Below are 57,671 nucleotides of genomic sequence, written 5' to 3' on the forward strand. Positions count from 1 at the left end.
TAAGCTCACTCAGATACTGGCGTTCTTTAAGCACCGCTGGCTGGTAGTCGTCATCTGGAGGATGGCGATCGAAGAGTTCGAAGAACTCCAAGGACTCAGGTGTAAGCTCATCCACCACCTGGTTAGCTATCAGCCTTTGGGACTTGACCAATTTGAGCGCTGGATCGGCTGTCCAATCCAAACAGAACATGAGTGATCCACTACCACTGCGCCGCATCACTCTACCAGCTGGTTTGACCAATTTGGATGAAGGACGCGTAGATTGTTCAGTATCCAACGCCGGAAAAATCCCTGTCGCACTCCACATTCCGGCATCACATTGGACAAATCGGGAGCTGTTGGCCATGACGATGCCGATAATTGAAGAAGCGCGCTGGCCATAGTAGTCCGAAGCTGCATTTAAGACAGTATTAACAGCCCCGACATGCTGGCAGGCTAACACCAGATTTGGTCGTTTACCCGCGTCCTCAGTACGACTGGCCATGAGTCTGCGTAATTGAGAGCGTGAATCTGTTACGGGGTTCGTGAAATCATTTCCGAGAGTTGGCCATATGACGACATCCTTGAACGCGAGTCGTAGCGAGGCACTACCATGATCCAACTCAGGGCTTCCAGTTTCATTCTCGACCAGAATGTAGCATTGATAATTGCCCTCGCGCGGATCTGACACCCAACACCAGCCAGCGTTAAACCGATTTTCAGCAGCCGGCTCCCACTCGGGGTCAATCCACACGAAATCATCAGACCCACGCCATTCTAATAACTGAGCACCCGTGACTTCCCCACACCCGACTGCAAAGACCAACGGATGCGGATATTCTCTAACAAGGGAGTCAATTTCTGCCCATTCAGCTACGGATGCAGCTCGCGAGCCAGCCGTAAGGATGACAGGTCTTGAGCCAAATTTAGACTTTACCGATCCAGTCACTGGACAAAGCATGCCTTTTAAAAAAGGAGTTAGCTCCGCTCCTTGTATTAAAGCAATATTGAAGCTCTTATGATCACCAAACTCATCATCATAATACTCAGTCCTGATCGCGACTGCATACTGCTCGTCTTGCCTCCCAAATTGCATACCATAGGTCAAGAATAGCTTTCCGACCTCATCCTTGACCGCAGCGAAGTTCGAATCAAGCTTAAAGTAAGTTTCTTTTAGGTTTGGAAGCTTTCTTAAAAAACTCGACAGATCATCTTTTTTATGAAGATTCGTCTGAAGACCAACAATACGACCCCATATCAGATCACATAAGTCTTTTTTCTTCAGCTTACTCAGAGCAGGGTGCTTACTGAGCTTTTGCGATGAGTTCCTTGCAGTAATCACCTTACTTTCAAAAATCTCACGCAATTTGTCAAAGCGCTCGCGCCCTCGATTAACCATTAACTCGGTAAGATCGATGGCCGCTCCATCAGCCGCTGCTACTATGTACCTGAACGGCGAACCGTCTGGTGAGACAATTTGGGGGCGTGTGTGTGCATAGAGAAAAAACTTGCATATCTCCAGTATAACTGTGTCTCGCTTTAGTACGGACTTTAGACGTTTGCACTGGATGACACCAACAGGAACCGAGTCTTTGAAGAGGATGACGTCACGGCCTTGGTCAGCCCCATCATTGAGGCGCCGTGCATCGTCATACCAATCGAACCCCACCTCCCCCATCTTATCGCGGTAAAGATCCGCGAGCAGCAGCTCAAAATGGTGATCACCCATTGCTTCGAAAGGAAGTTGCCCGCAATCAAATGCGAAAACATCCGGCTTATTTGGATTGTTCTCTCGTAGCTCGTCTTCGTGCTCTTCGTCGAAGCAAATATCATCAGAGTTCGTCAAAATTCGCTCCAGGCATCGAGTAGACCATGCCGTTGGTACCTCGGCTCGTGTTGATCAGGCCTTAGGCCTGACAACAAGTTTTTCAAGGAGGAGATCAGACGCCTGAACGCCGGCACCGGGCTCCCTCCCGTTCACCAATGGCGTTGGTCGCGTATGCCGACAGCTCTGCTGACGCTTACGCGAGTATGCCAATTTGGCATCATAGTAAACGGGTGTATGTTGAGATACCAGGCGGGTATGTTGGTCAACCATTTCTCGCCTAGCAGCTCGAACCGGGTGGCCAAGGATTGGCAAGCACTCATGGCACTGTTATCAATTATGGGAATCAAACGGGCCCGGCTATGTGGCGCCTCCTTCTGAACTCATAAGTCTCTTCTCCTTGCGCACGAAGCTAGCTTGAAAAAGCTGGACATGAAGTAAATCCTTTTCTTCGTCGTCGCTGCTGTCTAACGCAGCGAAACTCTGCTGGCTGCGGATTAGGGTCGCCATGGTGGTCAACGGGGCTATCGGGGTTTGAGATTCGTCGAGGGCCACGCACCTTCTACAGCGCTCGTTCTTTCTTGGGCGCGCATTGGAAAATATCGATTAGCGATCACTCAAGTAAAGCCGCCTCGTCTTCGGCGCGCATGGCCATGGGCTCGGTGGCCAGCCAGATGGCATCGATGTGGGTCGCTTTTGGCAGTTTCCCTTCGTACGCGAATAGCAGCTTTCGGTTACTCTAGTCGACCAGGAGCAGGGGAACATTATGCAATAGGACACCTGCATTCGATTGCCGTCAAGGAAGCCAGCGCAGCATGCACATCACTTTTGGCCTTTTCCTGGACGCCCGTCAGGGTCCGTCCCCAACGAACTTCTTCAATAACCCGATAGTAGGCCGTCTCGGTTTCCTGTCCCTGCTGGAGACCTACCTTGGTCTAAGCGCGCCAAAAGCCTCAACGGCCAGACGCGTGGCCATTTACTCCGGCCTTCTGCGGGCTCATGACAACGACTCGCGCTTCTACAGCGACTCCCTGAAAGTCGACAGCATTGGCACTGCCGCGCGCCTCCTGGCTTGGCGTGACGAGTGGCGGCTTGGCGGCTGGGACGGCAGCGCGAATCCGGAGCACCCACCGCGAATCCAAGAACTTGCGGCCGTCGAAAAGACCGCTCTCGAAGCGCTGCCCCCCGGAGAGGCCGAGCGCTTGCATCTGGTGATACAAGCTCTGAGTGCCTCCGGCCCCTGTCCCATCAGGTCAGTCCACCTGGTTGACCCGCCTGAGGACTTCCCGCGCCTCTGGCAGCAGGTGTTGGAGCGCCTGCCCGAGGTCGAAGTTCGCCTTCCTGAACCACAGGGAGCAAGCCAGCTCCGCGCGGTGCAGGAGCACGCCCTGACCGTGCTGAACGGAGGCTCTGCGGGAAATTCGGTTGTGCCGACCGACGGGAGCATCTTGCTGGTACACACCCTCGCAATCACTACCGCCGAACATTGGCTAGGCACGCAGCACGTGCACACGCCCGGAGACCGACTGATCCTGGCCGAGGATGCAGGAGACTCACTGGACGTATCACTGTCTGTTTCTGGTAGCGTCAACTGCGGGTTCGAACGTCCTAGTCAGCTGCGCCCGGCCCTTCAGGCACTAGCCCTTGCCTTGGAGCTGTGTTGGGACCCAGTGGACATGAACCGCCTTTTGGACTTCCTGACTCATCCGGTCGGCCCATTCAGTCGCGCTGCGAGAAGCAGACTCGCACGCGCTGTCGCCAACCAACCCGGGATAGGTGGCGAAGCCTGGACGACAGCCAAGAACAAGATCGCCGCAGATGACGATGCCCCGGAAGTGGCAGATGAAATCACCTTTTGGCTGGAGTCAGAGCGCTGGGCACGAACAGATGGAGTGCCGGTAGATGCACTGATCGCTCGCGTCGATCGGATGCAGGAGGCTATGCGGCGTCGCCTCTTGGGTGAGCCTGCTGACGCGGCAAGCTTTATGGTGGCGCATAGCCAATGTGCGGCTGTTCATGACGCATTGACCGAGCTGGCTCGGCAAGGTGTGGCCAAGCTACTGCCTCGACAAGTCGAACAGTTGGTCGCCCACGCCACACCCGCCGGAGCAACCAATCCCGCTGCGGTTTCCCATATTGGTTGCATGCGCTCGAGCAGCACGGCAGCCGCTTGCATCGAAGCAGCTGATGAAGTGATATGGTGGATGCCGTCGACGCCTGCCCTGCCCTCGCCTCTGCCTTGGTCTCCTGCCGAGGTGAATGCTCTAACTCAATTAGGTGTGCAGTTGCGAGACCCGGCGCGTGAGCTTGTATCGTTAGCACTGAGGTGGCTGCGGCCACTACTTGCCGCGAGAAAAAGATTCATCATCGTCTGCCCTCCTCCTGGTTCAGAAGTGCATCCGATTCGTCAGCTTCTTAAGAAGCTCGTACCGGATATCGAGTCCGCGTCGCTTGACTTGGACACCGCACTCAATTCCACGCTACTAGGGGTAACCGCCGAGGTGCTTGCACCTCAGGCGCTGCCCGCTACTCCACGACACATCCAACTGCCTCATTCCGTGCAACTCGGCGACGCCCTACAGTCGTTCACTACGCTGAACGAGCTTTTCAATGATGCAGCCCTATTCGTTTTGAAACGAGTGGCGAAGCTGGATCCCACCTCAGTCCTAGAGGTTGATGAGGGCAACCGCCTGCTGGGCATCCTCGCTCATCGGGTGCTCGAGAAACTCTTCGCGCACGACAAAGCCTTGAGTTGGTCAAACGCCGAAGCCGTTGACTGGTTCCGCGCCGTAGCCGACTCACTCTTACTGACTGAAGGCGCTGTACTGCTCATGCAGGGTGCGGGGGTAACACAGCAGCACTTCCGGCAGGTATGCGAACGAGCCATCGGAAGTCTCCTCGATCACCTCAGGCTCGCAGGTGCCATTCAGGTTCAGACTGAGGTGGAGTTCAGAGGAACCTTGGGAGGAGTCCCGCTGATCGGCAAAATTGACCTCTTGGTCACACTTGGTGACAAGCGAACTGTCGCCGTGGACATAAAGTGGAGGGGCGATACCTACTACGCCAGGCTGCTTCGCTCTGGCGAGCACCTACAGTTGGCGCTCTACTCCAGCCTCATTGAGCAAACAAGCGGTATCGCACCCGCCGCGCTTGGCTATTTCATCCTGGAAAGTGGCGGGCTGTACATCACCGCTGCCGACATCTTCCCAAAAGCGCAAGTCAGAAGACCGCCGGACGGAGTAACCGTCTCCAATCTATTGGACCGCGCCCGCGCTACCTGGAAGTGGCGCAAGCAGCAACTGGATGCCGGGACCATCGAAGTCGTTCCGGAAGATCCGAACGACGAGTACCAGGGCCCTGAGGGAACCTTTCCGGTCAACGGTCCAAGCAAATGGGACCGAGACCATCTTATCTTGCTGGGAGGCTGGAAGTGATGAACAACATCGAATTCATCAGCGCAGGCGCCGGCAGTGGCAAGACCTACAAGCTGACCGAAACTCTCGCACAAGCCCTCGAATCTGGCACGGCACGGCCTCACGCCATCTTGGCCACGACCTTCACGGTGAAGGCCGCTACCGAGCTGCGCGAACGCGCCCGCTCCTGGCTTCTTGAAAAGGGCCGTATCGACCTCGCCACCGCCATAGGCCAAGCACGCTTGGGCACCGTCAACAGTGTCTGTGGTCAGATGCTCAAACGTTTCTGCTTCGAGTTGGGGCTGTCTCCCGACCAGACTGTCCTGGGTGAAGGTCAATCCAAGAGACTGCTCAAAGCCACGCTGGCCGAGTGGATGGATGCCGACGCACAAGCGGAACTAGTTTGGCTCACAGAGCGGTTCGGCATCGAACAGGCGGACTGGTCCAAGACTGTTGAGGCTGTCGTCAAGGCCGCGCTCGATAACGACATTGAGCCAGGGGCGCTTCGCATGATGGGTACTCAGAACGCGGACGCTATGCTCGCGAACTGGCCTGTCCCAACTGCGGGGCTGGACCCGACCATGGCGTTAGCGACCGCGCTGGCCAAGGCGCACCAGGAAGTAACCGCCTACGTAGAACAGCAGCAAGCTGTCGGCGCCAAAGTTGCAGACAACCTCTTAAAAGGCCTCGACGGGCTGCAAAAACTGGATCGTCTCTTCCGTGAAGGACGCTGGTGCTGGCCCGACTGGATCGGCGCAGCGGGGTTTGACGCCGGCGCTAAGGTCAGGGATATCGTGGCACCAGTCAAATCCGCTGCTCAGGCCAACGAGTCTCACCCGGCCTTTCATGCCGAGGTCCGTCGGTACCTTGACATGGTGTTCAAGCTGGCCGCCGACGTTCTCGACGCCTACGAACAGGCCAAGAAGGCGCTGGGTGCAGTCGACTTCAGCGACCAAGAGGTGTTGCTGCTACGTGCATTGAGGACAAAGCCTGCCGTCCGTGAAGTGTTGGCGGCAGAACTGGATCTCATCATGGTTGATGAGTTCCAGGACACCAGCCCGCTCCAACTGGCGCTTTTCGTCGAGCTGGCCAAACTGGCTAAGAAGTCGGTGTGGGTCGGTGACCCCAAGCAGGCTATCTACGGCTTCCGCGGAACTGACTCGAGCCTCATTTCCGGCGTTCTCAGCGCCATCAAGGGCTGGGGCGGAGTCATAGGGAAGGCTCTGGACACCTCCAGGCGCTCCACCGAAAGCCAGGTCTTACTCACTAATAGTGTATTCAGCTCTGCGTTCGAGCCCGACCTGACGCCTGAGCAGGTTCGGTTGCAGCCTCTGCGGAAGGACATCCCGGACCAGCCCGCGCTGTTGAACTGGAACTTCGAGAGCAGCCGAAACGACTCAGACTACCTAGGCCTTGGCCAGGCCATCCGCGAGCTGCTCGAGTCCGGGGTTAAGGTCGAAGACAAGGACACCAAGGAGCTCCGTCCGATTCAGGCCGGCGATGTCGGAGTGCTGTGTCGCTACAACGACCAAGTCGAATTTGCCGTCACGTCGCTCACGCGCTGGGGCATCCCGTCAGCCAGCCCACGCTCCGGCTTGTTGGGGACTGCCGAAGCCATCTATGTCATGGCCTGTCTGAGGCGCATGAACGACCCAACCGACACCGTCGCCACGGCGCTGGTTCTAACGCTGGCCGATGGCACTCCGATCGAGACCTGGCTTGCAGACAGGCTGCAATACCTAGCCACCGAAGGGGTGAGGTCACACGAGTGGCTGACGAAGGGTGATAGCGCCCATCCGCTACTGGCCCGATTGGAAGAGCTGCGTCCAACGCTAATGGCTTTGACGCCACAGGAAGTACTGCGACTTGCTGCTGCCGAGTCCCAAGTAGTGCGGCTGGTCGGACAATGGTCCACCTCCCCTCACGAGAGCCGCAATAGACTGTCCAATGTCGAGGCACTGGTCGAGCTCGGAAAGACTTTCGAGGACGAGTGTGTCGCTGCGAAGCGACCGGCGACCATCAGCGGCATGCTTCGTTGGCTGGACGAACTCGCCAGCGCAGAGGACGATAACCGGGCCATTTCAGAAGACAACTCGGTCTCGGTCATCACCTATCACGGGGCCAAGGGGCTGGAGTGGCCAATCGTCGTGCTGACAAGCCTCGATGCGACAGCACGCAGTTCGCTTTGGGGTGTACGCGCGAGAACAGTTGGGGGCTTCGATCCGCAGCAGCCGCTCGCCAACCGCTTCGTCCACTGCTGGCTGAAGACCTGGGGCAAGCGTTCCCAACCCCAAGCCGCCCTCAATGCTGAAGCCAGCTCCACTGGTCAAGCCATGCAGGCCGAGGCACTGGCCGAGAACAAACGCCTTCTCTATGTGGGCCTGACCCGCGCGCGTGATATGAACATCGCAGTGTCGTTTGTTCGCAAGTCAGGGGCGGGGCGCGCCTGGGTCGGCGAAATTCAAGGCGCACCCGACCTGTTGTTCGGCGATTCAGGAACTATAGCGATTCCCGACGGCCAGCAGCTCTCAAGACTATCGAGATCGTGGAGCAAGGAGGACTGCTCAACGGAGCCACCTGCCAAAGCCTCCGAGCCCTGCAGTTGGTTCACAGCTCGTCCGCGCGTGCAGGCCGAGCCGTTGTGGCATCGACCGAGTTCTGCCTCGGGAGGCACGTTCAAGGTAGTCGAGACTGACGCGGTAGGAGTCCGGCTGAGCTTGGCGGGCAAGCCCGACATGGCATCGCTGGGCACAGCGCTCCACCTCTGTATCGCTCGCGCCGGCGTGCTTGGCGGGATTTCAGTCCCTGAAGTCGAACGAATCCTGATGACCTGGGCCGTGGCTCATTCTGTGGATAAGGAAGCCGTTTGTGCCCAGGCCAGAGCGTTCCAAGCTTGGGTAGCCAAGCGCTGGCCTGGCTGCCCCGTTTACGTCGAAGTTCCCATCGAAGCGAGTGGCCCTAACGGCACTCGTATCCGGGGCCGCATCGACTTGCTGGTCGAACTGCCAGATGGTTGGATTCTCATGGACCACAAGTCGAACCCCGGTGGCTCAGCCAGAGATGAGGACCTGGTGGCTGAGCACGGGCCCCAGCTCGAGTCCTATGGTCATGCCCTTCTCAACGCGACCGGCAAGCCCGTGAGCGAGCGATGGCTCTACATGCCGGTCGCTGCACGAGCAGTCCGCCTCTCCTGACGCTCCCAGAAGCGTACCGGACTTAGTTAAATAGAAACACGAGGAAAAGCAGAGATGGATGTGAAGTTCCTGTCGGCTTCCCAGACGCAGTCGACACTCATAGCACTGGTTGAGAACTGCGAGTCGATGCAATGGGCAGTAGCCTGGGCGACCGAGAACGCGGTCTTCGAGGCAGCGATGAAAGACAGCTCGAAGTTCGAGCACTTCGTTGTCGGCACTCATATGTTCCAGACGCAGCCCGAGGTGCTTGAGCGGGCGGCAGCGCTAGCAGCCGCAGCCGTCGTTCCTCCTACGGGCGACCTGTTCCACCCGAAGGTCTACCTGTTTCGTAACGGGCAACGCATACGCTGCGTGGTCGGGAGCCCGAATCTCACGAAGGCGGCGATGAGCCGAAACGTCGAGGCGAGCGTGCTGCTTGATGGCTCGCTCGACGATGCAGCGCTGGTAGAGCTCAGTCGCTTCGTCGCAGAAGCGTGGAAGGGGGCGGAGGACATCTCTCACGAATTCCTCTATCGGTACCGTCACCAGTACGCAGCTAAGACGGCTGCGCGACAGGAACTGATCAAGTTCGCTGACGTTCGGCTACCTTCTAAGCCGAATACCAAGCGCGCGCCACATGACATGAGCTGGGCGGACTACCTCGTGCAGGTCCGAAGCGCATCACACCCGTCTGCGCACCTGTTTAAGGAGCGCTTGGGCGTTCTGACAAAGGCTCGCGCCCTTTTCGCGACTGGCATACCCTACGCGCAGTGGAACGAGGGCGACCGCAAGCTGGTCGCTGGTACTCTCGGGCGCAAGAAGTCTCAGCAGCCAGGCGTGGACTACGGGCTTTTCGGGAGCATGGGCGCAAGTGGGACGTTCGCGAACCTGGTCATCGAAGCGCCCACAGGTCTCTCCCACGCCCTCGACTTCATCCCGTTGATGGGCGCGGTCACGCAGGACGACTACGACCGCTACTGCAAAGCGTTCAGAGCAGCCTTCGATCAGGACGGGCGAGTCGGCGGACTACCGACCGCGACTAGGCTCTTGGCGATGAAGCGGCCTGACGCATTCGTGTGTATCGATTCGGCCAACCGAAAGGACTTGTGCGAAAACTTCGGTGTCAGCCCGAGCACAACGAACCTGGAGAACTACTGGCGGCGCATCATTGAGCCGATGCACGGTGATCCGTGGTGGAGACATCCGCAACCCAGCAATGCGGCTGACGCCGAAATCTGGTTGGGACGCGCAGCGCTTCTGGACGCCATCTACTACACGCCCCGTTGAGCCTGCAGCTCGTCGACTTCCTGCGGACGCAGGACACGTCCATCCCCTCCTGAAACGCCGATGTTCACCGATGGTGAAGAAGTCGCTGACTTGGTCATCTTCAAAAATATACATCTTGGCAGTGCAGGCCAAGACCCTACGCCACCGCCTCACCATAAGTGAGGACGCGTGGTTTCTTGCGAGTATTAGTGTTCAGCTTGCAGCCTTTGCCGACGCCTGGCTATGGAATCCGACCGATAGCAAACAGCCTTTCCGGTCACTACCGACGAGTCCCCTAACTCCCGCTTTGGGTCGAAATCGGTCTGTCGCGAATGGCAGCAAACGACTGTGGATTTCAACCGGCCAGTAGCCCTCACTGACTACCCCATCCGGACGAGAAGGTATGCTCCCAGTCTATGTGCACGACAAAGGTCACATCACCTGACTCAATTCCGCTAACCAAGGCCCATATGCTTGGTGAAGTATGGGTATTAGATCCGGTCGCATCAGTACGTCACACCCCTCTATGCAGTACGAGTCCTGAATCGAAATCTGATCGCTATGCACTCGCCAAGTACGTTGAACCACCGCGAGGTTTCCAGCAGCATCTACCCACTTCATGGAGCCTGCGTATGCACAATGGTGCAGATCAGCAAGCATTTGAAGGCTTGCCGGAGGGACGAGTAATGAAGCCCTTCCCAGCCAGTCCTCAATTGGGCTCAGGCTCACTAACCAAGGACCACGCTCGTCCATTATCTCATCCGGACTACCCGTAATGATCATCCAATCTTCGATATGACCTTCGTTGAAAGGAAACGCATTGGGAGGGACACTCTCATCAGGATGCACTGCAACAATCCCCCCCATGCGGGTGGTCGTTCGCTGCCGCCCCGATTTAGTCCGCGAGCTTTGAGGATGTTCCACCTCATAGAAACCAAGTCGAATCCAACCACTGTACTCAGGATCATCGTCAGCGACCGTGACGATCGGGTTGAGACCATTGCGCGCACTGGGTTCCCATTTAGGGCGCGGTGTCCTGCTGGCGACAGCCATCAAGTGCGCAGGGATATTTGGTAGGATATAGCGCAGGATCTCCTCGTCCAACTCTGACTCGAAGCCTTCGGGTAGCCCTTCAGGACGCGGAAGGCTAACGAGGATAGAATCAAGAATGGATAGATAGATTTCCATTTGCCAAAGCAAAACTTGGGCTGAAAGACGTGCACTACCATTACGGCCGGCGCTGAGCTGCCATCGCTCGCGACCCGGAGTAGAATCACGCCACGCAATGTTATTCAGACGCTCCTCGAGGATATACGGCAGGTCAGGCCAGGACTGCGACAGAAATTCCATCACTTCATACTGCTCAAGTGCTGCGATCATCCGCAAAGGTTGATGGACGACCGGGCTGGAAGACATCGTGGATTCGGTTCTGTCTGCAACAGTCACATCTATTCTGGCTAGAAGTGCTCGAGCCATCCTCGCCACTGCCCATGAGTCGGACTCGGCGCATAGCATAAGCTCGGGACTGACATCAGTAATGAGGTTCGATAGGTCCACCGGGGACTCAATCAACACGCGAAGCATTAGATGCAGCGAGGACACTGATGTATCGGCCAGTAGCCAGTGGCTCAACGGACGAGCGAATAGATGAGTTCGATCGCGTAGCAGACGTGCTATAGCACTCAAAACCAGCCCTTTGCGTGGTAAGACCGGATTGCCTAGGCGATTCAGGAGCAGGCTGATCAAGGCCTCTTCCACTGACCAGTCGCAATCGTCTGCCTCAAGACTTTCAAACCCAAGGTAGCGTCCCGGCAAAGGCAAACGGCGCTCCATCACGTTGAAGGCCTCGGCCCATGCTTGTGACGCGATGTCGGGAACCTCCCATTCGGCAAGTTGCTCAACCAGACGTTGCGTCACACCATGAACATTGCCAGACCGCAGCTTACGGGCCGTCTCGTCTGCTAGCACCTCCCTGGCTTGCGCAGGATCAAGCTCAAGCGCTCTGTCTACCGAAGCTGCGTGCTTACGATCGCCTACGTTATGCCAGCCACCGCCGCCTTTTGCACAGCTATACGCAAGCACGTAGGTGATGGCGGCCAGTTGTACATGACCGGCGTTATCAAGCGCTTCAGCCAGGCCGTTAATGGCCTGATAACGATCCCGGAACCAGTAATCCGTATCGTGCACATAAAAGTGGATCAGTCGTCGGGCTGCTAATTCATCGCCTGCTTCGACCATTTCGCTGATGATATAAGCCAGAGGTAGTGTTACCACCCCGTCGATCTCGGAATCCGAGATTTTCGTCGCACCTAATCTGCGAAGCGTAGACAGCACATCCACATAGCTTCGCGTTTGAGGAAAGGCGGGACGAAGCTCCTCACCTGCCGTGTCGTTCTTAAGAGATCTGCTTTCACTGCGCACTATCGGCGTGGGATGACGGTAATCACACAGGGCTGCTGGAACGGTAAGCGCATGCTCTGATGCAAATTTTAGAAGCCGCTCCACGGCATCGACCCGATACCGCATAGCATCATCTAACACTTCTGCACATAGTTGTGTGAATCGCTCCTGGACGTAGGACAGGCTGTTCGGGATAAGCCGTTCAAGAGGAACTAGCCGTTCCATGACAAGCTTACTGGCGCCACCGTCGTAATCAACCTCGAACAAGATTGAGCTCCATACTCCATCGAGCAAGAGCGGATCCGCCGTTTCAGCAAGACTCTTCAATACACTCGTCAGTGCGGCGACCGTGATCCAGGACTCCCCCCCACGTTCACGTGCCAATGTCGATGCTAAAAGCCGAACACCGCGTACTGGGTCAACAGCCATGAGTGCACTGAACCAGGCATTCGGTGCATGGCGTGTTTCTCTGCCATCGGTATGATTCATCACTGCTCGCACGAGCGGCTGCAACTTGGTCAAGCCATCAAGCGCTGCGGTGGAAGACCCTCTCTTCAAAGCGCTCACACTCTGGATCAGGTCAAACAGAGAGGTGTCTTTGTGAAACCCGTACCCCAGTAGAAACCCGCAAGAGTTCCCCCAATAACTGGCTGCCGCCTCAGGTTGCCCTGCAACTGCTAACGCCTGTGCCACCCGCATGGAAAACTCGGCATGGTTGCTGTAGTAAGTACCGCCGTCTCTCTCCTCTGCCACGAGCTCACGATCTAAAGCGTCGACCACCAACTGCGACGCTGATTCATGTTTAGCGTAGGGAATCAGTATCGAAAAAAAAGTATTGGCCGAAATGGCCCCGCCGTCTTCCCTGTCCATCTGGGTCGCAATACCCAGACGAACCTCGGATATGGAGGAAATGGCGTAGTCCCACTCCTCCAGCGTTCTGGGGAGACGCAGTGCTCGGGCCAGGCTCTCAGCTATAACTGAATGGATGAGATACAGATCGCATGCCCGAGGAGATCCCACGAACGGACGAACATCCCCGAGAAGCTCTGCAAAAACGGCACTAGAGTCAGATGGACTGTTTTGGAGGGCCGCCGCTTCAGCTTCTGCGCTTGCTATCACGAAACGCAGCCAGCAACGGTACCAGCCGTCCCCTTCGACACGATGCCGCTCCGCGTCCAGGATTTGTGAATTGCCCGTTAAGGCATGTAGGCGTATGGATGCAACCCAGTCGCGAACTGGCTGGGTGCTGTGTAGGTGGCCATTGTCGTGCAGAGCAATGTCTAGAGTGTATGGTTCAACCAAAAATGGCTGGCCATTTTCAATGGAACCCCCTCGCTCCAGACACCATACAGCCTGCTCTGCTCCTTCGGCGTGACGCAGCGCGTTGTTGGCGTAATCTGCCGCCGCCACAAAGTTGCTCGCCTCTCATGCGACGTCCGACAGCCCCAACCAAGTCGCACAAGCACGCTCATCACTTAAGCCGAATCGCTGGTCAGATTGAATGCGCACTCGCCCAGCGAGACGTTCAACGGAAGACATAGGTAGCTCGTGAGCGAGCATGCTCGAAAGGCTACGTACGAAGATGAATTTGAGTTCTTCCTCGAAATACAACTGATCACAAACCTCTCGGGCGACACCAAACGTATGCCCTAAGCGCAGTTGTCCTCGCAGCGACGCCAGGTAAACCTTTTCCTCCTCGTACAGACAAGCCTCAGGATCGAAATGATCAGAGTGACTGCTGCGCTGGTCGTCAAACCATAACTCAAGGTATTCCGCCCAGGGTGCCACTGCGCCTTGGGCCTCGACCGCCTCACACGCGAGCAGTCCTTGAGTTGCATCCAGAGTTGGTTCTCCATCGAAGAGCATGCGTTGCGCGAGAGCATGCGGCCCATGTAGCGCCTGGTAGGTGACCCAATACGGATGCCAGCGATTTGTACCTTCATCAAAGCACATGTCGAGTGAACGGAAGATCTCAGCACACCTGAGCAGCACTGGCCAGTTTCCGCTGCTTGCCGCAATGTCCGCTGCAAGCGAGACGCCATTTTCAATAGCCGCTCTAGAGTGTCCATGAATGAGACTGTCACGCGCAAAGGTGGCAGAGACCCGCTCCAAAATCTCATCGTCCCGCCCCATTCGGCGCAAAGAAGGAAGCAAAAAGCGGTATGAGCGAGCGTCTTGAAAAAAGTCTTTGGATTCTAGCCAGACGATGACCGGATTCAGGATATTGCGAACGCTTTTGCCTGCGGCTTGTAACTCGTCAAGAATGAAGCGTCTGAAGCTCTCATGAAATATCCGTACACCGCCTTGACCTGTGGCGTGGGAAAGGATGGGGGACAACATGGCCAGCGCTTCGGGAACATAGTCTTGCATCAAGCTCCCGACAATTTCTTTCAGCTCTGCCTCTGTCACCGAGAAATCAAGCACACCTAGGATATTAGCCACGGGGACGTTGTTGCGGCTGGCGGTCAGGTTCAGGTGTTGGTAGTAACGGGTAATGTCACCGTCAAAGGCTGGCGCTGACAATAGCCATTCATGAGGCGCTTGAATGCGCCCGCTCTTTAACCCCTCAGCGAGGCCAACCGACAAATAGCGGGTATAGAGAGGGTTTCCTTGGGCCTTCGACGCCAGTAAGGTGAGTAACTCGTCTCGTTCACCTTGGTCGCTAATGGCGACGTCTTCAAATGCTTGTAAAACGCCGTGCTTATCACACAGAGAAAATATCTCCTCGCGTTGCCACGCTTGAAGGGTGTGTTGGTGCAGTGAGTCCTTGAAACGATCTCGGAGAGGATCAAGGTGCTCGCCAGGTTGAGAGCCAATGACAAGCGATACACCTTCAGGTAACGCGAGTGTCGATAAGCGCTCTACGATATCCGTTTCATTATCATTTAGGCTTTGCGAGGTGCTGCGTACTCGCGCAATGTGATCCAGACCGTCGACAATAATGACGACTCGGGAGCCGCTTTCAGCGACTTGCTGCAGGCTTTCTTCAAGGACATCAGCTCCTGCCGCAAAGGTCTGCCGAGCAGAGACGCTCTCTTGCTCACTCAACCAGTCCTGGATGTCCCCCAGAAGATTTGCAAACAGGATGTTGGTGCTAACCCGCTTCTCTGCCAAGCCGTCTCCAGGGGCAAGGAAGCAGTAATGCTGCGCTACAACAACACCGCGATTTCGCAGAAAATCGGCAAGCTGCGTCAACTCCCAAGATTTACCTGATCCGGGGCCAGCAAGGATCAAATGAACGCCTCCCTGCAGCACCGTTTCAGCCAGATCGTCGCGAACGTGCGGTCGCAGCTGTAGCACAGAATTATCAATCGGGAACTGTTGAAGTACTCGCCCGAAATCTGTGCGCAGCATCAAACGACTGGCTACGTTCCCAGGGGTCAGCCTCTCGCCTTGAATACGCGCGTTGGTGGCGATGTGAATAGCTAACGCTGCAACATCCTCAGGCCGTCTTTCGGCGTTGGGGTATCGCCCTATTCCAACATCCTTCTTCAACAAGTCGAGCAGTAAATCCTCTAACGGGCCGGGGCTATCAAGATCAAGCGTTGCTGAGGGCAAAGCAAGTTCAATGATAAAGCGCTCGCAAAAAGCGACAACCTGATCTCGGGTAAGCGGTGCTGGGCCCTCCTTGGAGGGGCAGAGTACCGAGAGTCTTGGGCCTTCGGCATCTGGCCATATTCGAGCTGAATCGATGCGATATCGCTTTGTAGTAAACCCTGCGAACGTGCCAGCGGCTTCTGACACTTCAAATAAAGCGGACAACGCGTCGGCTATAACAGGGGGCTGCCAGGTCGCGCAGAGCCTGTACTCGTCAGCTGCGTCCATGCCTGCTTGGGTGAACGTCTGAACCAAACGGTCAAATCGAAGAGAGGAGGCATGGCCTGTGAAATCTTGAAGCTTCAGTGCGACGTCGGGGTTCAGGCTGGACTTTAGCTGGCGCCGGATTCTGGTTCCATTGGCCGTCACCTCAAGATCGTCGAAGCGGTCGTCTTCGACAGTTTTACGATCCACGATGACCGCTTCATGCTGGTGAACAAGTGCTCGAACCAATAAGTATGCGGTAACCAAATCTTGGTAGGCATAGCCCCTATGAGCGGCACTCAAGGAGCCCATGTGTGTCGTAATCAAATTTCCCGCTCCTTTTTAAAGCCCGGCACTAGGGCCCTCCTTCACTGGCTACACATATTAAGCTACTGATGGCTTTCTGGTTGCTCTTTGCAAAATGCTTTAGGTTCTGTATGTATGAAAACCTTTGAAACCTCACCGGAGCCTCTGCTCCAGTGCCAGGTTGTAGTCGTACTTGATCAAGCTATAGATCTTGATGTGCGGGTCGTCCACCGCCAACTCGAACATGCACAGTACGCCATCAGCACTCGTGAACATGCGCTGGGAGTTAAAGCTCAAAGCCAGCTTCTGTGCACCGTATTCAAAGGTGACGGCACGGTTGGCAACTGCCTCGATTTGATTACTGGTGGTCGATACGCTCTTGAAGCGGAAAACCAGCGACGCCGCCATGTCCAGGATCTTACCGATAAAGAAGCTTTCCTCCTCTAGCTCCCGCTCCGGCACGGCGTGGAACTCCTTGCTGCCAACGACGTGCAGAATCATGCGTTTGATCGACAGGGATCGCCGTTCTTCTTCGGAAAAAATTCACGCTCCGTTCAGTGCTTGAGGTCGGCCAGGTTGGATACCCCTCCTGACCCGAAGTCAAAGTCGCATCGACCTTCACGAGCGCTACCGATCCGGATCGGGTCGAAGGCACATGCTGGACGGCGTCAGCAGCCAAATACTGGACGGAGAATATGTCGAGCATGGAAATACTGGCAAGCAGCCATCCTCGTGAAGCGGACTTGAAAACAATCTTTCCGTCAAGTGCGAGCTAATATGTGAGCGTACCGACATCACATTTGCTGTCTTTCTCCTGCCCGCAAGGTATCGAGCCTCGTGTCCCGGGAATCAGTGAAACTCATCCTGCTAAATTTCTGAGCCTTAACCCTACTTGTGCCCGATCAGCAGAACTCAAGATTGACTACGTAAGGACTATTCCTTACCACTCAACCTGTACATCCGGAGAACGCTCATGCCTGCTATCCACGAAATCGCCACGTTGACCTCGAAGGGGCAGGTCACACTGCCAAAATCCGTTCGCCAGCTACTGGGCATTGACACAGGTGGCAAGATTGCATTCGACGTACGCGGGGGTGAAATCGTGGTCAGCCGCGTAGAAACCACCCACGAAGACCCTGCCATCGGTGCGTTCCTGGGTTTGCTAGAGGCTGATATCCGAGGCGGCCGCAACCTCACCACTCTGCCGGAAGACTTGGCGCAAACCATGCTCGCCAACGCAAACCACTGCGTAAACCTGGACGAAGATATCGATGGTGAGGTCGCGATCTGATGCTGCAACATGGCTGGACACTGTTGTTCCATGAAGGTGTGACGTTACAGCTACGCAAATTGCAAGAAGCCGCCGCCCGGGCCGAGCAGAACGACCCGCAAGGTTTTGAGAGCAACGCCAACGTCAAGCTGTTTCGGGCATTGAGCCATCTGATCATGGAGGCTGTGCCTGCCGATCCGGGCCGTGATGAGTTCCGACAAGGCAATACGCTGGGCACCGCCTACCGACATTGGCGCCGTGCAAAAATCGGCAGGCGCTTTCGGCTGTTCTTTCGCTACGACTCAAGGTCCAAGGTCATCGTCTATGCATGGGTCAACGACGAAAACACCCTACGCTCCGCAGGCAGCAAATCCGATCCCTACGCGGTCTTCGAGAAGATGCTGGGCCGCGGCAACCCTCCTGATGACTGGGATGCGCTGACTGCTGCGACGCGTAGCGACTGGGACGAGCCCAAAGCATGCATAGCGCGAGTGGGTGAGGGATCGCACTTTTGAAACCGATCCCTCCTCGCTGCGTCCACTGGCATCCACTCGTAGCTGCTGTTGAAAGGGGTACATCTGGGGGTACAAATCCAATTTTCCGCTCATAACCTTTTGATTTATATGAATATCCAAATGTTTTTTGGCGACCCTGACAGCCTCTAGGGCTTTGTCCTAGACCGCCTGAAGTCGGCCGATGGCTGCCTGTGTCCATCGGCAGAAATCGGACAAATGCAGCCGTTTGAGAATGGCCCGAGGCAATTCTAAGTCCTCGGTCAGTGGGTACTTGCTCGCCGTTTCAGCTCTTCCAACCTCCCCGACAACGCATCCCTATACTTCCCTGCCTGGCACGACTCAAGCGCTGCCTCCGTTTGCGCGATCGCAGCGTCTGTCGCGCCCAATGCTTCGTGACATTTACTGGATCGTGTCCCAGGAGGTGGTGTAACTCATCCGGATGTGCTTCCGAGCTTTCACCCTGCTTATGCTTGGTCAGCAGAAAACCAAGATTGACCAAGTAAGGATTATTCCTTACCCTGCAATCAATACATCCGGGAGAACGCACATGCCTGCCATCCACGAAATCGCAACGCTAACCTCGAAGGGGCAGATCACACTGCCCAAATCCGTTCGCCAGCTTTTGGGCATAGACACTGGAGGCAAGATCGCATTCGACGTACGCGGGGGCGAAATCGTGGTCAGCCGCGTAGAGACCACCCACGAAGACCCTGCCATCGGTGCATTCCTGGGTTTGCTAGAGGCTGATATCCGAAGCGGACGCAACCTCACCACCCTGCCGGAAGACTTGGCGCACACCATGCTCGCCAACGCAAACCACTCCGTAAACCTGGACGAAGATATCGATGGTGAGGTCGCGCTCTGATGCTGCGACATGGCTGGACACTGTTGTTCCATGAAGGTGTGATTTTACAGCTACGCAAATTGCAAGAAGCCGCCGCCCGGGCCGAGCAGAACGACCCGCAAGGTTTTGAAAGCAACGCCAACGTGAAGCTGTTTCGGGCATTGAGCCATCTGATCCTGGAGGCTGTGCCTGCCGATCCGGGCCGTGATGAGTTCCGCCAAGGCAATACGCTGGGCACCGCCTACCGACATTGGCGCCGTGCAAAAATCGGCAGGCGCTTTCGGCTATTCTTTCGCTATGACTCAAGGTCCAAAGTCATCGTCTATGCAGGGGTCAAAGACGAAAACACGCTACGCTCCGCAGGCAGTAAATCCGATCCCTAAGCCGTATTCGAGAAGATGCTGGGCCGCGACAACCCTGCTGATGACTGGGATGCGCTGATTACTGCAACGCGAAGCGATTGGGAAGAGGCCAACCCATAGATTGCCGCAAAAAGTCTGGCCTGACTGTCGAGTGTGAGGTCCTGCACGGGTTCATCGAAGAAGTGTTCAAACCAAGCGCGCAGCCTTGCCGGGTGTGGCACCGCTACGAACGCGTTGATCCGCTGCGCCGTTTCCAGCTCGCGCAACAAGCCGGACACCACGGTCATCTGGCAGGGGTCGACCTGCGAGCTCAGCAGGTGCGCAGGGAGACATCGCCTCCCATACGGATCTCCAGGCTTACCCCGCTGGAACCCACAGCGCGTGGCCGTAGGAGATCACCCACCTGCCGCCGTCGCTGCTCACTCGCATCACCTGGCGGCGTAGATCAGCTGATCATCGGCGTGGCAGTGGTTGGCCACCACCTCACCGTGCCCATAGTCCATTCCTAACGCTTCCATGCCGCGAGTGCCCTTGCGGGGCAAGCAAGCGCCCACAATCTTGGATGACCTTACTTTTCGTACCAAACCTGGTACTTCATCGCCAGCAACGATAAATCGGGCTGTCCGCCGGGCGAGCTCGCGGGCTTCCTTCAAGCAAAGCCTGGCTCGAGGTATCGCATCAGACGCGCTCGAAGGCCAGTGCCAGGCCCTGGCCGACCCCTACGCACATCGTTGCCAGGCCGCGCCGGCCGCCCTGCTTTTCCAGGGCGTGTATGGCGGTCATCACCAGCCGTGCACCGCTCATGCCCAGTGGGTGACCGAGAGCGATAGCGCCGCCATGCGGGTTCAGCTGCATGGCATCGTCGGCAATGTTCAATGCCCTGGCCACCGCGAGGCTTTGGCTGGCGAACGCCTCGTTGAGCTCTACGACATCGAAGTCGCCAATTTCGAGTTCAAGTCGGGCAAGCAGTTTCTGCACGGCAGGCACAGGCCCGATACCCATGATCCGTGGCGCAACCCCCGCGCTGGCCATGCCCAGCACGCGTGCTCGCGGGGTGAGGCCGTGGCGCTCGACCGCAGCTGCGCTGGCAATGAACATGGCGGCAGCGCCATCGTTCACACCCGATGCATTGCCTGCGGTCACGGTGTTGCCTGGCCCGTTGACCGGCTTCAACGCCGAGAGCGTCTGCACGGTGGTTTCCGGGCGTGGGTGCTCGTCCTGTGCGACGATCCGCTCGCCCTTGCGGTGGCGAACGACCACAGGGACGATTTCTTCTGCGAAGAAACCACTGAGCTGGGCCTGCGCCGCGCGTGCCTGGCTACGGCTGGAAAAGGCATCCTGGTCTTCACGGGAAATACCGTAGTGCGCGGCAACGTTGTCCGCGGTCTGGGGCATGCTGTCGACGCCATACTGCTCTGCCATGACCGGGTTGACGAAGCGCCAGCCGATGGTGGTGTCCTCGATGCTAAGCGCACGAGAAAAAGCGGCCTCAGCCTTCCCCATCACAAACGGTGCTCTGGACATGGACTCGACCCCACCCGCGATTGCCAGCTCCATCTCGCCGCAAGCAATCGCCCGGTAGGCAGTGCCAACAGCGTCGAGCCCTGAGGCACACAGGCGATTCAACGTCACCCCGGCCACAGATTCCGGCAACCCGGCCAGCAGCGCGGCCATACGCGCAACATTACGATTGTCCTCGCCCGCCTGGTTAGCACAGCCCAGGAACACTTCTTCGATGGCCTTCGGGTCTACCCCAGGGTTGCGTTCGATCAACGCTTTAAGAGGAACAGCGGCCAAGTCATCCGTGCGCACGCCCGCCAAGGCACCAGCAAAACGCCCGATTGGCGTACGGACCGCATCGCAAATGAAAACATCACGCATGTGTGTCGTTCCTGTGCAGATCTCGAATCGAATCAGTTGGCTTTGACGACTGGCTTGCCGGCTTCAGCCGGGGTACCCAGCAGGATCGTTGCGGCGCCGGTCAGCATCAGCACGCCATAGGCGGCCTGGGATGCGGCCATGCTGCCGGTAACATCGATCAAAGCGCCCACCAGCGCCGGCATGAACACGTTACCGACACCGGCCAGCGTGGTGACCAAAGCGATGCTGCCTGCTGCTGCCTTACCGGTGAGCAGGCTGCCGGGCAATGTCCAGAACGGACCGGTCGCACCCAGAACCGATGCGGTGGCGATAATAAGCAGAATGACCGAGACGGTTGTGCTGGGTTGCAGGATGGCCAGGGTCAACCAGCCTAGCGCCGAGATACTCAAGCAGACCGCAACATGCCAGCGGCGCTCCATGACCTTGTCCGAATGCTTGCCTACAAGATACTGAGCGATCACGCCGACCATGAAAGGAAGCGCCGACAGCAGACCAACATGGAAAAGGTCGGTAATGCCAGTTTTACGAATGATGGTCGGCACCCAGAAAGCAGCTGCAACCGCGCCACTGAAAACGGCCAGCGCGGTGAAGGCCAAAACATACACACGCTTGTCCCGGAGCGCGCCCCAGAGGGAATGGTGTTCATTGGCGTTGCTGGTGTCATCTGCCGCCAACTCGTCGAGGATGACCTTGCGCTCTTGCTCGGAAAGCCACTTGGCTTCTTTGGGCGAGTTGTCCAGCAGCAGGTAGGTGGCGACGCCCATCACGCAGGCCGGCAGACCGGCGACCAGAAACAGAATCTGCCATCCCTTCAGGCCAAACAAACCGTCCATGTGCTGCATGATGCCGCCCGCCAGCGGGCCACCGATCATGCCTGAAATAGGGATCGCAGCCATGAACATCGCCGTTACGCTCGCTCGACGGTTACGCGGAACCCAAAGCGTCAGGAACAGCAACACACCCGGGAAGAATCCCGCTTCGGCAACACCCAGCGCGAAGCGCAGGATGTAGAACATGGTCTCACTTTGCATCATCGAGAATGCCGCACAGGCGATACCCCACATGATCATGATGCGCAGCACCGTCTTGCGGAAACCGATGCGCTGCAGCATCAGGTTGCTGGGGATCTCGAAAAGGATGTAGCCGACAAAGAAAATGCCGGCACCAATGCCGTACACCATCTCGCCGAAACCAAGGTCAGTCATGAAGCCGAGCTTGGCAAAGCCGATGACGTTCCGGTCAATCAGTGCCAAGACGTAGCAGATCATGAGCAGTGGCAGGATCTTCCATTTCACACGAGCGAACGTCCGCTGGGCGAACTGTTCGTCGGTGAAAGCCTGGACGGCATCTGCACTTTCGCGCGCTGTGATCATTGTGGGTTGCCCTGTTGTTGTTATCGGTTTTGCCATCACATGAGCGTGCCGCTCAGTGTACGGCTATCAGCCAAGCCCTGGGCGCTTGCTGTGGTCACATGAGACCGCTGGACGACCTAAAAGTCAATAGGTCATTTTTATAGCCTATTGACTTTTAGGCCGTCCTCGCCGGTAATTGTGGCGGGCTGACTCAATGTCAGCTGACAGAAATGCCCCCACATAGGACAGGTAACAATGACAACAAACCTGAACCGGCAGCTGCTGACGCTGACCACGCTCACCTTCGCCGTTTCATCAGGCGTACAAGCCGCTTTTCTCGATGACAGCAAGACCTCGGTCGATTCCAGAACCTTCTACTTCCAGAACGATTACCGCGACGGCAGCGGCCAGAACCGCGTTGAGGAAAGTGCCCAAGGCCTGACCTTTCGCTTCCAGTCCGGCTACACGCAGGGCGACATCGGGCTGGGCCTGGATGCTGCACTGATGTACGGCTTCAAGCTCGACTCAAGTCCAGAGCGAAGCGGCTCAGGTCTTCTACCGCGCGACGCCGAGAGCCGCCCGGGTCGCCCCAGCTATGCCCGCGAGTCCCAGGACGAATACAGCAAACTCGCGCTGACAGCGAAGCTCAGGCTCTATCAGGACACAGAAGTGCTGGTCGGTACCATCAGCCCGAGCCTGGGCGTGTTGCAACCCAGCACCACGCGGCTCTTCCCTCAAGATTTCCGCGGCACCCAGGTGACCAACACCTCGATAACCGGGCTGACGCTGCGGGCCGGCAAGCTCGACCGGGCCCGTCATCGGGACTCGACCGATTACCAGGGCATCGGTATCGCCTACGCAAACGGGCAGTACCCTCGCACCGATAACCGGGATTTCAACTATGCCGCAGCAGACTACGCAGTCAGCAAGGATGTAGTGCTCAGCTATAACATCGGTGAGCTGGAAGACGTCTATCGCCAACACTTCATCGGCATCAAAGGCAAATTCCCGGCGGGGCCGGGGCGCTTCGTCAGCGACGTCAGGCTGTTTGCTTCAGAGGAAGCTGGCGCCGGCGACGCCGGCACTATCGACAACTGGGTCTACAGCGGGCTGTTCGGCTATGAGTGGAACGGCCACACGCTGCAGGCCGGCTATCAGAAAGTCGATGGCAAAGGCGCATACCCTCAGCTGGAGAGTACTGCCACCTACCTGCACACAGAGATGATGATCACCAACTTCGCCAAGCAGAACCAGGCCTCATGGCTGGCGCGCTATGACTACAACTTCGCTGCTGCAGGCCTTCCCGGGCTGATCCTTACCGTGCGCTATGTGAAGAGCGACGACGCCCAGGTCGTGGGGTTCCAGCAGGAAGGCCGCGAGCGTGAAATCGATACCGATATCGGCTACGTGGTGCAAAGCGGCACGTTCAAAGACCTCGGTGTGCGTTGGCGCCATGGCGTGATGCGCAGCAATTACCAGCGCAACAGCGAACAGGATCGCCTGATCGTCGACTACAGCTTCAAATTCTAAAAAAGCGCATTCCACCCTCTCCCCACTCCGGCCCACCCTCTGTCGGGTGGGCTGCAGAGGCGTCCTCCACAACCGGAAGCTGTTCAATGAAACTGTCGAAATTAGTCGCGCCCTTGGGCGTCTTGTGCGCAGTAGCGCTCGCTCCTGCCGCCTGGTCGCAGGACAACATCGCACACCGTACAGTCCAGAATGCCGAGGCAACCATCGCGTACTCGGTACAGGGCCAGGGGCCGCTGGTGATGATCCTCGCATCCACTGGCCGAGGTAGTGCCGAATTCGCCCCATTGGCCGAGCAGCTGGTGCGCCGCGGCTATCGCGTGGTCTTACCCGAGCCCAGGGGTGTGGCAGGCAGTAAAGGGCCAATGAAAAACGTGACTTTCCATGACTTCGGGGATGACTTCGCCAAAGTGATTGCCGCCGAAGGCGGCCCGGCAATCGTTGCCGGGCATGCGTACGGGCAGTGGATCGCCAAAACCATCGCCAGCGATCACCCACAGGCTGTCCGCGGGATCGTGCTGCTCGCCGGTGGTGCGCGTCAGTGGCCAAGCGAGCTATCAGATGCCATCACCCGGATCAACTCCGAGCAAACGTCCCAAGATGAAAAGCTAGCCGCGTTGCGCCTGGCGTTCTTCGCGGAAGGCAATGATCCCCGCCCCTGGCTTACGGGGTGGCACCCGCAAGTCACCTTGAGCCAGCGTGAGGCACGTGCCAATACTCCCAAAGAAAGCTATTGGGCAGGCGGGACCGCTCCGATTCTGGACTTGCAGGCTGACGCAGACCCGTTTCGGCCCGAGCGCTCCCGCATGGAAACCAAAGAGGAATTCGCAGACCGTGTGACAATCAAGGTCATCCCCCATGCAAGCCATGCGCTGCCGGCGGAGAAGCCTTTGGAAACCGCCGATGCCATTGCCGATTGGGCTGATGGGTTGCCTGAGTAACGTCAACGAAAAAGGGAGATCATCGATGACCTCCCTTTTGTTTACCCCGTCTGATCAGCGACCGACAAACACCGGCGCCCGCTTCTCCACGACGGCCCGGGTCGCTTCACGGGCATCCTCTGTGGCCATCAGGCGCGTACTGTAGCCCTGCTCTACCTGATAGCCCTCTTCAACCTGCATGAACTCGATCTCATTGAGCGATGCCTTGCCCATGCGCAAGCCCAGTGGGCTTTTGCTTGCGATCAGTCGAGCCAGCTCCAAGGCTCGTGACATCAAGTCCTCGTGCGCCAGAACCTCTTCTACCAAGCCAATGCGCAGCGCCTCTGCTGCATCGATCGGCAACCCGGTAAAGAACATCTTGCGCAGGTTGCCCTGCCCGATCAAACGCCCAAGGTGCGCGCCGCCACCACAGCGCCCAACGTTGATCTCCGGCATGCTGAACTTTGCCCGCTGCGAAGCGAGGCGGATATCACAAACCGCCGCAAGGACCGTTCCGGCGCCCAACGCAGGGCCATTCACCGCAGCGATCACCGGCACTGCACACTGGCGTACCGCCGCGAAGCATTGCCGCACTACAGCCGCACGCGCAGGGTCTTCATCGACGGTCGCGGCGAGGAACTCGTGCAGATCAAGGCCGGCACAGAAGGCCCGATCACCGGCGGCGGTAAAAATCACGCAATTGACCGACGGGTCATCACCCAGCCGGGTGAACAATTCGCCGATAGCCTGGTAGTGGGCCAGGGTGATTGCGTTCACCGGCGCACGGTCCAGCGTGACTACCGCCACGCCATCGTTGATCTCAAGCTTCAAGTCTTGCATCACACGCTTCCTTCACTATCGAAACCGAAAAGATGGGCAGGGTTGTCCACCAGAATCTGACGAATGAGTGCATCGTCCCCTACCCAGTTCATGAACACGTCCAGCAACTGCCCAACATCCGGCGATTGCTCAGCCATGCGCACAAAGGGCCAGTCAGATCCCCACAGCAATCTGTCTGGCCGCTTGTTCACCAAGGCCTGATGAAATGGCTGCAGCTCGTCGTACGCAGGCGACTGCCGGGACACGCGGCACAGCGACAGCTTCGTCCAGACCTGGCCACTTTCGAACAGGCTCAAAAAGCGCTGGAAGGCCACCCCTTCGACACCTGCCGCCACATCGAACTGCCCCATGTGATCGAACACGATCGGCATGTCGAGGTCCCTGATCGATTCAAAGACACCCGGGCAGTCCTGGGCCTTAGCCCAGATATGAGCGTGCCAGCCCCGCTCACGCATGCGTGGGGCCAATTGGCGCAGCGTATCAACGCCAATGCTGCCTGCGTAGCGTTTGCCACTGCTGGGGTCGAGCATCTCAATGAAGCGCAACCCGCGTACACCCGCTCGATGCAGAGCATCAAGGGAGGCATCGCTGATGCCCGCATCGGCTACGGCAATACCTCGCGCCCGGCCAGCCAGCTCACCAAGGGCATTGACCAGGGCGCGAGTATCGGTGCCGTAAGGTGCCGGTTGAACGAGCACGCCCCTGTCCAGTCCGACGCTGTCCAGCATCTTTTGATAAACCCCAGGCGCCGCCAACGGGATGGCATACGTGGCCGGGCCAGGGGGAAAGGTGTCGAGCGGGCCGAATACGTGGCTGTGCACGTCACATGCGCCCGCTGGCACGCCTCGAGCAGTGTGCACAGGCATGCGCGGTTCGATCGTGTCCATCAGCGCTCTCCCATCGCAGGGTGTGCGCCAGCCTGAAGAACAGCCGGCGCAGGCTCTGTCAGACGCGGTAAACCGCACTGGGTATCGGTTACCACGTGCAGTGGCGAATTGACCTCATCGGGCAGCGGAATACGGTGCACGTTCAGTGTCATGGCAACCAGCGTGTAGTAGCCGATCACCGATGACAATTCGACCACGCCCACCGTCCCCCAGCGCTGATGAATCCGCTCGTACACATCTTCCTGGACGTCGCCATGAAGCTGCATCTGTCGGGTGAAGGTATAAATGTCCCAGGACTCCGGGTCTTCGAAAACCGGCGCCTCACCCGCTGCGATCGCCTCGATGACCGTACTCTGCAACCCGGCTTTGGCCGCGTCATCGGCGTGAATATGCCATTCCAACTGCCCATTCCAGCGGCGAGCAGTCACCAGGATCGCCAGCTCACTCAGGCGTTTGGGCAACACCGTGTCGTAACGCAGTACTTCCCCCAGGCGCTGCCAGCGGTCAGCCAGCACCGGGTTATGCATGGCAGCCCGCAAAGGCCCCACAAGACGCCCGCGAGGGCCGCGGACAACCGCTTCATAAACCTCAGCCTGCGCCTCGGACATGGTGCGGGCATCGAACAACGGAATTCTGGCCATGACTCACTCCTGCGAGACGGCGGATGGGACATCTAGCTTGATGCCAAGCTCACGCAACACCTCAGCCGTGTGCTCGCCCAACAGGGGCGGTGCACGGTTGAAATCCAGGCTGGAATTGCGCATGCGGATCGGACTGACCACTTGCGGAACCACGCCTGCCAGGGGGTGGGGAAGCTCGCGCAGCATTTCTCGTGCCTGGACCTGCTCGTCGGCGAATACCATGGGCACCGTATTGATCGGGCCGCACGGCACTTTTGCGGCTTCCAGCGCGCGCAGCCATTCCTGCAGCGGGCGTTCAGCAAACCGCTCGCAGATGAGGTGCAGCAAGGAAGGCAGGTTGTCGACCCGCGCCTGATTGGTGGCATAGAGTGGATCGTCGGCCAGTGCTGGCTCTGCAATGACTTCGCAGAAGCGCCGGAATTGCCCATCGTTGCCCACTGCCAGAACGATATGGCCATCAGCGCACTTGAATACGTCTTGTGGCTGGATGTTCGGATGGCGATTGCCAGCGCGCTGCGGGGTCTTACCGGATACCAGGTGGTTCATGGCCTGGTTCGCCAGTACCGCCGTCTGTACATCCAGCATGGCCAGGTCGATGTAATCGCCCTCACCGGTACGGTCGCGGTGGGCCAATGCAGCCAGAACCGCTACGGTGGCATACATGCCAGTCATGATGTCGACAATCGGGATGCCGACTTTCTGCGGGCCACCACCAGGGAGGTCATCTCGCTCCCCTGTCACGCTCATCAAGCCACCCATGGCCTGAATCATGAAGTCGTATGCGGCGTTGTCACGCTTGGGGCCGGTTTGACCGAACCCGGTGATGGAGCAGTAGATGATATCGGGCTTTACCGCTTTAAGATCATCGTAACCAAGCCCGTAGCGGCTCAAGGTACCGACCTTGAAGTTCTCCAGGACGATATCCGACGCGGCAGCGAGTTCCCTGACCACCTGCTGCCCTGCCGGGTCCGCGAGGTCGACGGTGACCGAACGTTTGCCACGGTTCACGCAGAGGTAGTAGCCGGCTTCTTTCGTCGCGTTGCCTGCTTTGTCTTTTAGGAAGGGAGGCCCCCACGTACGGGTGTCATCACCGACGTCGGGGCGCTCGACTTTGATTACATCAGCGCCAAGGTCAGCCAGAACCTGCCCCGACCAAGGGCCTGCCATGATCCGGCTCAGATCGAGAACACGGATATGTGAAAGTGGACCTGCCATGTTATGGACTCCAGAATTAGATGGCGCTGGGCGCATTGTCATCACGAATCGCGGTCGCAACTACGGAGGGTCGCGACTGAAACTGCTGATACCAGTGCGCCAGAGCCGGGTGCCCAGGGCGCCAATCGATGAATGCCCAGCGAAAATCCAGCTGGCCGAGCGCACAACCGATAGCGATATGACCTAGCCCGAAAGGTGCAGCTTCAAGCTCTGCAGCCTGGGCTTCCAGGGCCGCGAGCACGGCTTTGCATTTCAAGTTGAATGCATGAAGAAAGGGATCTTCTGGCCAGTCGTAGGGCAAGCCACGGTCGATATACCAATTGCGCCACAGCAACAGCACATCGATGAAACCGTCGCCCAGCGCTTGCCAGGTCATGGCTTGCAGATACTGATTACGATCCACTGGGACCAGCCTGGCGCCACTGTGAAGGCCGTCGAGAAAATCACAGATGACGCGCGAGTCGTAGAGTTTGCGGCCATCTGCCAACAGCAGCGTCGGAATCTTGTTCAAAGGGTTATCGTGCATGACCTGCTCATTGAGCTGATTCATACCCACGACATTTCGCACGCAGGTGACGCGGTCGAGAAGACCCGTTTCGTGCAGTACGATCATCACCTTGCGTACGAACGGCGAGCGAGGCGACCAGTGCAGCGTCATTGCTTCGCTTGCACTGCGGGAAGAAGAGGCAAAGGTCACTTTTGATCCTATGTGCTAACTTTATGACCTTTTCAGTATAGACCTATCTGAAACGGGCTTGCCATCCCCTATCCGATGATTTTTTCCTCAGGCTTGAGGAGGTGCGCTCAACCGGCTGGATTCGCGAGCCTCGAAGCCTTGCTGCCACCGGGCAAGCTGGCGATAGTTGTCCCGCCACGGCAAGTCATCGAAACGAACAGCCAAGTAGCCCAGGGCGCAGCCGATCGCGATATGGCCAATACCGTACTCAACCGCGTCCAGTTGCGCGACTTCGTGCTCCAGCAACTGCAGGGTCGACGCGAGCTTGAGCGCGGAGGCCTTCAGAAAGTCCTGTTGCTGTTGAGCCTCGGGCCGCTCACGCTCATGCCGCCAAAGAATCAGCGTGTCACACAAACCATCCCCCAAGGCTTGCCAGCGCAGGGCCTGCCAGCGCCTGTCGGGCTGCTGCGGGTAAAGGCTCGCGCCGTTCCCCAGCGTATCGAGGTACTCACAGATCACTACAGAGTCGAACAAGACCGCGCCGTTACTCAGCTCCAGGGTAGGAATGCGCAACAACGGGTTGATAGCCAGCAGCGCGGGATTGGGCACGTGCCGTGAGACCTTGGTGCGCACGCAGCGCACCTCGTCTGCTAGCCGGTGTTCATGGATCACGCACATGACTTTGCGCACGAAGGGCGAAAGTGGCGACCAATGAAGCGTCATCATGGCAGTCATACGCTGACCTTGACGTCGAGCCTGACCACGTCTCCTCGGTACACGCCATCCCCGACAAAGACCAACCGCCCTTGGTCATCTATCGCAGACCGATAACAATAGGCGACCGGTGCATTGAGCGGGATCTCCAGCGCTTCTGCCGTCGCAAGGTCCGCTGTACCAATGGTAATCGTCTGGTGCACCTCCTTGAGCGTCAGGCCGGGCAGGTCCTTGAGGATTCGCAAGGTGGTGTGGGTTTCGAGCAGTTTCGCCGGAATCTTGCGCACCAGCCGCGAGTCGATGAATGCGTTACCAATGTAATACGGTTTGCCTTCGCGCAGATGGCGACGCCGCCAGCACCGGTATTCCGGCGCCATTTCACCGATTTTGTGCTGCACGTTTACAGGCTGGGCCTTGACGTCGAAAGACAACACCTCTGTCGTGACCCCTTCCGGTGAGAGCAGAAGGCCCGACCAGTCAGTGGGCACTTCACACCACATCTGCTCTTGTGGCTGCTGAATGACGAAGGTGCCCTTGGCACGGAAACGACGTATCAGCTTGTCCTCTTCGAGGATGTCCAGTGCCTGCCGAACAGTTGCGCGAGCCACACTGCACTCCGCTGCCAGGTCATCCACCGTGGGAATCTGCCCCCCCACCGGCCACAACCCCTGCTCGATCCTGCGGCGGAATAAAGTGGCTAGCTGAATGTAACGGGCCACACCACTACGGCTGAAATCAATGCCTGACTTGCTGGCCAATGCATCTAGGTCTTTCATCAATTCGTCTCATCTGTGAGCCCCGCAGGGCATGCCTTGATCGCGCGCCGTCAGTATCGCATAAACCATAGATTTGCATTATTAGCCTTTTGGGCGCAATTAATTCTATAGGTCATCCTATTGACCTTTTAAATCCGGTGTACGTACAGTAGCGCCATCATTCGCACTGTTACACGGATATCACGTATGAGTACCGCACTGAGCACAGCAGCTAGCATCGGCATCATAGGAGCAGGCACGATGGGTGCGGGCATCGTCGCGGTGGCATTACGAGCCGGGCATGCCGTGTACCTGCACGACACCCGCCAACAAGCGCTGACCCAGGGCGCCGAAAGCGTCACCTCATCGCTGGATCGATGGGTCAAGCGCGGGCACCTGACTGGCGATCAAAGGAACGAATGTCTGGCACGACTGACCCTCGCATCCGAGCTGAGCGAACTGTCTTCGTGTTCACTCGTGGTTGAAGCGATCATTGAAAGCCTGGAAATCAAGCAAGAGTTGTTCAGAGCGCTCGAAGCAGTCGTTGGCGAACACGCGATCCTGGCCAGCAACACCTCATCCATCTCGATCACGGCAATCGCGGCAACCTTGCAGAAGCCTCAGCGCATGGTCGGTATGCATTTCTTCAACCCGGCAACGGTGTTGCCGCTGGTTGAGGTGGTCAAAGGCGAAGCCACCTGCCCAACCGTCATAGCGCAGGTCAGTGAACTTGCGATCAAGTGGGGTAAAAGCCCTGTCGAGTGCAAGTCGACGCCAGGCTTCATTGTCAACCGCGTCGCCCGGCCGTTCTACGCCGAAGCACTGCTTGCGCTGGAGGACAGGGTTGCGCCTGCTGCGGTCATCGATGCCGCTTTGCGTGATGCAGGCGGGTTTCGTATGGGGCCGCTGGAGCTGATGGACCTGATCGGCCACGACATCAATTTTGCAGTGACGCGAAGCATCTACGACGCCTTCTTCCAAGACCCCCGCTACCGTCCTTCGCTGATCCAGCAAGCACTGGTAGACGCAGGGTGGCTGGGGCGGAAAACCGGCCGGGGCTTTTACCGATACGACCAGCCGTCGAACCCGAATGAAATGACCTTCGAACCCGCCTGCCCGGCGCCAACCCTGGTGCAGCAATTTGGCGACTTCCCTGGCGCGCAAACATTGCGGCGCTTGGCCGAGCAGCACGGATGCCGCATCGAAAGGCACAACGGCGACGGTTATCTGATGGTCGACGGTGTGCAGGTACGCCCGTCCCTCGGAGTGACCGCTATTGAGATAGCGACCGCTCAGGCACTCGACCAGGTTGTCCTGTTCGACGCCTCCACCAATCTTGAAGCGGCTTCCCTGGTTGTGCTCAGCAGCGCAGACACCTGCAGACGCTCCTCTGTGAACAGCGCGGTCGGCTTTTTCCAGGCGCTAGGCAAGCAGGTGGTGATGATCGACGACGTGGCGGGCATGCTCGTGACACGAACGCTTTGCATGCTTGCCAACGAAGCGGCGCAAGCCGTCAGTCAAGGCATCGCCACTGCTCAGGCTGTCGACCTTGCCATGCTCAAAGGCGTCAACTATCCCGTCGGCCCGCTGACCTGGGCCGACGGTTTCGGCAGCCACAACGTGGTCACAACCCTTGACAACCTGGCCCGGGCTTACCCCGATGGCCGCTACCGCGCCAGTGCGCTGCTGCGCCGCAAGGCACTGACCAACACGCCCTGGAACCCACGCTGAATAGAGCCCGCAAATGCCTTCAACAAACCCAGTTCACCAGCAAATTCATCCAGATGGCTACGCCATCATTACCCTCGACCGGCCTGAGCGTCGCAACGCCCTGAACCTGGAAATCAAACACCTGCTCGCCGAGGCCGTAGCGACGCTGGCAGGCGACCCACGCGTTCATGCATTGGTGATCACCGGTGCCGGTGGCTACTTCGTCGCTGGGACAGATATCGCCGAGATGCGTGACATGACCCCCACTCAACACACGGCCCTGCAAACGGGGCGCTTGTTCGAAGTCGTCGACCGCTGCAAAAAGCCTGTGATCGCCGCAGTTGAAGGGTACGCCTTGGGGGGCGGCTGCGAGCTTGCCTTGGCGTGCGACATCATCATTGCCTCGCGAACGGCGCGTCTGGGTCAGCCGGAAATCAACGTTGGCATCATGCCAGGCGCGGGCGGTACTCAGCGCTTACTGCGTACTATCGGCAAGTATCGGACAGCGTTGCTGACTCTCACAGGTGAACCTCTCACCGCTGAACAGGCTTTCAATGCCGGCATGCTTTCAGAAGTGTGCGACGAGGGGGCTGCATTGCAGCGCGCGTGTGCAATCGCAGCGCGTATCGCCGGTCAGCCGCCCCTGGCCGTGTTGGCAATCAAGGAACTGTTGTCGACCGGTGAGGATGCGCCTTTGCATGGCATGTTGAAGCTTGAGAGAAGCGCGTTCGTGCAACTGTTCGACAGCGAGGACCAGAAAGAAGGCATGACCGCCTTCCTGGAAAAACGCAAGCCAACTTATCGCGGGCGCTAATGCCGGCTGCACTGGTGGCAGGATCGCATTCGGCCTAAGCGCGGGGGAGTCGTTGCCAGCCGCGTAGACGCCGCCCATGAAGCCCCTGGCATCGGTGCATTCCGCCACCCACCCGCAACGAGCTGCACAGCCGCAAACAATAGTTAATATTTATAGCTACTTAACTTCAAACGCATCGTAGACCACTGCATTACCCAAGCGCATTGCGCTACCCACGCCGACCGTGCGGTTAAGCCAGGCGTACTGGGGCGCCGAAGTCTCGAAACGCAGTGTGATGCGGAACTGGTAGAGGCTGGGATCGACATCTTCGCCAGCGGCAACCCTCTTCATGACCTCAGCCGGCCCGTAACGATAGCCTTCGGTGCGCAGGTAGATCAGTGCACCGTCGTCGGTCTGCAGCAGGTAGCGGGTGTCGATGATTGCCACACCCTCGGGGCTGACGATTTGCCAGTCGGCGCCGTTATTGAGGATTGTGCCCTTGAGCCTGGCCCCCTCGAAATGGCCGCCTGTGATCGGGATGATACGCCGCTTGCCCTGCGCGCTGGTTTCGCCCAACTCCCACACCGGCGCTACCAGGTCCACCGTGAAGCGCGCCAGGGGTTCGAGCTTGAGCGGGGGCGGAGCGTAACTGCCAGCCTGGGCAAGACCTGTACAAACACCAAGCAGCAGCACAAGCAATCCTCTGCCAAGGCTCATCATGCTGCCTCCTGCAGTGAATGGATATTGGAGTTTTTAGGGTTCAGGCCCCGAGATGCGCCACACCACAGAGGCGGGAATCCTTGACAGCACCGAGCGGCGACCGCTGAGGGACGTGCAATAAACGCTTGCATGAGCACAGAATATCCTTTGTTATTGGCATGTGGATAACATTGTTAACGATTATTTTTGTTAACCAATAAATTGTCAAGGTCATAGGGTCTTGCCGCAGAACCTTCAGTACCTTTGAGCTCAGCGCCATGCGGCTGGCACTCGATCTCAAGGACACTGCGGTAGCCAGAGGGACGCCGGCCTGTGCTACATGCAGTTACAGACGACGGGTGAAGAATTCAGTTTTATTCCCTTTCCTGTAGTCCATTTCCCAAAGATACTCACGGCGCCTGTTTTTCGTTGCGGCCTTTATTTGTCAGTTTTAGGCTCGGTGGGTCGTTGCACATCAACGACCGACTTTGACAGGTCGCGACGAGATACTTGCAGAGCTTTGCCTTTCATGGCGGCTGTGTATGGGGCACGTTCGCGTGCACCGGTTCTGGTATCCGCCGGTCTGTCAACCTATGCACAGCTGCCACCTAACTGTTTGACAGCAGGTAGCTGGTGGCCCTGAAGATGGATACCAAAGCATGCTGAAGATAGTCCCCGACCCACCCCACACTCTCCACTCCCTTGAAGACACGCTGATGATGGCTGCCGACTACGCGCTTTGCGCCGAGGTCGTTGTCCAGCAGGCGATGTTGATGCAGCCGAAAGCACCTGCGTCCGTGATGATCATGACCTCGATCCACGAACTTGATGCCCTACGCAAATTGCTAGAGTCAGCCTTGGCACAAATACAAAAGCCAGCCGATCCGCAAACGCTGCATTAGTCCTCATCATGATTTGCCTGGGCTGCTCGACTTCGGGCTAGCTGCCTCGCACAGCGCCGCCCCTGAGGTTGCACACGCCACTCAGCCCCCCCGCTGTGGGAGCCCGGCTTGCCGGCGATCGGGCCAGCCCAGTCACCCGGACTTTCAAGGCGCCAACACACCCTTAAAGACGTCACTACCCTACTACCTTGGCGCTCCGCCCAAGCCCCTGCTCCCAGCGCCCCAATTTGGCACCTTGGCGCCCCAAAACCACACATACTGCTGTTAGACCACTCACCAAGCGTGCGCCCTTCCCGCCCTGCAGCCCCTCTAACACAAGCCCTTGAACAATAATCTGACCAATTGGCCATGTTTTTGCTGTGCAACTGCTCATCACCCTGACCCCGAGCAGTCCCATGTCCACATCCCCCTCGCAATTGCGCCTCGAGCTGCGTGCCATTACCAAGCGATACCCGGGCACCTTGGCCAACGACCGCATCGACCTGCGCATCGCGCCCGGTGAAATCCATGCCCTGCTCGGCGAGAACGGCGCGGGCAAGAGCACCCTGATGAAGATCATCTACGGCGTCACGGCGCCGGATGCCGGCCAGCTGCTATGGGAGGGGCAGCCCGTGCACATGCGTGACCCTGCCCGCGCCCGCGCGTTGGGCATCGGCATGGTGTTCCAGCACTTTTCCCTGTTCGAAACCCTGAGCGTCGCGCAAAACATTGCCTTGGCGCTTGGCCGCGATGCCGGTACGCCAAAGCAATTGGCGCCGCGCATCCGCGAAGTGTCCCAACGCTACGGCATGGGCCTGGAACCTGAGCGCCTGGTGCACAGCCTGTCGATCGGTGAACGCCAGCGCGTGGAAATCGTGCGTTGCCTGATGCAGCCGATCAAGCTGCTGATCCTCGACGAACCCACTTCGGTGCTTACCCCGCAAGAGGTCGACGAACTGTTCGTCACCCTGCGCACACTCGCCGCAGAGGGCTGCAGCATCCTGTTCATCAGCCACAAGCTCAACGAAGTGCGTGCCCTGTGCCATGGCGCCACCGTGTTGCGCGGTGGGCGGGTCTCCGGCGCTTGCGACCCGGCGCAATGCAGCGATCTGCAACTGGCGCGAATGATGGTGGGCGATGCCGAAGGGCTGGAGGCAAGTTACCCGAAAAGCGCCGGGGGCTTGCCACGCCTGCGGGTGGACGACCTGACCTGGCGCAACAAAGACCCATTCGGCACGTCCTTCGAACACCTGCGCCTGGAAGTACGCAGCGGCGAGATCGTAGGCATCGCGGGGGTCGCCGGCAACGGCCAGGACGAACTGCTGGCCCTGCTCAGTGGTGAAACACGCCTGCCCGCCAGCGACCGCGAACGCATCACCCTCGACAACCGGCCGATGGCCCACCTCTACCCCGACGCCCGCCGCGCCCTGGGGATGGCCTTCGTACCGGCCGAGCGCCTTGGGCATGGCGCGGTGCCGGACATGAGCCTGGCCGACAACGCCCTGCTCACCGCTTTCCAGCAGGGCCTGGTCAACCGCGGCCTGATCCGTTCAGGCAAGGTGTTCGCGCTGGCCGAGCAGATCATCCAGCGCTTCGCGGTCAAAGCGCCGGATGCCCGGGCCACGGCACGTAGCCTGTCCGGGGGCAACCTGCAGAAGTTCATCCTCGGCCGCGAAATCCTGCAGGCCCCCAAGCTGCTGATCGCTGCCCACCCGACCTGGGGTGTGGATGTCGGAGCTGCCGCAGCGATTCACCGTGCGCTGATTGCCTTGCGCGACGCCGGCGCAGCAATCCTGGTGATTTCCGAAGACCTGGAGGAGTTGTTCCAGATCAGCGACCGCATCGGCGCGCTGTGCAGTGGGCGCCTGTCGCCGCTCAAGGCCACCGCGCAGGCCCATACCGTGGAGGTCGGCGGTTGGATGGCCGGCCAGTTCGATGCCCCGCAAGACGCCGCCTGACGAGACCCCCTCATGTTGCTATCCCTCGAACCCCGTACCCAGCAGTCCCGTGCCATGCTCGTTGTGTCACCCCTGCTTGCCGCCCTGTTGACCCTGCTCAGCGGGGCGATCCTGTTCAGCGCCCAGGGGCATGCCCCCTTGCAGACCTTTCACACGTTGCTGATCGAACCCATCAGCGACCTTTACGGCCTCTCGGAACTGCTGCTCAAAGCCTTGCCGATCCTGCTCTGCGCCCTCGGCCTGGCCGTGGCCTACCAAGCCCGCATCTGGAACATTGGCGCCGAAGGCCAGCTGCTGATCGGCGCCCTGGCCGGCAGTGCCGTGGCGATCCACCTCATCGAGTGGGAAAGCCGCTGGGCGCTGGTCTGGGTGTTGCTCGCCGGCACGCTGGCCGGTGCGCTATGGGGGGCACTCGCAGCCTGGCTGCGCACGCACTTCAATGCCAACGAAATCCTCACCACCATCATGCTCAACTACATCGCCTTGAACCTGCTCTTGTACTTCGTTCACGGGCCACTGAAGGATCCCGAAGGGTTCAGTTTCCCGCAGTCGGCTATGTTCGGCGATGCCAGCCGCCTGCCGGCGCTGTTCGAGGATGGCCGGCTGCATATCGGGCTGTACTTCGTGCTGATGGCACTGGTGGCGGTGTGGGTGCTGCTGCACAAGAGCTTCCTGGGTTTCCAGATCAAGGTGCTCGGGCAGGACCTGCGCGCCGCTGGGTTTGTCGGCTTTCGCCACAAGCGCCTGGTCTGGCTGGCGCTGCTGATCAGCGGCGGCCTGGCAGGCCTGGCCGGGGTCAGCGAAGTCAGCGGGCCGATCGGCCAACTGGTGCCGCAGGTATCTCCCGGCTACGGCTACGCGGCGATTACCGTCGCGTTTCTCGGGCGCCTCAACCCCTTTGGCATTCTGGTGGCCGGGTTGTTGATGGCCCTGCTGTACCTGGGCGGCGAGAACGCGCAGATGAGCCTGAACCTGCCGCAATCGCTGACCGGGCTGTTCCAGGGAATGATGCTGTTCTACCTGCTGGCCTGCGACGTGCTGATCCTCTACCGGCTACGCCTGAAGCTGAACTGGCGCCGGCGCGCGCCGCTGGCAAAACCTGCCAGCGCCTGAATTCCCATGACCTTTTCGTTTACCTGCCGCCCACCGCGTGCAGGCTGAGGCTTCGACTATGGATCTCGATCTGCTTGGCAACATTCTCTACGCCATGGTGCGCTGCGGTACCCCACTGCTACTGGTCGCCCTGGGCGAACTGGTGTGCGAAAAGAGCGGCGTGCTCAACCTCGGCCAGGAAGGCATGATGCTGTTCGGCGCGGTGGTAGGGTTCATCGCCGCCTACGCCACCGGCAGCCTCTGGCTTGGCGTGCTGATGGCGTGCCTGGCCGGCATGTTGCTGGCTTCGCTGTTCGCACTCGTAGCACTCGGCTGCCAGGCCAACCAGGTGGCGACGGGGCTGGCGCTGACCATCTTCGGTGTCGGCCTGTCTTCTTTCGTCGGCACCGCCTGGGTCGGCAAGCCCCTGAGCGGCTTCGAGCCGGTGGCCATACCGCTGCTGGCGGACATCCCGGTCATCGGCCATATGCTGTTCAACCAGGATGTACTGGTTTACCTGTCCTTCGGCCTGTTCGTGCTGATCGCCTGGACGCTGCTCAAAAGCCGCACCGGGCTGATCCTTCAGGCGGTTGGTGAAAACCCCGACGCCGCCAGCGCCATGGGCCTGCCCGTGCTGCGCGTGCGCACCTTGGCGGTGCTGTTCGGCGGTGCCATGGCCGGGCTGGCCGGGGGTTACCTGTCGCTGGCCTACACCCCGATGTGGGCGGAGAACATGACCGCAGGGCGCGGCTGGATCGCCCTGGCGCTGGTGGTATTCGCCAGTTGGCGGGTGTTGCGGGTGCTGCTCGGTGCCTACCTGTTTGGCCTGGCGAGCATCCTGCACCTGGTGGCCCAAGGTATCGGCGTGAGCTTCCCTGCCAACCTGCTGGCCATGTTGCCCTATGTGGCCACGATTCTGGTGCTGGTGGTGCTGTCGCGCGATGCCATCAAAACCCGCCTGTACGCCCCGGTTTCACTGGGTCAGCCGTGGAAGACCGGGCGCTGAGGCCTCGCGCCTGGGCTGCACCGTGCACCGCTATCGATGCCCCTCTGCTCTGTTTTCTTGCATTACCAACGCGCCTTACACAGCCAATATGAAGACCTACAGGAGCCACACCTTGAAACCTCACAATAAAAGCAAACACCTGCTGCGCGCCCTGGCAGCCGCCATTGGCCTGAGCACCGCCCTGACCGCCGTCGCCGCCGATCCACTGAAGGTTGGCTTCGTCTATATCGGCCCGATCGGCGACCATGGCTGGACCTATCAGCATGAGCAGGGCCGCCAGGCCCTGATCAAGCAATTCGGCGACAAGGTCGACAGCAGCTTCGTCGAAAACGTGCCCGAAGGCGCCGATGCCGAGCGGGTCATCCGCAACATGGCCAAGGGCGGCTATGACCTGGTGTTCGCCACCTCGTTCGGCTACATGAACCCCACCGCCAAAGTCGCCAAGCAGTTCCCGAAGGTCACTTTCGAACATGCCACCGGCTACAAGCAGGACAAGAACCTTGGTACTTACCTGGCCACTTCCTACGAAGGCCGTTACGTTGGCGGCTACCTGGCCGCGAAGATGACCAAGAGCAAGAAGATTGGCTATGTGGCCTCCTTCCCTATTCCCGAAGTGCTGCGCGATATCAACGCCATCCAGTTGGCGCTGGACAAATACAACCCTGGTACCGAAATCAAGGTGGTGTGGGTCAACTCATGGTTCGACCCGGGCAAAGAGGCCGATGCCGCCAACGCCCTGATCGACCAGGGCGTTGACGTGCTGTTCCAGCACACCGACAGCCCGGCACCGATCCAGGCCGCCGAACGGCGTGGCATCTACGCCGTCGGCTACGCCTCGGACATGGCCCACTTCGGGCCCAAGGCAGTGCTGACCTCCATCGTCAACAATTGGGGGCCGCACTACATAAAAAGCACTCAGGCGGTCATGGACGGCACCTGGAAACCCCAGGATTACTGGGGCGGGCTTGCCGATGGCACCGTCCAGCTGCCCATCAGTGACCTGGTACCCGCCGACGTCAAAAGCGGCGCCGAACAGATCATCGCCAGCATCAAGGACGGCACGTTCCACCCCTTCACCGGCCCGATCCTGGACCAGGCGGGTGCGGTCAAGATCCCCGCAGGCGCCGTGGCCAGCAACGCCGAACTGGCAGGCATGAACTACTACGTCAAAGGCATCACGGCGCAACTGCCCAAGTAAACACGGGTGGGAGCGCCAGCCGCTCCCGCTTGCACCGCCCTTTCACGGAGCCATTCATGAACACCCTGCCGATCATCGATATCAGCCCGCTGTACCAGCAAGATCCCACCGCCCGCCTGGCCGTAGCCCGGCAGATCGACGCCGCCTGCAGGCAGTGGGGCTTCTACTACATCAAGGGGCACCCCATCCCGGCCAGCCGCATTGGCGCACTGAAAGCGGCCGCCGAACAGTTCTTCGCCTGCCCTGCCGAGGAAAAGCTGCGCATCGACATCACCCAGAGCGAGCACCATCGCGGCTACGGCGCCATCGCCACCGAACAGCTGGACCCGAGCCGGCCAAGCGACCTGAAAGAAACCTTCGACATGGGCTTTCACATGGCCCCGGATCATCCCGACGTGCTCGCGAAAAAGCCACTGCGTGGGCCCAATCGGCACCCCGCCATCCCCGGGTGGGAGGCGCTGCTGCAAGCGCATTACCAAGACATGCACGCCCTGTCACTCACCCTGCTGCGAGCGATGGCGCAGGCGTTGTGCATCGAGCAGGATTTCTTCGACCAGCGCTTCGCCAACCCCATCAGCGTTTTTCGCATGATCCACTACCCGCCGCGCCAGGCTGCCAGCAGCATCGACCAACAAGGCGCCGGCGCGCACACCGACTACGGGTGCGTCACCTTGCTGTATCAGGACAGCACCGGCGGCCTGCAGGTGCAGAGCGTGGATGGCCAGTGGATCGATGCGCCGCCGATCGAGGGCACCTATGTGGTCAATATCGGCGACATGATGGCGCGCTGGAGCAACGACAGGTACACCTCAACGCCCCACCGGGTCGTCAGCCCGCAGGGCGCGCACCGCTACTCGATGCCGTTCTTTGCCGAACCGCATCCGGACACGATGATCAGTTGCCTGCCCAACTGCTCCAGCCCCGACAACCCACCCAAGTACCCGCCGGTTTCGTGCAGCGCCTACATGCTGTCGCGCTTCGCCGAAACCTATGCCTATCGCCGTGAGCAGGCCACGTAGCCTGCGCCACATCAGCTCAGGTAGTCTTCAACCCACTTCACCCAGCAATCGGAGCCGATCTTCACCAGTGCGTCGTTGAAGTCATAGTGCGGGTTATGGACCGAGCAACCGTGGAACTCCCCTGTGCCGTTGCCCAGCATGAAGTAGCACCCCGGCCGCGCCTGGAGCATGTAGGCGAAATCTTCGGTTCCCATCACCTTCTTGGGCATCCGCGCCAGCATCTGCCCCTCGGCAAATAGCGGGCGCAGGCTTTCACGCAGCTGTGCGCTTTGCGCCTCGCTATTGCTCAGCGCAGGCGCCAGCTGGGTAAAGTCCAGCGCGATCTCCACCCCAAAGCTCTCGGCATGCCCCTTGACCAGCGCCTCGATGCGCTGGTTGATCTTCGACTGGGTTTGGGGCGTATCGGTGCGCACGCTGAGCAACATGCTCGCTTCATCGGGAATGATGTTGTAGACCGTGCCCGCCTGGATCATGCCGATACTGATCACCGCATACTCTTCAACGCTCAGGTTGCGCGACTTGATGGTCTGGATGCCACTGATCAGGCTATTCAACGCCGAGATCGGGTCCACCGCAAGCTCCGGCATGGCGCCATGCCCGCCTTTGCCGCTGATGCGAATGCTGACCCGCTGGGAAGACGCCATGGTCGGCCCGCTCTGCACCACGCAAGTGCCCACCGGCATGCCCGGCATGTTGTGCAGCGCGTACACAGAATCACACGGGAAACGCTCGAACAGCCCATCATCGATCATGGCCTTGGCGCCGGCCAGGCCTTCTTCGTCGGGCTGGAAGATCAGGTTCAAGGTACCGTTGAAGTTGCGCGTGGCAGCCAATCGCGAAGCCGCCGCCAACAGGATCGCGGTATGCCCGTCATGGCCACAGGCATGCATGCGCCCAGGGATCTTGCTGGCATGCGCGAAGGGGTTCTTCTCACTCATGGGCAGCGCGTCCATGTCTGCCCGTAGCCCGATGCTGCGGGGGCTGTCGCCCACTTTAAGCACCCCTACCAGGCCGTGCCCGCCCACATTACGGTGTACCTCATAGCCCCAGGCTTGCAGCTTCTCCGCCACCAGGGCAGCAGTGTCAGGCGTGTCGCCGCCGAGCTCTGGCGCGGCATGGATCTGGCGGCGGATCTTGATGAACGCGTCCAGGTCTTCGGCCAGCTGCGGCGCTTGATTTCGTTCGAAGGTACCCATGTCATTCGCATCCTTTGTTTTCAGGGAAGTAGTTGAGGCAGACCAGGCTTACCGCACCACCCACCAACAGGTAGTAGGCCGGTGCCAATGGCGTGCCCATTGCGGCAATCAGCCAGGTAGCGATCAGTGGCGAAAACCCACCGAAAAGCGTGACCCCCAGGCTGTAGCTGACCGAGGTGCCAAAGGCACGCTGTGCCTTGGGGAAGCCCTCCATGATCAACGCGAAGTACGCGCCGGCGCCTATGCAGGTCGGCAGAATCAACGCCGCGACACACATCATCGCCAGGCCCATGTGCTGCACGTGCCCAAGCACGTAGAACACCGGCAGCGTCAGCACCACGGGCGCAAGAATGGTCCAGACCAGCAGGCGTTTCCTGAGCTGGTACTTGTCGGCGAACTTGCCGGCCAGCGGGCATATGATCGCCATGCAGCCGCTGCTGATGCCGGCGATCGCCATGGCACTGCTTTGCGGGTAGTGCATGGCGGTCGTCAGGTAGGTGGGCATGTAGAACACGAACAGGTACATGCCGATGGTGGAACTGGCCATCAGGCCGATGCCCAGGCCGATGCGTTTGAGCAGCTCCGGGTCCAGCGGCTGCCTGCCCTCCTGTGCCGCCGCGGCCTCATGGGTTTCGGGTAGGCGGTTGCGGATATACAAGCCTACCGGGCCGATCAGCAGGCCGAAAATGAATGGAATGCGCCAGCCCCAGCTCTCGAGGCTGGCCGGGTCCAGCAACTGGCTCAGGGTGAACCCGAACCCCGCCCCGACCAGCGCGGCATACCCCTGGCTGGCCGCCTGCCAGCTCACGCTCTGGCAGCGCTTGGCGGCAGTACTGGACTCCATCAGGTAAACGGATGCGGTACCGACCTCGCCACCTGCCGACACCCCTTGAATGAGCCGCCCGGCGACCAGCATGAACGTTGCAAAGATGCCCACTTGCGAATAGGTCGGCGCGAAGGCGATCAAGGCAGTGCCCAATGTCATCAAACCGATCGTCAGGCTCAAGGCGGCTTTGCGGCCATGCTTGTCGGCGTACCGGCCGATGATGATGCCCCCGACAGGGCGCATCAAAAAGCCCACACCAAAGGTTGCCAGCGACATCAGCAGCGAGGCCAGTGCCGACTCCGACGGGAAGAAGTGCCGGCCGATCAGCACTGCGAAGAAGCTGTAGATCGTGAAGTCGTACATCTCCAGCGCGTTGCCCAGTGAGCACGCTATCAGGGTTCTGCGTGAGGATGATGCCTGCGCATGACGCTTTGGCCCGGCCTCCAGGATCGTAGGTGCAGGTAGCGGTCTGTTCATTGTTATCTCCGATGGCGAATCACGGCATGCAGTGACTATCAGCCAATCGCGCTGCCAACACACTTGCGGTTTTGGCAATGAGCTAACCAATGGTTAATTGACCTGGCGCTGATGTGGCCGCTTTGCCTTGGCATGGCGCACAGATGCCCTGGCATCGTCCATGTGCCCCGATAAGGGTCACCGGAATCGGCCACGCACTGGGCTGGGAACAGGGATCGCGCACTGCCAGGCAGCCGCTTGGTGGCCATCGTTTCCCGGCCCTGCCAAGTCCAACCCACCTTATTAACCAACAGGCATACGTTGGCCAAACAAGCAATCACGCTGCAACCTGATGTTCATCGAATCTAGCGCGACCGTATCCTGTGCCTGGAGTCGTGAATGAATACTTGCATCACTCGCACCGTGTCGTTGCTGTTGATGAGCCAAGGGATTTGTCTTGCCACGCAGGCTGAGGCCGAGGGCTTCCCTACCCTCAACCGGTTGGCTTCCGGGTTCGGTTACTACGGGGTAGATCAGGGTTTCGATGACAAGCTGAAGGTCTACGGTACCGTGGATGCATTCGCCAGCTACCACGACTCCGAGCACCACTCAGGTTTCCAACTTGCAGGCGGCGGCGCCTGGACCAACAAGCTCGGGTTGTATGCCCGCAAAGCAGTTGCCCCCGATATGGTGCTGGAACTGGACGTCGAAGAAGGCTTCAATCTGAACGGCAAGGCCATGGAGGGGACGTGGGACACTATCGGCACGCTGCGCCTGGCAACGGTCGCCCTGCGTTCGCGCAGCCTGGGCAGGCTTGAGTTCGGCAAAACCTACGGGGTGAGCACCCCGACCTACGCCGACCCGTTTCTGGCGGCATACGGCTCACCGTATACGTTTCTGTCCATACCTGCTGCCGGCAGAGGCGCCTACTATCTCGACCTGCGGCCCAAGCACACCCTGGCCTACACCAGCCCGAGCATGAACGGCTTCAGCGTCGCAACGGCCGTGAGCTTCGGCTTCGATGATGTCGCCAGCCAGGGGCGTACGGTGCGTGGTGGGGGTGCGAAGTTGCAGTACCGGAACAGCCGTGTGATCCTGCTGGGGTCTTACAACCTGTATTACAGCGACCCGTGGGACGATGGTGGCAACTCGCGACAGACTGCCAACCACTTCACAAGCCTGTCGGCGTTCTATGATTTCGGCCCGCTGTCCACCAGCCTGACCTGGCAACGCCAAGAGGTAGACCAAGCCGGCACACCCAGTACCACCGTTTACACCTTCGGCCTGATGGCCCCGGTGGGCAAGCTTGACGTGCTCAGGCTGGCGGTGGTCCAGCGGTCGGTGTCGGCCCGCGACAAAGACGCGCTGGGCGTGATGCTGGGCTACGACCATTTCTTCAACCCGCGCTGGGCCGCCTATGCGCGCGTGGGCATGATCGCCAACCAGAGCGCGTCATCGGTGACCTACGCAGGCACCCCTGTCGATCAGGTGGGCGATGACCCAAGCAATGTTTCACTAGGCATGTACTACCACTTCTGAAACGTCACGTGGCAGCGTCTTGAGGACTCTTGCGCGCAAGCTGTGGAAGAGTTCTTGAGCCGGAGCCGTGAGGCTATCGCGGTCGATGCAGACCAGGTTGATCGGATAGTCGGGGACCAACTCCTGCACCGCCACTTGAATGAACTCTGGGCGGATGGCAAAGGTGGTGGCGTCGTTCACGGCCAGTTCACTGATGGTCATCAGCGACTCGGTGTTTTTCAAAAGCTTTAGGGCCATCATTATCGACGTGCATTCCACTGCGTTCGGCGGCACCCGAAGGCCGTTGACCTCGAACAATTGGTGGAACTGCGATGCCTGATCGCTCAACTCGTCCAGGCTGATCCAGTTGGCGTACTGCAGCGAACGCAGCGACTGGGAAAACTTCTGTTGGTTGGACGCATGGCAGATCACCTTGCCCTTGATGCTGCCCACCGCCTCCCAATCCAGATTCAGACGGCTCAAGGGTTGCTGGGAGGTGATGGCGAAGTCCAGGCTACCGTCGCGCAGGCGTTGCAGGATCTGGCTGGGGCGCAGGTCGGTGATGGTAATTTTCACCCGCGGGTACTTGCGCCGAAAAGCCAGGATGCTCTCATCCACGCCGTCAAGCATCGCCGTCAGCGAGGTGACGCCGATCGACACCGCCCCCAATGCAGCATCCTGAATGCTGGCCGCCTCGATCTGCAAACGGCGGATACTCTCCACCACTAGGTTGGCATGGCGGATGATGCGCTTGCCCTCATCGGTCAACGCCATGCCCTTGTACGACCGCTGCAGGAGGGTGAACCCAAGCTCCCGCTCCAGTTCCTTGATCGAACGGCTCAGGGCAGGTTGGGTGATGTGCAGGATCTTGGAGGCCTCGAGAATGCTCCCCCCCTGGTGAATGGCGACAAGCGCCTTGAGCTGATGAAGTTTCAAGCGTGAACACCTTATCGAGAGCGGCGGGTTTCAGGTTGCAGCTCACCTTGAACTGCAAAAAGAAGGCCCGGAATCGGTTCATGATCAGCCCCAGCCTGGCGCTGAACGCCCTGCTGCCGGGCTTGGCATCCAGAACCTGCGAGCACTGCGCCGAGCGGTTGATCTGCGAGCATCACAAATGTGCATGATGGCTGCCCAGCGGTAGCTGCAGATCATGGAAAAGTGGTCGCTTATCGAACGGTTATTTCACAGGCTCTGGCCATTGTCGAGCTGGGCCAACAAGGCTTCGCCCCGCGCCCACACGCCTTCACGCCTGGCTACGGACATGCGCTCAAGGCTGCGATAGACCAAGGCCAGGCGGGGGTTGCCGGCCAACAGGTCACGATGGCGGATGATGAAGTGCCAGTACAGCGCATTGAATGGGCAGGCATCCTCCTCTACCGCATGTTCGACCTTGTAGCTGCAAGCCTTGCAATGGTCGGACATGCGCTGGATGTAACGGCCACTGGCGCAATAGGGTTTGGACCCCAGGTAGCCGCCGTCGGCGTGCATCACCATGCCGAGCGTGTTCGGCAGCTCGACCCAATCGAAGGCATCCATGTACACCGCCAGGTACCACTCGCATATCGCGCTGGGCACAATGCCGGCGAGCAGTGCGAAGTTGCCCGTGACCATCAGCCGCTGGATGTGATGCGCGTAGCCCAGTTGCAGCGTCTGGCCGATGGCCTGCTCCATGCAGCGCATGCGGGTACGCCCGGTCCAGTAGAATTCCGGCAACGCACGGTCGTTGCCAAGGTAGTTGAGCGCGGCATACTCAGGCATGCGTAGCCAATAGATGCCGCGCACATACTCACGCCAGCCGATCAGCTGGCGGATGAACCCTTCAGCAGCGTTGAGCGGTATGCGCGCCTCACGCCAGGCAGTGTCCACGTCGTCGCACAACTGCCGCACATCCAGCAGCCCGATGTTCAGGGCCGCACTGATTCGCGCATGGAACAGGAACGGCTCGCCTTCGGCCATGGCGTCTTGATAGTCGCCGAACGCGGCCAGGCCGAACTCGAGAAAATGTTGCCAGAGCTGCTGGGCCTGTTCATGGGTCACGGGATAGTCGAACCCTTCGACCGCGCCGTAGTGGTCATTGAAGCATTCGCCGACCAGCGCCACGACCGCCGTGGTGATTTCGTCATGCTCAAAACGCGCCGGGAATGGCCCACGTAGCCCCCGTGGCAAGGGTTTGCGATTGTCACCGTCCAGGTTCCAGGTCCCACCCACAGGGCTGCCATCGAGCTCCAGCAAAAGGCCGCAGCGCTTGCGCATGCCGCGGTAGAAATGCTCCATACGCAATTGGCGACGGTCTTTCGCCCAACGTGCGAACGCCTCGCGCGAGCACAGAAAGCGTGTATCGCGATGCCATACCAGCGGTAAGCCGGCATCGTTCAACGCCTGCTCCAGGCGCCACTCACCACACTCGGTCAGGTGGATGTGCGTCGCCCCCAGCGCCTGCTGCCACCGGCGCAACTCACCGACGATGGTGCCGCTGTTGCCGGGTGCGTTCAGCTCCACATATTCCACCCGCCAGCCGCGATCACGCAGCGCCTGGGCAAAATGGCGCATGGCGCTGAAGATGAGCACGATCTTTTGCGGATGGTGGGGCACATAGCGCGCCTCGCCCTGCACTTCGGCCATCAGGATAACGTCGTGTGCAGGGTCCAGCGTGGCCAGGCTCGCCAGGTCGAACGACAGCTGATCCCCCAGCACCAGGCCCAGGCGCATCGCACGGTCTACCACTGGCTGGCCAGCGTCACCGGCACGCGCAGGGGCTCGACAGGGCCGTTGCGCTGGCCGCACATCTCGTCATGCACCACCTGTTGCACCAGCATGCAAGGCACGGGCGGCAGATCGGCCAACAGTTGGCGCAGCTCGGTCGTCGAGCGCAAGCGCAGTGCCTGGCCGTTCGCATCGCTAAGGGTGAGCGGCCCTTCTTCGGTCAGCGCGCGCAGGATATAAAAGCCGCCTTCCAGCGACAGCAGCTCAAGTTCTCGAACGTTACCGGCTGCGGCCAGCTCCGTCAGGTTGTGCAGGTTCATGGCGTGTACTCCATCAGGCAGGCTTCAGCTGCGCAGGGCGGCATTTGCAAATGTCAGACTCAGTAAATCCTATACAATAATAGACTGATGTATAGGTTTTGGTTTTTATTGTATAGATTTAGGCTCATCTTTAGTGATGGCCCCTGGGCCGCTGCGACCGGCGCCAGAGCTGGCAGGTAATGGTGAGTCGAGAGACGATGGTCGACCGGCCTCATAACCCGCAGAATAGGTGGCTTCGGCCCTGTGAAGGAATTGCTCATGCTGTATGTAGTCATGCTCGGTGGCCGCCACCCACGGGCCAGTATCGAGGTGCACGACGTGCTGTTCGCGCAGGCGGACTCACTGCAGCAGGCGTACCCGCAACTGCGCGAAGGCTGGTTCGGCAGCCGTGCAGGCCTGCACATCGACTCGTGGCTGGAAGTCGACGGTATCGACCGCTACCGTGTCGCGTTCAGCCCCCTGGCGCCAGGCCCGGACGACATGCGGCTGTTCTTCATCAACCTGGGTGGCTACGAGCCACAGGTGTTCGGTGAGGCGCATCGCTACCTGCTGGTAGTGGCCAGGGACAAGGCCCAGGCCAAGCAACTGGGCAAGCAACGCATGCAGGCAGGCTGGCTCAAGCCGCATACCGATGCAGTGCTTGAGGTAGACGATTGCCTGCCAGTCGACCTGGTGGGCGGGCGCTATGTGCACTTGATAGAAGGTGCGCATGGCGGGCTGCGGCAATACAGCGACTACATCCTGCTCTGAGGCCGCGGCTGCCTGGCCTCGGCGCTGGGGCAGCGATCCCGTTCCTCAGCGCACCTTGGCCTGACCCGGCGCCGGCATCACCTGCACCTGGCCATGCTCCACCCCACGCTCGACCGTCAATTGCCGAGACAACTCGCCAATGCGGCCACTTTCGCCCTGCAGCACCGAGACCTCCAGGCAATGGCCGGCGTCCAGGTGCACGTGCAAGGTGGACCGGGTCAGGTCGTGGTGGGCATGCAGGGTCTGGTTGAGCCGCCTGGGCAGTTCGCGGGTGCTGTGGTCGTACAGGTAGCTGACCACGGCCACGCAGGCGGCATCGTCCGGCAACGTTTCAGACTCGCGCATGCCTGCACGCAACAGGTCGCGAATGGCCTCCGAGCGGCCCTGATAGCCTTGGCTCGCCACCCGCCGGTCGATGACGTCGAGCAGCTCCTCATCCAGCGTGATGGTGATTCGTTGCATTTGGTAACTTCCAGTAAGATGATTTTACATAGACATCATACCCACTGCGCTTTAGCCTACGGCCTCCGTGAAAGTGGGGACCGCAGTGTGAAGCAGCAGCCAGGTAAACGAAAGCCCGCCCTCCTGGGCCTCCTTTTTCTCGCTGCGTGCACGGTTGCACCGGCCAGCAGCGCCGCCGAGCAAGGGCCACGGCTGGTGTACTCGTGGCCTGTGAATGCCGGGCCGCTCGACCCGCGTGGCTACTCCCCGAACCAGATGTACGCCCAGGCCATGGTCTATGAACCCCTGGTGCGCTATACCGCGGCCGGTACGCTGGAGCCTTGGCTGGCTGAGGCCTGGCAGGTGTCGAATGACGGCAAGACCTACACATTCACGCTGCGTGACGGTGTGCGCTTCAGTGATGGCACGCCCTTCGATGCGCCTGCAGCCAAAGCCAACCTCGACGCAGTGCTGGCCAACACTCAGCGCCACCGCTGGATGGAGCTGGTGACCACCCTGGACCACGTTGAAGCACCTGAGCGCCTGACCCTGCGCCTGGTACTCAAGCACCCCTACTACCCGACGCTGATGGAACTGGCCCAGGTTCGCCCCTTACGCTTTGCCTCGCCTCAGGCCAAACCTGGCCAGCCCGCCGGGACCGGCCCGTGGATGCGCGCCGAATCGCGCCTGGGCGAATACGACCGCTTCGTGCGCAACCCTCATTACTGGGGGCCAAAGCCGGCCTATGCCGAGGTCATGGTAAAGGTCATCCCAGACCCCAACAGCCGCGCACTGGCCCTGCAGGCCGGCGAAATCGAGCTGATCCAGGGCGCCGCTGGCGAGATCACGGCGGGCACGTTCGTGCGCCTGCGAGACCAAGGCTTCGCCACCGAACTGTCGGCGCCGCTGGCCACCCGCACGCTGGCGATGAACACCGGCCGTGGCGCCACCCGCGACCTGGCGGTACGCCAGGCGATCAACGAGGCGGTGGACAAGCAAGCCATCATCGACAAGATCCTCTATGGCCTTGAGCCACGGGCAGACACCCTGTTCGCCAGCAACATGCCGTACGCCGATATCGGCCTCAAGCCCTACCCTTATGACCCTGCCCTGGCCGCACGTGCGCTCGACGCTGCCGGGTGGGTCCTGGCGCCAGGCGCTTCAGTGCGTAGCAAAGGCGGCGAAGCGTTATCCATCGAGCTGGTGTTCCTCGGCACCAGTGCCTTGCAGAAGAGCCTGGCCGAAGTGCTGCAGGGGGAGTTGGCGAAAATCGGTATCCACATCGATCTGCGTGCGGTCGAAGAAGGGGCGCTGGTGCGGCGCCAGCGCGACGGCGACTTCGGCATGATCTTCGCCGACACCTGGGGTGCGCCCTACGACCCGCACTCGTTCGTCAGCTCCATGCGCTACGCCGGCCATGCCGACTACATGGCCCAGCGTGGGCTGGCCATCAAGGACGAACTGGACAAGCGCATAGGCCAAGTGCTGGCCAGCACCGATGAGCAGCAGCGTGCCGAGCAGTACCGTTTCATCCTCACCACCTTGCACGAACAGGCCGTCTACCTGCCCATCTCGCACCTCACGGCCATCAGCGTGCGCCGTGACTCGGTGGCCAAGGTCCAGTTCGGCAGCACCTTGTTCGACGTGCCGTTCGAAACCATGACACCGAAACAGGAAGACTGACATGTTGCGCTACATCCTGCTGCGCCTGGCGCTGCTCGTGCCGGTCATGCTCGGCGTTTCGTTGCTGGTGTTCGTGCTGCTGCACCTGGGCAGCACCGACCCGGCGCTGGACTACCTTCGGCTTTCGCACATTCCACCGACCGACGCAGCCATCGCCGAAGTTCGCCATACCCTGGGGCTGGATCGCCCCTTGTATGCGCAATACCTGAGCTGGCTGTGGAACGCCGTGCACCTGGACTTCGGCATCTCCTACATCACCGGCCGGCCAGTGCTCGATGACCTGCTCTACTACCTGCCCGCCACCCTGCAACTCGGCGGCCTGGCGTTGGCCTGCACGCTGCTGCTGTCGATCCCGCTGGGGCTGCTGGCGGCCCGTTGGCAAGGGCGCTGGCCCGACCACGCCGTGCGGGCAGTGACCTTCCTGGGGGTGTCCATGCCCAATTTCTGGCTGGCATTTCTGCTGATCGCGCTGTTTTCCCTGTGGCTGGGCTGGCTGCCACCGCTGGGGCGCGGGGGGGCCGGGCACCTGGTAATGCCAGTGCTGGCGATCGCCCTGATGTCGATGTCGATCAACGCCCGCCTGCTGCGTGCCAGCCTGCTGGAAGCCGGCGGGCAACGCCACGTCACCTATGCCCGTGCCCGCGGCCTGCCCGAGCGGCACGTCTGGCGCGACCATATCCTGCGCAATGCCTGGTTGCCGCTGGTAACGGCCACCGGCATGCACATCGGCGAACTGATCGGCGGCGCACTGGTGATCGAGACCATCTTCGCCTGGCCCGGCGTTGGCCGTTTTGCGGTGTCAGCAGTGCTGAACCGCGACTTCCCGGTGATGCAGTGCTTCACCCTGCTGCTGACCGGCCTGCTGATGATCTGCAACCTGGTCGTCGATGTCTGCTACGCCTGGCTTGATCCTCGTAGCCGGCTGGAAGGGGTGAACGCATGAGTGCGCTGTCTGCCCTGCGTCAGCCCTGGCTGCTGCGCCGCCCCAGCCTGACGATCGGCCTGGTCCTGGTCGGCCTGCTGGCAATGCTGGCGCTGTTCGGCCAGTGGATCGCCCCGTATGACCCCGACCTGGTCGACCTCGGCCGGCGCTTGCAGGCGCCCGACGCCAACCACTGGCTGGGCACCGACCACCTCGGGCGCGACCTGCTTTCACGGCTGATCGTCGGCACGCGGCTGTCCTTGGGCAGCGTGATGCTGACCCTGGCGCTGGTGCTGGCGCTTGGCCTCGCGGTCGGCGGCGTGGCCGGGTTCGTCGGCGGGCGCACCGACCTGCTGGTGATGCGCGTGTGCGACATGTTCATGACCTTCCCCACCCTGGTACTGGCATTCTTCTTCGTCACCTTGCTCGGTACCGGCCTTAGCAACGTGATCATCGCCATCGCACTGTCCCACTGGGCCTGGTATGCGCGCATGGTGCGTGGCCTGGTGATTGCCCAGCGCGGTCGCGAGTACGTCTTGGTTGCACGCCTGGCCGGCGCCTCACGCTGGACGCGGCTGCGCCAGCACGTGCTGCCCAACATCGCCGGCCCCCTGCTGGTGCTGGCGACCATGGACATCGGCCACATGATGCTGCACGTCTCCGGCCTGTCGTTCCTCGGCCTTGGGGTGGCGCCGCCCACCGCCGAATGGGGCGTGATGATCAACGACGCCAAGGAGTTCATCTGGACGCAGCCGCAACTGCTGCTGTTGCCAGGGCTGATGATCTTCTTCTCGGTGATGGCCTTCAACCTGTTGGGCGATGCGCTGCGCGACCGCCTGGACCCTACACAGGAGCGCCATTGAATGAACCCGTCGATCCTTGAAATCCGCGGCCTGCGCATAGAGGCTCAGGCCGGCGTGCTGGTGCACGGCGTCGACTTGCAACTGCGCCGCGGCGAAGTCTGCACGTTGGTCGGTGCCAGTGGCTCGGGCAAATCCCTCAGTTGCCTTGGTGCGCTCGACCTGCTGCCACCAGGCCTGTCGCGCACACAAGGGCAGTTGCTGCTCGATGGCCAGCCGCTGGCTGCCAGCAGTGCCCGTGGCCGCCTGGCCAGCCTGGTATTGCAAAACCCGCGCAGCGCCTTCAACCCGGTACGCAACATGGCCAGCCACGGCCTGGAGACGCTCCGGCAGCGCGGAGTCACCGGTAGAGAAGCCCGTGCGCGGATGGCCCAGTGCCTGGAGGCGGTGGGCCTGGCAGACCGTGAACGGGTGCTGCAATCGTTCGCCTTTCAGCTCAGCGGGGGCATGCTGCAACGGATGATGATCGCCCTGGCGCTCATGGCCGAAACCCCGTTCCTCCTGGCCGATGAACCCACAAGTGACCTCGATGCCCTGAGCCAGGCGCGTTTTCTCGACCTGTTGATGGAACTGGTGCAGGTCCATGGGCTGGGGGTATTGCTGGTCACTCACGACATGGGCGTGGTGGCGCGCTGCGCAGACCAGGTGGCGGTGATGGAAGCCGGCCGCGTCGTCGAGTACCAGCCGGTGCATACGCTTTTCCAGCGCCCTGCCAGCGCCACTGCCCGCACCCTCCTCCACGCCCATCAGATACTTTGCGGGAGCCAGCCATGAGCCTGCTGCACGTCCACCACCTGAGCCATCGGTATCGCACCGGGGGGCTGTTGCGCAAACGGGGCTGGCTGCAGGTGCTCGACGGTATCGAGCTGCAACTGCATGCCGGTGAGTCGGTCGGCCTGCTGGGCAGCAGTGGCAGCGGCAAAAGTACGCTGGCGCGGCTGCTGCTCGGGCTGGAAAAACCGACCCAGGGCCAGGTGAGTTTTGCCGGGCAGGATGTCAGCCAGCTACGGGGGGAGCAGGCGCGCGACTTCCAGCGCACCGTGCAACTGGTGTTCCAGGACGCCCCCGGTGCCTTCAACCCGCAGCGCAGCATCGGCTGGAGCATCGCCGAACCGTTGCGCCACCTCACCGGCATGGATGAAGCCCAGCGGCAAGCGCGCACGCTCGAACTGCTGCAGGCCATGGGCCTGCGCGCCGAGCATGCGCAACGGCTGCCGCAGCAGTTGAGTGGCGGCCAGTTGCAGCGTGCCAACATCGCCCGGGCGCTGGCCGCCTCGCCGCAGTTGGTGGTGCTCGACGAAGCGTTGTCGAACCTGGACCGGGTATTGCAGTTGCAGACGCTGCAGCAGCTTGAGGCGTTACGCCAGCGCAGCGGCACCGCCTTCGTGCTGATCAGCCATGACCTGAGCCTGGTGCAGTACTTCTGCCAGCGGGTTGTGCTGCTGGACGCTGGCCGCATCGTTGAGGACCGGCCCGTCGAGCACGGCACTGTTTTCGAGCATCCCGTTGGAAAGCAGCTACAGTCTGCCATGTTGCCCGTACGGCCCGACAAGAGGCAGGCAAGACAAGCGCTGCCGCTCGGTATGCACTGACACCAACATGAGGGTGCATCCGGCGTGAACGCCAGAACGCTTTTCCAGTGCGCAGGCAAAGTGCCACAATGCGCCACCGATCACGAATTGCGGCCGATGCCATGACAGAGCTCAATCCAGGCGATGAGATAGCGCACTGCGTTAGGACGGATCGCCTGCACCAGCTGTTCGTCCAGTCGGCACCCGCTGTGCTTGGCAGTTTCCTGGCGGCGGCAATGCTGTGTTGGTTGGGCTGGGAGCGTTTCGACCAGCAAACGGTAGCCGTCTGGATGACAGTGCTGAGCCTGTCGACGGCCCTGCGCACCGCGATGTTCGTCGCCTACCTGCGAGCCCCCGCCAGCCAACGCACGGCCGAACGCTGGGAGTGGCGCTACTGGGCCACCCTGGCGTTGTCCGCGGCAGTCTGGGGCTTGGGCGCACTGGCGGTGATGCCTGCCGACGACCTGTTGGGGCAGGCATTGATCATGCTGTTTGCCGTGGGCATGTCCGTCAGCGCGGTCTCGTGTTACTCCTCGTACCGCAACATGACCCTGGTCTCGATCGCCTTGGTACTGCTGCCTTGCACCGGCTGGCTGCTGCTGCAGCCATCCGCGCTGCAACAGGGCATCGCCCTGGCGGTGCTGGTGTTCGCCTCGTTCGTGGTCAATGCAACGAACAGCCTGTCTTCAGCGCTGGTCACCGCCTGGCGCCTCAGGCATGAAATGGAGCGCGCGCACCGCCTTGCCATCGTGGCCTCATGCACGGACGAACTTACCGGCTTGAACAACCGGCGTGCCTTCTTTGACTGCGCCCTGGCGCAGCACACCCTGTGCCAGGAGGCGCAGACGTACGTAGCCGTGCTGATGCTGGACGTCGACCATTTCAAACAGATCAACGACACCGCCGGGCATGCGGCGGGCGACCAGGTGTTGCAACGGATCGGGGCAGCCATCAGCGCCAGCCTGCGTGCTGACGATATCGCCGGCAGGCTGGGCGGCGAAGAATTCGCCATCCTGCTACCCGACACGCCTCTGGCCACTGCCAGCGAGATCGCCGAGCGCCTGCGGACCTTGATAGCAAAGCTGAGCGTCAACAGCGAACACGCCGTTACCGCCAGCATAGGCCTGGCCTTCGCCAAAGCCCCCGCCAGTGAACTCGATACCTTGCTCAGCAGTGCCGACAAGGCCATGTACCGTTCCAAGGCATCAGGCCGCAACCGGGTGACGGTTGTCGACCACATGCATGCAACCGCCTGATGGTACGGCTGGCCAGGGCCTGACGCCTGACCGCTTGCCCTGATTTGGTTCGACTTTTTCAGTAAACCCGGGCGTGCACCCATTTAATGCAGCAAGCTGCGGCCGGCGGCGCGCTCCGCCCACGCCAACCTCCGTCAAATCGCCTGATATTGTCGCGATATTGATAGCAACAAGCGCACTCACGCTGTTCCAGAGCCATTTTTGTTCCTGACGCTTGCGACCTGCCCGTTCCGGCATCGTCATTGCAACGCCCTCTCCCGATCGCTTGGCAAGCGAGAAACGAAACTGCCGACGAGTCGTGGCAAGGAGTGGGTATGTCCCGGGCTTTTTTCAATGAAATGTATGAGGCAAACGGAAGTTGCCGCCCGCACTATCAGGAGTTCGCCCGCTGGCTGGCGAACACACCGCTGGAACTGTTGGAACAACGGCGGCATGAGGCCGACCTGCTGTTCCACCGGGCCGGTATCACCTTCACCCTCTACGGTGACCAGCAGGACACCGAGCGGTTGATCCCCTTCGACATCATCCCGCGCAGCATCCGCGCCAGCGAATGGCGCATCGTTGAACGTGGGTGTATCCAGCGGGTTCAGGCGCTGAACCTGTTCCTCCAGGACATCTACCACGATCAGCGCATCCTCAAGGCCGGCATCATTGCGCCAGAGCAAGTGCTGGCCAACGAGGGTTATCAGGTCGCCATGCAGGGCCTGAACCTGCACCGCGGGCTGTACGCCCATATCGCCGGCGTCGATTTGGTACGCGACAGCGATGGTACGTATTACGTACTGGAAGATAATCTGCGCACCCCCAGCGGCGTCAGCTACATGCTCGAAGACCGCAAGATGATGATGCGCCTGTTCCCTGAACTGTTCGCCGCCCAACGCATCGCACCGATCGACCACTACCCCAACCTGCTGCTCGACACACTCAAGAGTGCCAGCCCGCTGGACAATCCGACCGCCGTGGTGCTTACCCCCGGGCGCTTCAACAGCGCCTACTTCGAGCACGCCTTCCTGGCGCGGGAGATGGGCATCGAGCTGGTCGAAGGCGCCGACCTGTTCGTGCGCAACGACCACCTCTACATGCGCACCACCGCAGGCCCGCAGCAAGTGGACGTGATCTACCGCCGCCTGGACGACGAATATCTCGACCCTCTGTCGTTCAACCCTGATTCGATGCTGGGGGTACCGGGGCTGATCTCGGTGTACCGGGCTGGCAACGTCGTGCTGGCCAACGCGGTGGGCACCGGCGTTGCCGACGACAAGTCGATCTACCCCTACGTCGACGAGATGATCCGCTTCTACCTGAGCGAGGAGCCGATCCTGAAGAACGTGCCCACCTGGCAATGCCGCAAGCCACAGGACCTGTCCCACGTTCTGGCCCACCTGCCCGAGCTGGTGGTCAAGGAAACCCAAGGCTCCGGCGGCTATGGCATGTTGGTCGGCCCCGCTGCAACGGCGGCGCAGATCGAGGACTTCCGTGCGCGCATCAAGGCGCGCCCGCACGCCTACATCGCTCAGCCCACCCTGTGCCTGTCCACCTGCCCGACTTTCGTCGAAAGCGGTATCGCGCCGCGCCACATCGACCTGCGTCCGTTCGTGCTGTCAGGCAGCGAAACGCGCCTGGTGCCGGGCGGCCTGACCCGCGTTGCACTGCAGGAAGGCTCGCTGGTGGTCAACTCGTCGCAGGGCGGCGGCACCAAAGACACCTGGGTGGTGGAGGACTGAGCCATGCTTTCGAGAACCGCTTCCGACCTGTACTGGATGTCCCGCTACCTGGAGCGCGCCGAAAACCTCGCGCGCATGCTCGAGGTCAGCTACTCGCTGTCGCTGATGCCGCAAGCCGGCCGTTCGGATGGCCACACAGAGCTCGCCATGTCGCTGCTGGCATCCGGCACGCTGGACGATTACATCCGCAAGCACGCCGAGCTGGACACCGAGCGCATGCTGCACTTCTTTGCGTTGGACGCGAACAACCCCAGCAGCATCTATTGCTGCCTGCAGGCAGCGCGCACCAACGCCCATGCGGTGCGTGGGCGCATAACCGCCGACATGTGGGAAAACATCAACGCCACCTGGATCGAAATGCGCAACATCGCCAGCAATGGCCTTGGACGCTATGGCATCAGCCAGTTCTGCGACTGGGTCAAGGAACGCTCCCACCTGTTCCGCGGCGCAACCGCTGGCACCATCATGCGCAACGATGCCTACAGCTTCATTCGCCTGGGCACCTTCCTGGAGCGGGCGGACAATAC

General features: G+C 60.1%; 47 protein-coding genes and 1 pseudogene (2 of these 48 running past the window's edge). 27 read left to right on the top strand and 21 right to left on the bottom strand.

Features of this window, described 5'->3' with window-relative positions; genetic code table 11:
• Nucleotides 1-1,825: the 5' portion of an ABC-three component system protein gene (locus tag OSW16_RS15425; protein ID WP_267816501.1), read on the bottom strand. The gene continues 560 nt to the left of window position 1, outside the view; only the first 1,825 of its 2,385 coding nucleotides appear in the window; its start codon is at nucleotides 1,823-1,825; its stop codon lies beyond the left edge, outside the window.
• Nucleotides 1,826-2,619: 794 nt separating this feature from the next.
• Between OSW16_RS15425 and OSW16_RS15430 the strand changes: the two genes are divergently transcribed.
• Genes OSW16_RS15430 through OSW16_RS15440 form a run of 3 tightly spaced genes read left to right on the top strand, consistent with a single transcriptional unit; the run spans nucleotide 2,620 to nucleotide 9,677 of the window.
• Nucleotides 2,620-5,238, top strand: a complete 2,619-nt coding sequence (locus tag OSW16_RS15430) for a PD-(D/E)XK nuclease family protein (protein WP_267816503.1) — start codon at nucleotides 2,620-2,622, stop codon at nucleotides 5,236-5,238.
• On the top strand, nucleotides 5,238-8,411 hold the full coding sequence (locus tag OSW16_RS15435; RefSeq protein WP_267816505.1) for a UvrD-helicase domain-containing protein: 3,174 nt from the start codon (nucleotides 5,238-5,240) through the stop codon (nucleotides 8,409-8,411). Before OSW16_RS15430 ends, OSW16_RS15435 begins: the two co-directional genes overlap by 1 nt.
• A gap of 54 nt (nucleotides 8,412-8,465) precedes the next feature.
• Entirely contained in the window at nucleotides 8,466-9,677 is a 1,212-nt protein-coding gene (locus tag OSW16_RS15440; RefSeq protein ID WP_267816507.1) for a phospholipase D family protein, read from the top strand.
• 411 nt (nucleotides 9,678-10,088) lie between these two features.
• On the opposite strand, the gene OSW16_RS15445 is transcribed toward OSW16_RS15440, so the two are convergent.
• From OSW16_RS15445 to OSW16_RS15455, 3 genes are all read right to left on the bottom strand, one after another.
• Entirely contained in the window at nucleotides 10,089-13,466 is a 3,378-nt protein-coding gene (locus tag OSW16_RS15445) for a hypothetical protein (RefSeq protein WP_267816509.1), read from the bottom strand.
• A 15-nt stretch (nucleotides 13,467-13,481) separates the two neighbouring features.
• Complete coding sequence (locus OSW16_RS15450) at nucleotides 13,482-16,184, bottom strand: hypothetical protein (RefSeq protein WP_267816511.1); 2,703 nt, start codon at nucleotides 16,182-16,184, stop codon at nucleotides 13,482-13,484.
• 132 nt (nucleotides 16,185-16,316) lie between these two features.
• Complete coding sequence (locus OSW16_RS15455) at nucleotides 16,317-16,664, bottom strand: hypothetical protein (protein ID WP_267816513.1); 348 nt, start codon at nucleotides 16,662-16,664, stop codon at nucleotides 16,317-16,319.
• A 472-nt stretch (nucleotides 16,665-17,136) separates the two neighbouring features.
• Here OSW16_RS15455 and OSW16_RS15460 point away from each other — a divergent pair, with 472 nt between their 5' ends.
• The 4 genes and pseudogenes from OSW16_RS15460 to OSW16_RS15475 all read left to right on the top strand — a co-directional run bounded on the left by OSW16_RS15460 (nucleotide 17,137) and on the right by OSW16_RS15475 (nucleotide 19,274).
• Entirely contained in the window at nucleotides 17,137-17,454 is a 318-nt protein-coding gene (locus OSW16_RS15460) for a type II toxin-antitoxin system PrlF family antitoxin (RefSeq protein ID WP_253096173.1), read from the top strand.
• A complete protein-coding gene (locus tag OSW16_RS15465) occupies nucleotides 17,454-17,948 on the top strand; it encodes a type II toxin-antitoxin system YhaV family toxin (protein ID WP_267816517.1) in 495 nt (164 codons plus the stop codon). The genes OSW16_RS15460 and OSW16_RS15465 overlap by 1 nt, the downstream gene beginning before the upstream one ends.
• 547 nt (nucleotides 17,949-18,495) lie before the next feature.
• The gene (locus OSW16_RS15470; protein ID WP_267816519.1) at nucleotides 18,496-18,813 is read left to right on the top strand and encodes a type II toxin-antitoxin system PrlF family antitoxin; all 318 of its coding nucleotides are present in this window, start codon (nucleotides 18,496-18,498) and stop codon (nucleotides 18,811-18,813) included.
• A pseudogene (locus OSW16_RS15475) lies at nucleotides 18,813-19,274 on the top strand (type II toxin-antitoxin system YhaV family toxin). Before OSW16_RS15470 ends, OSW16_RS15475 begins: the two are co-directional and overlap by 1 nt.
• On the opposite strand, the gene OSW16_RS15480 reads toward OSW16_RS15475, so the two are convergent.
• The 3 genes from OSW16_RS15480 to OSW16_RS15490 form a co-directional block, all read right to left on the bottom strand.
• Nucleotides 19,172-19,441 carry a hypothetical protein gene (locus tag OSW16_RS15480; protein ID WP_267824171.1) on the bottom strand — a complete coding sequence of 90 codons (270 nt, stop codon included), beginning with the start codon at nucleotides 19,439-19,441 and terminating at the stop codon, nucleotides 19,172-19,174. The pseudogene OSW16_RS15475 and the gene OSW16_RS15480 sit on opposite strands and share 103 nt — an antisense overlap.
• Nucleotides 19,442-19,832: 391 nt before the next feature.
• Nucleotides 19,833-21,035, bottom strand: coding sequence for a 3-oxoadipyl-CoA thiolase (gene pcaF, locus OSW16_RS15485; RefSeq protein WP_267816521.1), 1,203 nt, complete (start codon nucleotides 21,033-21,035; stop codon nucleotides 19,833-19,835).
• A gap of 32 nt (nucleotides 21,036-21,067) precedes the next feature.
• Entirely contained in the window at nucleotides 21,068-22,408 is a 1,341-nt protein-coding gene (locus OSW16_RS15490) for an MFS transporter (protein WP_267816523.1), read from the bottom strand.
• A gap of 234 nt (nucleotides 22,409-22,642) precedes the next feature.
• Here OSW16_RS15490 and OSW16_RS15495 point away from each other — a divergent pair, with 234 nt between their 5' ends.
• Both OSW16_RS15495 and OSW16_RS15500 read left to right on the top strand, forming a co-directional pair.
• Nucleotides 22,643-23,917, top strand: coding sequence for an OprD family outer membrane porin (locus OSW16_RS15495; RefSeq protein WP_267816525.1), 1,275 nt, complete (start codon nucleotides 22,643-22,645; stop codon nucleotides 23,915-23,917).
• A gap of 86 nt (nucleotides 23,918-24,003) precedes the next feature.
• Nucleotides 24,004-24,855, top strand: coding sequence for an alpha/beta fold hydrolase (locus OSW16_RS15500; protein WP_267816527.1), 852 nt, complete (start codon nucleotides 24,004-24,006; stop codon nucleotides 24,853-24,855).
• 54 nt (nucleotides 24,856-24,909) lie between these two features.
• Here the strand turns inward: OSW16_RS15500 and OSW16_RS15505 are convergent, their stop codons facing one another.
• The 7 genes from OSW16_RS15505 to OSW16_RS15535 all read right to left on the bottom strand — a co-directional run bounded on the left by OSW16_RS15505 (nucleotide 24,910) and on the right by OSW16_RS15535 (nucleotide 30,583).
• Nucleotides 24,910-25,674 carry an enoyl-CoA hydratase-related protein gene (locus tag OSW16_RS15505; protein WP_267816529.1) on the bottom strand — a complete coding sequence of 255 codons (765 nt, stop codon included), beginning with the start codon at nucleotides 25,672-25,674 and terminating at the stop codon, nucleotides 24,910-24,912.
• Nucleotides 25,674-26,561: an amidohydrolase family protein gene (locus tag OSW16_RS15510; protein ID WP_267816531.1), complete on the bottom strand. Its 888-nt coding sequence runs from the start codon at nucleotides 26,559-26,561 to the stop codon at nucleotides 25,674-25,676. Before OSW16_RS15510 ends, OSW16_RS15505 begins: the two co-directional genes overlap by 1 nt.
• Nucleotides 26,561-27,202, bottom strand: coding sequence for a carboxymuconolactone decarboxylase family protein (locus OSW16_RS15515; RefSeq protein WP_267816532.1), 642 nt, complete (start codon nucleotides 27,200-27,202; stop codon nucleotides 26,561-26,563). The genes OSW16_RS15510 and OSW16_RS15515 overlap by 1 nt, the downstream gene beginning before the upstream one ends.
• A 3-nt stretch (nucleotides 27,203-27,205) precedes the next feature.
• The gene (locus OSW16_RS15520; RefSeq protein ID WP_267816534.1) at nucleotides 27,206-28,417 is read right to left on the bottom strand and encodes a CaiB/BaiF CoA transferase family protein; all 1,212 of its coding nucleotides are present in this window, start codon (nucleotides 28,415-28,417) and stop codon (nucleotides 27,206-27,208) included.
• Nucleotides 28,418-28,433: 16 nt separating this feature from the next.
• Entirely contained in the window at nucleotides 28,434-29,114 is a 681-nt protein-coding gene (locus OSW16_RS15525; RefSeq protein WP_267816536.1) for a glutathione S-transferase family protein, read from the bottom strand.
• Nucleotides 29,115-29,201: 87 nt separating this feature from the next.
• Nucleotides 29,202-29,828: a glutathione S-transferase family protein gene (locus OSW16_RS15530; protein WP_267816538.1), complete on the bottom strand. Its 627-nt coding sequence runs from the start codon at nucleotides 29,826-29,828 to the stop codon at nucleotides 29,202-29,204.
• Nucleotides 29,825-30,583, bottom strand: a complete 759-nt coding sequence (locus OSW16_RS15535; RefSeq protein ID WP_267816540.1) for a GntR family transcriptional regulator — start codon at nucleotides 30,581-30,583, stop codon at nucleotides 29,825-29,827. The genes OSW16_RS15530 and OSW16_RS15535 overlap by 4 nt, the downstream gene beginning before the upstream one ends.
• Before the next feature lie 186 nt (nucleotides 30,584-30,769).
• Between OSW16_RS15535 and OSW16_RS15540 the strand changes: the two genes are divergently transcribed.
• Nucleotides 30,770-32,293: a 3-hydroxyacyl-CoA dehydrogenase gene (locus OSW16_RS15540; protein WP_267816542.1), complete on the top strand. Its 1,524-nt coding sequence runs from the start codon at nucleotides 30,770-30,772 to the stop codon at nucleotides 32,291-32,293.
• Nucleotides 32,294-32,306: 13 nt separating this feature from the next.
• Nucleotides 32,307-33,086: an enoyl-CoA hydratase-related protein gene (locus OSW16_RS15545; RefSeq protein ID WP_267816544.1), complete on the top strand. Its 780-nt coding sequence runs from the start codon at nucleotides 32,307-32,309 to the stop codon at nucleotides 33,084-33,086.
• A gap of 156 nt (nucleotides 33,087-33,242) precedes the next feature.
• Here the strand turns inward: OSW16_RS15545 and OSW16_RS15550 are convergent, their stop codons facing one another.
• A complete protein-coding gene (locus tag OSW16_RS15550; RefSeq protein ID WP_267816546.1) occupies nucleotides 33,243-33,785 on the bottom strand; it encodes a DUF3237 domain-containing protein in 543 nt (180 codons plus the stop codon).
• Between the two features lie 638 nt (nucleotides 33,786-34,423).
• On the opposite strand from OSW16_RS15550, the gene OSW16_RS15555 reads away from it, so the two are divergent.
• The 6 genes from OSW16_RS15555 to OSW16_RS15580 all read left to right on the top strand — a co-directional run bounded on the left by OSW16_RS15555 (nucleotide 34,424) and on the right by OSW16_RS15580 (nucleotide 40,918).
• Entirely contained in the window at nucleotides 34,424-34,666 is a 243-nt protein-coding gene (locus OSW16_RS15555; RefSeq protein ID WP_267816548.1) for a hypothetical protein, read from the top strand.
• Nucleotides 34,667-35,061: 395 nt separating this feature from the next.
• Nucleotides 35,062-36,603 carry an ABC transporter ATP-binding protein gene (locus OSW16_RS15560; protein ID WP_267816550.1) on the top strand — a complete coding sequence of 514 codons (1,542 nt, stop codon included), beginning with the start codon at nucleotides 35,062-35,064 and terminating at the stop codon, nucleotides 36,601-36,603.
• Nucleotides 36,604-36,615: 12 nt separating this feature from the next.
• Nucleotides 36,616-37,716 carry an ABC transporter permease gene (locus OSW16_RS15565; RefSeq protein WP_241803751.1) on the top strand — a complete coding sequence of 367 codons (1,101 nt, stop codon included), beginning with the start codon at nucleotides 36,616-36,618 and terminating at the stop codon, nucleotides 37,714-37,716.
• A gap of 58 nt (nucleotides 37,717-37,774) precedes the next feature.
• Entirely contained in the window at nucleotides 37,775-38,701 is a 927-nt protein-coding gene (locus OSW16_RS15570) for an ABC transporter permease (RefSeq protein ID WP_241803752.1), read from the top strand.
• 88 nt (nucleotides 38,702-38,789) lie between these two features.
• Nucleotides 38,790-39,899, top strand: coding sequence for a BMP family ABC transporter substrate-binding protein (locus OSW16_RS15575; protein ID WP_267816554.1), 1,110 nt, complete (start codon nucleotides 38,790-38,792; stop codon nucleotides 39,897-39,899).
• A gap of 56 nt (nucleotides 39,900-39,955) precedes the next feature.
• Nucleotides 39,956-40,918, top strand: a complete 963-nt coding sequence (locus OSW16_RS15580; protein WP_267816556.1) for a 2-oxoglutarate and iron-dependent oxygenase domain-containing protein — start codon at nucleotides 39,956-39,958, stop codon at nucleotides 40,916-40,918.
• Nucleotides 40,919-40,929: 11 nt separating this feature from the next.
• On the opposite strand, the gene OSW16_RS15585 is transcribed toward OSW16_RS15580, so the two are convergent.
• Both OSW16_RS15585 and OSW16_RS15590 read right to left on the bottom strand, forming a co-directional pair.
• Nucleotides 40,930-42,114: a M20 aminoacylase family protein gene (locus tag OSW16_RS15585; protein WP_241803755.1), complete on the bottom strand. Its 1,185-nt coding sequence runs from the start codon at nucleotides 42,112-42,114 to the stop codon at nucleotides 40,930-40,932.
• A 1-nt stretch (nucleotide 42,115) separates the two neighbouring features.
• Nucleotides 42,116-43,417 carry an MFS transporter gene (locus OSW16_RS15590; protein ID WP_267816559.1) on the bottom strand — a complete coding sequence of 434 codons (1,302 nt, stop codon included), beginning with the start codon at nucleotides 43,415-43,417 and terminating at the stop codon, nucleotides 42,116-42,118.
• 378 nt (nucleotides 43,418-43,795) lie between these two features.
• On the opposite strand from OSW16_RS15590, the gene OSW16_RS15595 reads away from it, so the two are divergent.
• Complete coding sequence (locus tag OSW16_RS15595) at nucleotides 43,796-44,935, top strand: porin (protein ID WP_267816561.1); 1,140 nt, start codon at nucleotides 43,796-43,798, stop codon at nucleotides 44,933-44,935.
• Here the strand turns inward: OSW16_RS15595 and OSW16_RS15600 are convergent.
• The 3 genes from OSW16_RS15600 to OSW16_RS15610 all read right to left on the bottom strand — a co-directional run bounded on the left by OSW16_RS15600 (nucleotide 44,912) and on the right by OSW16_RS15610 (nucleotide 47,937).
• Nucleotides 44,912-45,850, bottom strand: a complete 939-nt coding sequence (locus OSW16_RS15600; protein WP_241803758.1) for a LysR family transcriptional regulator — start codon at nucleotides 45,848-45,850, stop codon at nucleotides 44,912-44,914. The genes OSW16_RS15595 and OSW16_RS15600 overlap by 24 nt on opposite strands.
• 246 nt (nucleotides 45,851-46,096) lie before the next feature.
• Complete coding sequence (locus OSW16_RS15605) at nucleotides 46,097-47,623, bottom strand: cryptochrome/photolyase family protein (RefSeq protein WP_267816563.1); 1,527 nt, start codon at nucleotides 47,621-47,623, stop codon at nucleotides 46,097-46,099.
• 8 nt (nucleotides 47,624-47,631) lie between these two features.
• A complete protein-coding gene (locus OSW16_RS15610) occupies nucleotides 47,632-47,937 on the bottom strand; it encodes a DUF6482 family protein (RefSeq protein WP_241803760.1) in 306 nt (101 codons plus the stop codon).
• A 258-nt stretch (nucleotides 47,938-48,195) separates the two neighbouring features.
• On the opposite strand from OSW16_RS15610, the gene OSW16_RS15615 reads away from it, so the two are divergent.
• Nucleotides 48,196-48,687 (top strand): DUF1543 domain-containing protein, encoded by a 492-nt coding sequence (locus tag OSW16_RS15615; protein ID WP_241803761.1) that lies wholly within the window; start codon nucleotides 48,196-48,198, stop codon nucleotides 48,685-48,687.
• A gap of 45 nt (nucleotides 48,688-48,732) precedes the next feature.
• Here the strand turns inward: OSW16_RS15615 and nikR are convergent, their stop codons facing one another.
• Nucleotides 48,733-49,149 carry a nickel-responsive transcriptional regulator NikR gene (gene nikR, locus OSW16_RS15620; RefSeq protein ID WP_267816567.1) on the bottom strand — a complete coding sequence of 139 codons (417 nt, stop codon included), beginning with the start codon at nucleotides 49,147-49,149 and terminating at the stop codon, nucleotides 48,733-48,735.
• Nucleotides 49,150-49,344: 195 nt separating this feature from the next.
• On the opposite strand from nikR, the gene nikA reads away from it, so the two are divergent.
• The 8 genes from nikA to OSW16_RS15660 form a co-directional block, all read left to right on the top strand.
• Nucleotides 49,345-50,811, top strand: coding sequence for a nickel ABC transporter substrate-binding protein (nikA, locus tag OSW16_RS15625; RefSeq protein ID WP_418942011.1), 1,467 nt, complete (start codon nucleotides 49,345-49,347; stop codon nucleotides 50,809-50,811).
• Between the two features lies 1 nt (nucleotide 50,812).
• The gene (gene nikB / locus OSW16_RS15630) at nucleotides 50,813-51,754 is read left to right on the top strand and encodes a nickel ABC transporter permease subunit NikB (RefSeq protein ID WP_241803764.1); all 942 of its coding nucleotides are present in this window, start codon (nucleotides 50,813-50,815) and stop codon (nucleotides 51,752-51,754) included.
• Entirely contained in the window at nucleotides 51,751-52,596 is an 846-nt protein-coding gene (nikC, locus tag OSW16_RS15635; RefSeq protein WP_267816572.1) for a nickel ABC transporter permease subunit NikC, read from the top strand. Before nikB ends, nikC begins: the two co-directional genes overlap by 4 nt.
• Nucleotides 52,597-53,367, top strand: coding sequence for a nickel import ATP-binding protein NikD (nikD, locus tag OSW16_RS15640; protein WP_267816574.1), 771 nt, complete (start codon nucleotides 52,597-52,599; stop codon nucleotides 53,365-53,367).
• Nucleotides 53,364-54,185: a nickel import ATP-binding protein NikE gene (nikE, locus tag OSW16_RS15645; protein ID WP_267816576.1), complete on the top strand. Its 822-nt coding sequence runs from the start codon at nucleotides 53,364-53,366 to the stop codon at nucleotides 54,183-54,185. Before nikD ends, nikE begins: the two co-directional genes overlap by 4 nt.
• Nucleotides 54,186-54,373: 188 nt before the next feature.
• Nucleotides 54,374-55,420 carry a sensor domain-containing diguanylate cyclase gene (locus OSW16_RS15650; RefSeq protein WP_267823990.1) on the top strand — a complete coding sequence of 349 codons (1,047 nt, stop codon included), beginning with the start codon at nucleotides 54,374-54,376 and terminating at the stop codon, nucleotides 55,418-55,420.
• Between the two features lie 314 nt (nucleotides 55,421-55,734).
• The gene (locus OSW16_RS15655) at nucleotides 55,735-57,144 is read left to right on the top strand and encodes a circularly permuted type 2 ATP-grasp protein (protein ID WP_241803768.1); all 1,410 of its coding nucleotides are present in this window, start codon (nucleotides 55,735-55,737) and stop codon (nucleotides 57,142-57,144) included.
• Between the two features lie 3 nt (nucleotides 57,145-57,147).
• On the top strand, nucleotides 57,148-57,671 hold the 5' portion of the coding sequence (locus tag OSW16_RS15660) for an alpha-E domain-containing protein (protein WP_267816578.1). The gene runs 427 nt beyond the window's last position; the window shows 524 of its 951 coding nt (coding positions 1-524); its start codon is at nucleotides 57,148-57,150; its stop codon lies off the right edge, out of view.

This window comes from Pseudomonas putida, from assembly GCF_026625125.1.
In the GTDB taxonomy this organism is placed as follows: Bacteria; Pseudomonadota; Gammaproteobacteria; order Pseudomonadales; family Pseudomonadaceae; genus Aquipseudomonas; species Aquipseudomonas putida_X.

Excerpts from the sequence above, each read along its gene's own strand:
- OSW16_RS15430 (WP_267816503.1), top strand. The coding sequence starts at position 2,620 with ATGCACATCACTTTTGGCCTTTTCCTGGACGCCCGTCAGGGTCCGTCC.
- OSW16_RS15435 (WP_267816505.1), top strand. The coding sequence starts at position 5,238 with ATGAACAACATCGAATTCATCAGCGCAGGCGCCGGCAGTGGCAAGACC.
- OSW16_RS15440 (WP_267816507.1), top strand. The coding sequence starts at position 8,466 with ATGGATGTGAAGTTCCTGTCGGCTTCCCAGACGCAGTCGACACTCATA.
- OSW16_RS15455 (WP_267816513.1), bottom strand. The coding sequence starts at position 16,664 with ATGATTCTGCACGTCGTTGGCAGCAAGGAGTTCCACGCCGTGCCGGAG.
- OSW16_RS15460 (WP_253096173.1), top strand. The coding sequence starts at position 17,137 with ATGCCTGCTATCCACGAAATCGCCACGTTGACCTCGAAGGGGCAGGTC.
- OSW16_RS15465 (WP_267816517.1), top strand. The coding sequence starts at position 17,454 with ATGCTGCAACATGGCTGGACACTGTTGTTCCATGAAGGTGTGACGTTA.
- OSW16_RS15470 (WP_267816519.1), top strand. The coding sequence starts at position 18,496 with ATGCCTGCCATCCACGAAATCGCAACGCTAACCTCGAAGGGGCAGATC.
- OSW16_RS15480 (WP_267824171.1), bottom strand. The coding sequence starts at position 19,441 with ATGACCGTGGTGTCCGGCTTGTTGCGCGAGCTGGAAACGGCGCAGCGG.
- pcaF (WP_267816521.1), bottom strand. The coding sequence starts at position 21,035 with ATGCGTGATGTTTTCATTTGCGATGCGGTCCGTACGCCAATCGGGCGT.
- OSW16_RS15490 (WP_267816523.1), bottom strand. The coding sequence starts at position 22,408 with ATGATCACAGCGCGCGAAAGTGCAGATGCCGTCCAGGCTTTCACCGAC.
- OSW16_RS15495 (WP_267816525.1), top strand. The coding sequence starts at position 22,643 with ATGACAACAAACCTGAACCGGCAGCTGCTGACGCTGACCACGCTCACC.
- OSW16_RS15500 (WP_267816527.1), top strand. The coding sequence starts at position 24,004 with ATGAAACTGTCGAAATTAGTCGCGCCCTTGGGCGTCTTGTGCGCAGTA.
- OSW16_RS15505 (WP_267816529.1), bottom strand. The coding sequence starts at position 25,674 with ATGCAAGACTTGAAGCTTGAGATCAACGATGGCGTGGCGGTAGTCACG.
- OSW16_RS15510 (WP_267816531.1), bottom strand. The coding sequence starts at position 26,561 with ATGGACACGATCGAACCGCGCATGCCTGTGCACACTGCTCGAGGCGTG.
- OSW16_RS15515 (WP_267816532.1), bottom strand. The coding sequence starts at position 27,202 with ATGGCCAGAATTCCGTTGTTCGATGCCCGCACCATGTCCGAGGCGCAG.
- OSW16_RS15520 (WP_267816534.1), bottom strand. The coding sequence starts at position 28,417 with ATGGCAGGTCCACTTTCACATATCCGTGTTCTCGATCTGAGCCGGATC.
- OSW16_RS15530 (WP_267816538.1), bottom strand. The coding sequence starts at position 29,828 with ATGACTGCCATGATGACGCTTCATTGGTCGCCACTTTCGCCCTTCGTG.
- OSW16_RS15535 (WP_267816540.1), bottom strand. The coding sequence starts at position 30,583 with ATGAAAGACCTAGATGCATTGGCCAGCAAGTCAGGCATTGATTTCAGC.
- OSW16_RS15540 (WP_267816542.1), top strand. The coding sequence starts at position 30,770 with ATGAGTACCGCACTGAGCACAGCAGCTAGCATCGGCATCATAGGAGCA.
- OSW16_RS15545 (WP_267816544.1), top strand. The coding sequence starts at position 32,307 with ATGCCTTCAACAAACCCAGTTCACCAGCAAATTCATCCAGATGGCTAC.
- OSW16_RS15550 (WP_267816546.1), bottom strand. The coding sequence starts at position 33,785 with ATGATGAGCCTTGGCAGAGGATTGCTTGTGCTGCTGCTTGGTGTTTGT.
- OSW16_RS15555 (WP_267816548.1), top strand. The coding sequence starts at position 34,424 with ATGCTGAAGATAGTCCCCGACCCACCCCACACTCTCCACTCCCTTGAA.
- OSW16_RS15560 (WP_267816550.1), top strand. The coding sequence starts at position 35,062 with ATGTCCACATCCCCCTCGCAATTGCGCCTCGAGCTGCGTGCCATTACC.
- OSW16_RS15565 (WP_241803751.1), top strand. The coding sequence starts at position 36,616 with ATGTTGCTATCCCTCGAACCCCGTACCCAGCAGTCCCGTGCCATGCTC.
- OSW16_RS15570 (WP_241803752.1), top strand. The coding sequence starts at position 37,775 with ATGGATCTCGATCTGCTTGGCAACATTCTCTACGCCATGGTGCGCTGC.
- OSW16_RS15575 (WP_267816554.1), top strand. The coding sequence starts at position 38,790 with ATGAAGACCTACAGGAGCCACACCTTGAAACCTCACAATAAAAGCAAA.
- OSW16_RS15580 (WP_267816556.1), top strand. The coding sequence starts at position 39,956 with ATGAACACCCTGCCGATCATCGATATCAGCCCGCTGTACCAGCAAGAT.
- OSW16_RS15585 (WP_241803755.1), bottom strand. The coding sequence starts at position 42,114 with ATGGGTACCTTCGAACGAAATCAAGCGCCGCAGCTGGCCGAAGACCTG.
- OSW16_RS15590 (WP_267816559.1), bottom strand. The coding sequence starts at position 43,417 with ATGAACAGACCGCTACCTGCACCTACGATCCTGGAGGCCGGGCCAAAG.
- OSW16_RS15595 (WP_267816561.1), top strand. The coding sequence starts at position 43,796 with ATGAATACTTGCATCACTCGCACCGTGTCGTTGCTGTTGATGAGCCAA.
- OSW16_RS15605 (WP_267816563.1), bottom strand. The coding sequence starts at position 47,623 with ATGCGCCTGGGCCTGGTGCTGGGGGATCAGCTGTCGTTCGACCTGGCG.
- OSW16_RS15610 (WP_241803760.1), bottom strand. The coding sequence starts at position 47,937 with ATGAACCTGCACAACCTGACGGAGCTGGCCGCAGCCGGTAACGTTCGA.
- OSW16_RS15615 (WP_241803761.1), top strand. The coding sequence starts at position 48,196 with ATGCTGTATGTAGTCATGCTCGGTGGCCGCCACCCACGGGCCAGTATC.
- nikR (WP_267816567.1), bottom strand. The coding sequence starts at position 49,149 with ATGCAACGAATCACCATCACGCTGGATGAGGAGCTGCTCGACGTCATC.
- nikB (WP_241803764.1), top strand. The coding sequence starts at position 50,813 with ATGTTGCGCTACATCCTGCTGCGCCTGGCGCTGCTCGTGCCGGTCATG.
- nikC (WP_267816572.1), top strand. The coding sequence starts at position 51,751 with ATGAGTGCGCTGTCTGCCCTGCGTCAGCCCTGGCTGCTGCGCCGCCCC.
- nikD (WP_267816574.1), top strand. The coding sequence starts at position 52,597 with ATGAACCCGTCGATCCTTGAAATCCGCGGCCTGCGCATAGAGGCTCAG.
- nikE (WP_267816576.1), top strand. The coding sequence starts at position 53,364 with ATGAGCCTGCTGCACGTCCACCACCTGAGCCATCGGTATCGCACCGGG.
- OSW16_RS15655 (WP_241803768.1), top strand. The coding sequence starts at position 55,735 with ATGTCCCGGGCTTTTTTCAATGAAATGTATGAGGCAAACGGAAGTTGC.